This is a genomic window from Vibrio sp. 1731 (assembly GCF_033339955.1).
GTDB lineage: Bacteria > Pseudomonadota > Gammaproteobacteria > Enterobacterales > Vibrionaceae > Vibrio > Vibrio alginolyticus.
The window spans coordinates 230,685-288,355 of the sequence record NZ_JAWOVO010000005.1; the positions used below are offsets into that span (position 1 = coordinate 230,685).

At 46.2% G+C, this 57,671-nt stretch carries 48 protein-coding genes and 5 tRNA genes (1 of these 53 only partly in view); 22 read left to right on the top strand and 31 right to left on the bottom strand.

Annotated elements, in window-relative coordinates:
• Window positions 1-82: 82 nt before the first annotated feature.
• The 5 genes from R7035_RS08385 to R7035_RS08405 form a co-directional block, all read right to left on the bottom strand.
• Window positions 83-1,747 carry a diacylglycerol kinase family protein gene (locus R7035_RS08385; RefSeq protein ID WP_042522591.1) on the bottom strand — a complete coding sequence of 555 codons (1,665 nt, stop codon included), beginning with the start codon at window positions 1,745-1,747 and terminating at the stop codon, window positions 83-85.
• A gap of 144 nt (window positions 1,748-1,891) precedes the next feature.
• On the bottom strand, window positions 1,892-2,323 hold the full coding sequence (locus R7035_RS08390) for a hemerythrin domain-containing protein (RefSeq protein ID WP_042522590.1): 432 nt from the start codon (window positions 2,321-2,323) through the stop codon (window positions 1,892-1,894).
• 104 nt (window positions 2,324-2,427) lie between these two features.
• Window positions 2,428-2,625 carry a hypothetical protein gene (locus tag R7035_RS08395; RefSeq protein WP_005379178.1) on the bottom strand — a complete coding sequence of 66 codons (198 nt, stop codon included), beginning with the start codon at window positions 2,623-2,625 and terminating at the stop codon, window positions 2,428-2,430.
• Window positions 2,626-2,633: 8 nt separating this feature from the next.
• A complete protein-coding gene (locus tag R7035_RS08400) occupies window positions 2,634-2,810 on the bottom strand; it encodes a DUF1328 family protein (RefSeq protein ID WP_005379177.1) in 177 nt (58 codons plus the stop codon).
• A gap of 45 nt (window positions 2,811-2,855) precedes the next feature.
• Complete coding sequence (locus tag R7035_RS08405) at window positions 2,856-3,407, bottom strand: BON domain-containing protein (RefSeq protein ID WP_042522589.1); 552 nt, start codon at window positions 3,405-3,407, stop codon at window positions 2,856-2,858.
• A 436-nt stretch (window positions 3,408-3,843) separates the two neighbouring features.
• Between R7035_RS08405 and R7035_RS08410 the strand changes: the two genes are divergently transcribed.
• Window positions 3,844-5,187 carry a sigma-54 interaction domain-containing protein gene (locus R7035_RS08410; protein WP_005382945.1) on the top strand — a complete coding sequence of 448 codons (1,344 nt, stop codon included), beginning with the start codon at window positions 3,844-3,846 and terminating at the stop codon, window positions 5,185-5,187.
• A 93-nt stretch (window positions 5,188-5,280) separates the two neighbouring features.
• On the opposite strand, the gene R7035_RS08415 is transcribed toward R7035_RS08410, so the two are convergent.
• The 3 genes from R7035_RS08415 to ftnA form a co-directional block, all read right to left on the bottom strand.
• Window positions 5,281-6,474, bottom strand: a complete 1,194-nt coding sequence (locus R7035_RS08415; protein WP_005382944.1) for an NAD(P)/FAD-dependent oxidoreductase — start codon at window positions 6,472-6,474, stop codon at window positions 5,281-5,283.
• Between the two features lie 179 nt (window positions 6,475-6,653).
• Complete coding sequence (gene uspB, locus R7035_RS08420) at window positions 6,654-6,977, bottom strand: universal stress protein UspB (RefSeq protein ID WP_005379169.1); 324 nt, start codon at window positions 6,975-6,977, stop codon at window positions 6,654-6,656.
• Between the two features lie 91 nt (window positions 6,978-7,068).
• A complete protein-coding gene (gene ftnA / locus R7035_RS08425) occupies window positions 7,069-7,596 on the bottom strand; it encodes a non-heme ferritin (protein ID WP_005379167.1) in 528 nt (175 codons plus the stop codon).
• A gap of 282 nt (window positions 7,597-7,878) precedes the next feature.
• Here ftnA and uspA point away from each other — a divergent pair, with 282 nt between their 5' ends.
• Both uspA and R7035_RS08435 read left to right on the top strand, forming a co-directional pair.
• Window positions 7,879-8,304 carry a universal stress protein UspA gene (gene uspA, locus R7035_RS08430; RefSeq protein ID WP_005379165.1) on the top strand — a complete coding sequence of 142 codons (426 nt, stop codon included), beginning with the start codon at window positions 7,879-7,881 and terminating at the stop codon, window positions 8,302-8,304.
• A 64-nt stretch (window positions 8,305-8,368) separates the two neighbouring features.
• Window positions 8,369-9,247, top strand: coding sequence for a carboxylate/amino acid/amine transporter (locus R7035_RS08435; protein WP_025768287.1), 879 nt, complete (start codon window positions 8,369-8,371; stop codon window positions 9,245-9,247).
• A gap of 69 nt (window positions 9,248-9,316) precedes the next feature.
• Here R7035_RS08435 and R7035_RS08440 read toward each other — a convergent pair whose 3' ends face one another.
• The 3 genes from R7035_RS08440 to R7035_RS08450 form a co-directional block, all read right to left on the bottom strand.
• The gene (locus R7035_RS08440) at window positions 9,317-9,889 is read right to left on the bottom strand and encodes a hypothetical protein (RefSeq protein WP_171343024.1); all 573 of its coding nucleotides are present in this window, start codon (window positions 9,887-9,889) and stop codon (window positions 9,317-9,319) included.
• A 186-nt stretch (window positions 9,890-10,075) separates the two neighbouring features.
• Window positions 10,076-10,855: a class I SAM-dependent methyltransferase gene (locus tag R7035_RS08445; RefSeq protein WP_005379162.1), complete on the bottom strand. Its 780-nt coding sequence runs from the start codon at window positions 10,853-10,855 to the stop codon at window positions 10,076-10,078.
• Window positions 10,856-10,944: 89 nt separating this feature from the next.
• Window positions 10,945-14,070, bottom strand: a complete 3,126-nt coding sequence (locus R7035_RS08450) for an EAL domain-containing protein (protein ID WP_318146091.1) — start codon at window positions 14,068-14,070, stop codon at window positions 10,945-10,947.
• A 113-nt stretch (window positions 14,071-14,183) separates the two neighbouring features.
• On the opposite strand from R7035_RS08450, the gene asnC reads away from it, so the two are divergent.
• Complete coding sequence (gene asnC / locus R7035_RS08455; protein WP_005389595.1) at window positions 14,184-14,648, top strand: transcriptional regulator AsnC; 465 nt, start codon at window positions 14,184-14,186, stop codon at window positions 14,646-14,648.
• Between the two features lie 66 nt (window positions 14,649-14,714).
• Here the strand turns inward: asnC and prlC are convergent, their stop codons facing one another.
• On the bottom strand, window positions 14,715-16,757 hold the full coding sequence (gene prlC, locus R7035_RS08460; RefSeq protein ID WP_318146092.1) for an oligopeptidase A: 2,043 nt from the start codon (window positions 16,755-16,757) through the stop codon (window positions 14,715-14,717).
• A 399-nt stretch (window positions 16,758-17,156) separates the two neighbouring features.
• Between prlC and R7035_RS08465 the strand changes: the two genes are divergently transcribed.
• Window positions 17,157-17,996: a 23S rRNA (adenine(2030)-N(6))-methyltransferase RlmJ gene (locus R7035_RS08465; RefSeq protein WP_005379158.1), complete on the top strand. Its 840-nt coding sequence runs from the start codon at window positions 17,157-17,159 to the stop codon at window positions 17,994-17,996.
• 259 nt (window positions 17,997-18,255) lie between these two features.
• Window positions 18,256-19,611: a glutathione-disulfide reductase gene (gorA, locus tag R7035_RS08470; protein WP_005379157.1), complete on the top strand. Its 1,356-nt coding sequence runs from the start codon at window positions 18,256-18,258 to the stop codon at window positions 19,609-19,611.
• Window positions 19,612-19,692: 81 nt separating this feature from the next.
• On the opposite strand, the gene R7035_RS08475 is transcribed toward gorA, so the two are convergent.
• On the bottom strand, window positions 19,693-20,598 hold the full coding sequence (locus R7035_RS08475; protein WP_062730780.1) for a LysR family transcriptional regulator: 906 nt from the start codon (window positions 20,596-20,598) through the stop codon (window positions 19,693-19,695).
• A 121-nt stretch (window positions 20,599-20,719) separates the two neighbouring features.
• Here R7035_RS08475 and xapA point away from each other — a divergent pair, with 121 nt between their 5' ends.
• Entirely contained in the window at window positions 20,720-21,544 is an 825-nt protein-coding gene (gene xapA, locus R7035_RS08480; RefSeq protein WP_005379149.1) for a xanthosine phosphorylase, read from the top strand.
• Between the two features lie 105 nt (window positions 21,545-21,649).
• Here the strand turns inward: xapA and R7035_RS08485 are convergent, their stop codons facing one another.
• Both R7035_RS08485 and R7035_RS08490 read right to left on the bottom strand, forming a co-directional pair.
• Window positions 21,650-22,261, bottom strand: a complete 612-nt coding sequence (locus R7035_RS08485; protein ID WP_025624148.1) for a bifunctional 4-hydroxy-2-oxoglutarate aldolase/2-dehydro-3-deoxy-phosphogluconate aldolase — start codon at window positions 22,259-22,261, stop codon at window positions 21,650-21,652.
• 9 nt (window positions 22,262-22,270) lie between these two features.
• A complete protein-coding gene (locus tag R7035_RS08490; RefSeq protein ID WP_012841240.1) occupies window positions 22,271-23,647 on the bottom strand; it encodes a GntP family permease in 1,377 nt (458 codons plus the stop codon).
• 153 nt (window positions 23,648-23,800) lie between these two features.
• Between R7035_RS08490 and R7035_RS08495 the strand changes: the two genes are divergently transcribed.
• Window positions 23,801-24,325, top strand: coding sequence for a gluconokinase (locus R7035_RS08495; RefSeq protein ID WP_005379140.1), 525 nt, complete (start codon window positions 23,801-23,803; stop codon window positions 24,323-24,325).
• Window positions 24,325-26,121 (top strand): phosphogluconate dehydratase, encoded by a 1,797-nt coding sequence (edd, locus tag R7035_RS08500; RefSeq protein ID WP_318146093.1) that lies wholly within the window; start codon window positions 24,325-24,327, stop codon window positions 26,119-26,121. Before R7035_RS08495 ends, edd begins: the two co-directional genes overlap by 1 nt.
• A gap of 1,431 nt (window positions 26,122-27,552) precedes the next feature.
• On the opposite strand, the gene R7035_RS08505 is transcribed toward edd, so the two are convergent.
• The 4 genes from R7035_RS08505 to R7035_RS08520 form a co-directional block, all read right to left on the bottom strand.
• Window positions 27,553-27,882, bottom strand: a complete 330-nt coding sequence (locus tag R7035_RS08505; RefSeq protein ID WP_005478614.1) for an SMR family transporter — start codon at window positions 27,880-27,882, stop codon at window positions 27,553-27,555.
• Window positions 27,879-28,283: an SMR family transporter gene (locus tag R7035_RS08510; protein WP_005384225.1), complete on the bottom strand. Its 405-nt coding sequence runs from the start codon at window positions 28,281-28,283 to the stop codon at window positions 27,879-27,881. The genes R7035_RS08505 and R7035_RS08510 overlap by 4 nt, the downstream gene beginning before the upstream one ends.
• A 269-nt stretch (window positions 28,284-28,552) precedes the next feature.
• A complete protein-coding gene (locus R7035_RS08515) occupies window positions 28,553-29,488 on the bottom strand; it encodes a LysR family transcriptional regulator (RefSeq protein WP_005379132.1) in 936 nt (311 codons plus the stop codon).
• Between the two features lie 55 nt (window positions 29,489-29,543).
• Window positions 29,544-30,551, bottom strand: coding sequence for a substrate-binding domain-containing protein (locus R7035_RS08520; protein WP_017636149.1), 1,008 nt, complete (start codon window positions 30,549-30,551; stop codon window positions 29,544-29,546).
• Between the two features lie 219 nt (window positions 30,552-30,770).
• Here R7035_RS08520 and R7035_RS08525 point away from each other — a divergent pair, with 219 nt between their 5' ends.
• The 6 genes from R7035_RS08525 (at window position 30,771) to R7035_RS08550 (ending at window position 38,472) form a co-directional block, all read left to right on the top strand.
• Window positions 30,771-32,123: a serine/threonine-protein kinase gene (locus tag R7035_RS08525; RefSeq protein WP_213912314.1), complete on the top strand. Its 1,353-nt coding sequence runs from the start codon at window positions 30,771-30,773 to the stop codon at window positions 32,121-32,123.
• A gap of 13 nt (window positions 32,124-32,136) precedes the next feature.
• Window positions 32,137-33,609, top strand: coding sequence for a hypothetical protein (locus tag R7035_RS08530; RefSeq protein ID WP_005384234.1), 1,473 nt, complete (start codon window positions 32,137-32,139; stop codon window positions 33,607-33,609).
• Window positions 33,610-33,611: 2 nt separating this feature from the next.
• Window positions 33,612-34,184 carry a sigma-70 family RNA polymerase sigma factor gene (locus R7035_RS08535; RefSeq protein ID WP_005379118.1) on the top strand — a complete coding sequence of 191 codons (573 nt, stop codon included), beginning with the start codon at window positions 33,612-33,614 and terminating at the stop codon, window positions 34,182-34,184.
• A 2-nt stretch (window positions 34,185-34,186) separates the two neighbouring features.
• A complete protein-coding gene (locus R7035_RS08540; RefSeq protein WP_170890709.1) occupies window positions 34,187-35,755 on the top strand; it encodes a hypothetical protein in 1,569 nt (522 codons plus the stop codon).
• A 262-nt stretch (window positions 35,756-36,017) separates the two neighbouring features.
• Window positions 36,018-38,339 carry an acid phosphatase gene (locus tag R7035_RS08545; protein WP_318146094.1) on the top strand — a complete coding sequence of 774 codons (2,322 nt, stop codon included), beginning with the start codon at window positions 36,018-36,020 and terminating at the stop codon, window positions 38,337-38,339.
• Complete coding sequence (locus R7035_RS08550) at window positions 38,329-38,472, top strand: hypothetical protein (protein ID WP_012841245.1); 144 nt, start codon at window positions 38,329-38,331, stop codon at window positions 38,470-38,472. The genes R7035_RS08545 and R7035_RS08550 overlap by 11 nt, the downstream gene beginning before the upstream one ends.
• Before the next feature lie 75 nt (window positions 38,473-38,547).
• Here R7035_RS08550 and R7035_RS08555 read toward each other — a convergent pair whose 3' ends face one another.
• The 5 genes from R7035_RS08555 to R7035_RS08575 all read right to left on the bottom strand — a co-directional run bounded on the left by R7035_RS08555 (window position 38,548) and on the right by R7035_RS08575 (window position 45,164).
• Window positions 38,548-39,567 (bottom strand): SPOR domain-containing protein, encoded by a 1,020-nt coding sequence (locus tag R7035_RS08555; protein WP_005384238.1) that lies wholly within the window; start codon window positions 39,565-39,567, stop codon window positions 38,548-38,550.
• A 157-nt stretch (window positions 39,568-39,724) separates the two neighbouring features.
• Window positions 39,725-40,675 (bottom strand): ABC transporter permease, encoded by a 951-nt coding sequence (locus tag R7035_RS08560; RefSeq protein ID WP_005384239.1) that lies wholly within the window; start codon window positions 40,673-40,675, stop codon window positions 39,725-39,727.
• 2 nt (window positions 40,676-40,677) lie between these two features.
• Complete coding sequence (locus tag R7035_RS08565) at window positions 40,678-41,655, bottom strand: ABC transporter permease (RefSeq protein ID WP_005379110.1); 978 nt, start codon at window positions 41,653-41,655, stop codon at window positions 40,678-40,680.
• Window positions 41,656-41,802: 147 nt separating this feature from the next.
• Entirely contained in the window at window positions 41,803-43,356 is a 1,554-nt protein-coding gene (locus R7035_RS08570) for an ABC transporter substrate-binding protein (protein ID WP_005379109.1), read from the bottom strand.
• A 92-nt stretch (window positions 43,357-43,448) separates the two neighbouring features.
• Window positions 43,449-45,164, bottom strand: a complete 1,716-nt coding sequence (locus R7035_RS08575) for a dipeptide ABC transporter ATP-binding protein (RefSeq protein WP_005379108.1) — start codon at window positions 45,162-45,164, stop codon at window positions 43,449-43,451.
• A gap of 661 nt (window positions 45,165-45,825) precedes the next feature.
• Between R7035_RS08575 and R7035_RS08580 the strand changes: the two genes are divergently transcribed.
• The gene (locus tag R7035_RS08580) at window positions 45,826-46,551 is read left to right on the top strand and encodes an HAD family hydrolase (protein ID WP_130544890.1); all 726 of its coding nucleotides are present in this window, start codon (window positions 45,826-45,828) and stop codon (window positions 46,549-46,551) included.
• Window positions 46,552-46,889: 338 nt separating this feature from the next.
• Here the strand turns inward: R7035_RS08580 and R7035_RS08585 are convergent.
• The 5 genes from R7035_RS08585 to R7035_RS08605 all read right to left on the bottom strand — a co-directional run bounded on the left by R7035_RS08585 (window position 46,890) and on the right by R7035_RS08605 (window position 47,486).
• Window positions 46,890-46,966, bottom strand: a tRNA-Pro gene (locus R7035_RS08585).
• A 64-nt stretch (window positions 46,967-47,030) separates the two neighbouring features.
• Window positions 47,031-47,106, bottom strand: a tRNA-His gene (locus R7035_RS08590).
• A 48-nt stretch (window positions 47,107-47,154) separates the two neighbouring features.
• Window positions 47,155-47,231 (bottom strand) — tRNA-Pro (locus R7035_RS08595).
• A 69-nt stretch (window positions 47,232-47,300) separates the two neighbouring features.
• A tRNA-His gene (locus R7035_RS08600) sits at window positions 47,301-47,376 on the bottom strand.
• 33 nt (window positions 47,377-47,409) lie between these two features.
• Window positions 47,410-47,486: transfer RNA gene (locus R7035_RS08605), tRNA-Arg, on the bottom strand.
• 335 nt (window positions 47,487-47,821) lie between these two features.
• Between R7035_RS08605 and R7035_RS08610 the strand changes: the two genes are divergently transcribed.
• Entirely contained in the window at window positions 47,822-48,235 is a 414-nt protein-coding gene (locus tag R7035_RS08610) for a c-type cytochrome (RefSeq protein ID WP_005384252.1), read from the top strand.
• A 73-nt stretch (window positions 48,236-48,308) separates the two neighbouring features.
• Here R7035_RS08610 and rep read toward each other — a convergent pair whose 3' ends face one another.
• Window positions 48,309-50,324 (bottom strand): DNA helicase Rep, encoded by a 2,016-nt coding sequence (gene rep, locus R7035_RS08615; RefSeq protein ID WP_318146095.1) that lies wholly within the window; start codon window positions 50,322-50,324, stop codon window positions 48,309-48,311.
• Between the two features lie 170 nt (window positions 50,325-50,494).
• Between rep and R7035_RS08620 the strand changes: the two genes are divergently transcribed.
• From R7035_RS08620 to ubiK, 4 genes are all read left to right on the top strand, one after another.
• Window positions 50,495-51,076, top strand: coding sequence for a TetR/AcrR family transcriptional regulator (locus tag R7035_RS08620; protein WP_005384254.1), 582 nt, complete (start codon window positions 50,495-50,497; stop codon window positions 51,074-51,076).
• A gap of 18 nt (window positions 51,077-51,094) precedes the next feature.
• Window positions 51,095-52,201, top strand: coding sequence for a multidrug efflux RND transporter periplasmic adaptor subunit VmeC (gene vmeC / locus R7035_RS08625; RefSeq protein WP_005379101.1), 1,107 nt, complete (start codon window positions 51,095-51,097; stop codon window positions 52,199-52,201).
• 12 nt (window positions 52,202-52,213) lie between these two features.
• Window positions 52,214-55,336, top strand: a complete 3,123-nt coding sequence (gene vmeD / locus R7035_RS08630; RefSeq protein WP_005379100.1) for a multidrug efflux RND transporter permease subunit VmeD — start codon at window positions 52,214-52,216, stop codon at window positions 55,334-55,336.
• A gap of 131 nt (window positions 55,337-55,467) precedes the next feature.
• The gene (gene ubiK / locus R7035_RS08635) at window positions 55,468-55,719 is read left to right on the top strand and encodes a ubiquinone biosynthesis accessory factor UbiK (RefSeq protein WP_005379099.1); all 252 of its coding nucleotides are present in this window, start codon (window positions 55,468-55,470) and stop codon (window positions 55,717-55,719) included.
• A gap of 266 nt (window positions 55,720-55,985) precedes the next feature.
• Here the strand turns inward: ubiK and ilvC are convergent, their stop codons facing one another.
• The gene (gene ilvC / locus R7035_RS08640; RefSeq protein ID WP_005379098.1) at window positions 55,986-57,470 is read right to left on the bottom strand and encodes a ketol-acid reductoisomerase; all 1,485 of its coding nucleotides are present in this window, start codon (window positions 57,468-57,470) and stop codon (window positions 55,986-55,988) included.
• 143 nt (window positions 57,471-57,613) lie between these two features.
• On the opposite strand from ilvC, the gene ilvY reads away from it, so the two are divergent.
• Window positions 57,614-57,671: the start of an HTH-type transcriptional activator IlvY gene (gene ilvY, locus R7035_RS08645; protein WP_005379097.1), read on the top strand. The gene runs 833 nt beyond the window's last position; 58 of the gene's 891 nt are visible here — the first part of the coding sequence; its start codon is at window positions 57,614-57,616; the stop codon falls past the right edge of the window.

Consider the following 57,671-nt stretch of genomic DNA (forward strand, 5'->3'; position numbering starts at 1 on the left):
GCACACCAAATCATCAAACAACACAGAAAAAGCGCCATGTAGAATACGAAGCAAATGGCGCGTTATCCGCGGATTATCTGTGTTAAAGCGAAGCTGATTTACGTCTCTGGCTTGGAACAAATACGTTCAATGACTTTGGACGCAGCTTGATTGCCAGTTGCTCATCAGAATACAGTTCACCATCAATCACATACTCAATCGGTTTATTCGCAGAAATAGTGACGCTCTGAGCCGTCGCGTATTGAAAATGTGTCGATTCTTCCTGTGCGCCTACGCTCGTTAATGTCAGATCCGACAATGCGATAAGACGTCCGCCTAAAGACTCGGTGTTATCTAAATATGTGATATGCAGCTTGCCATCATCAGGCTGCGGCGCATCACCACCTTGGGCAAGCAACGTACTAAATGGAGCGATATTCGCAACGACAAAACTATGGACTTCAAGCGTTTGTGTATTATTGTCGTGGTTTCCATCTTCAGTTGGATCGTCTAACGAAACGGTTAAAGCTTGCGTTTCTTCCGCCACTACAGCATTAAAAAAGCCGGTGAGGTAAGCTAGTTGTCCAAAAACATTTTTCTCTTCTCGCTGAGCGTGCTCGATCATTTTCTGTTCTAGCCCAATGCCTAAGACCAATAAAATAAGCCGCTGATTACATTCCGCAGTATCAATACGTTGGCAGTGTCCGCCAAGCAACGCTTCACACGCTTTTTCGACCGGTGAGAATTTTGCGCCAACGCCATAGAGCACATGACATAACGCATTGGCAGTTCCGAGCGGAACAATACCGAGTTTTAGGTCGGTATCCACCAATTGGCTCGCCACCTCTGTTACTGTGCCATCGCCACCAGCTACGATGATTTGCTTAGCTCCATTTTCTTTTGCCTGTTGTGTTAGCTGCTCGGCGCTGAGGTTTGTGGTGGTTTGATGAATACTCAAGCGATATTTTTTGGTTAGTTCACGAATCAAGTGCTGTTCGTTTTCCTCCCATTTTCCGCCACCTGCAACAGGGTTAACCACCATCCAAGTGGATTGATCCAGCCCTAGCACGCCTTTTTCACTGATCGCTCGTAACGTTCTAATCTGTAATTTATTCAATCTCGCGGTACTGCGTACGTCATTGATTTTTTTCATCACGGATTCAACCGTCAGTGACGGGTCTTTGCTTAATAAATACGCCGCCACAACAAACACTGAACGACCACGCCCTAACGCACAATGCACAACCACTGCCCGCGAGCACGAGATTTGAGTATCAATCCAGTTAATCGCATGGCGCAGGCGCTCTAGCGTTGGGGCTTTGTGGTCGAGTACCGGAATCGAAAGGTAATGAAACTGCTTGTCGGTCATCGCGCTTTCAAGGCCTGCAAATTCTGCGGTGACATCGACAATACAAGAGATCTCATTGGATTCGAGAAAATCTAAGTCACTCTGAAACAAACGGCGAGATAGGTATAAATTGTCGCTGACTTTTTGGATTGGAGGTACAGTATCACGCCGTCTTTCCCAGGCGTTATACGCTCTAGCCCCCAATAAAAATGGGATGAATGCCCAGCGAATCCACCTGACAATCTTGCCATCTTGGTTTTTTCTAAAAATAGAGGGAATGTCGAATACGTAGGCTACGCTGACCAACGCTAAAGAAAGAGATATCCACAAGAACAGCAGACTAACGATAATTTGAGGCGTATAGATAGCGGCCAATAAACTGATCAGAGCGCCAAGAATATAATATTTGATGATAAACATTCGCTCTCCTTGCCTTCAGCGAGTGCACTTTTTAGTGGAAGTTAGAATACGCGGGGGATTGAGCTTGGATACATGAACTTGAGTAAACGCCTTGATTGAGTGCCTTCCCGTGCCGAAATGGCACGAAAAGGTCCAACACTCTACCTAGCTTGCCACCTCTTCAACATAACCATCCGCTAGTTTCATTTTCTGCTTATCGGTCATTACCTTGCCGGCTAACTGGAAGAAACGCTGCTCTTCTTCCTCAAGATGGTGCAACACTTTGTGACGTAAGGTTTTCATTAGGTTGAGCCACGCTGGCGAGCTCATATCGGTTGCATCAAGCTGTGCAATCACTTTATCAATTTCATGATGCTCTGCGATGCCATGGCGAGTGAGATCAATGGTCTTATCGCTATCTATTAAAGGCGCGTAGAAAAACCGCTCTTCTGCCGCTGCGTGCTGTTCGAGTTCCTCTTTAAGGTTGTGATAAAACTCTTCACGAGCGGGGGAATCTCCAGACGTTTCCATCAGAGCATCGAGTAAAAGGCGTTGCTTTTCATGACTCTCTTTCAGTACATCAAATATGTTTTTCATCTTTGACTCCTTATCTGATTGTAAACAATTGGGACAAAAGGAAGGGCGGTTATTGACCGCCCCTCTCTTACATAGCTATGCGTAAAAAACCTAACCTGATTCGGCTAACAGTCTTGGTCTTCAGCGTTTAGGTTTTCTTTAATGTTTTCACATTCATCTTCAATCGCATTTTGGGTTTCTTCGGCGGCTTCATCTATCTTTTTGCCGGCCTGTTCCATTGGCCCTTCTTCACTACAAGCTGCCAACGCAAACACCAAACCGAATACTGCGGCGATACGGTAAATAAATGACGTAAGTCGCATGGAATCTCCTATCTATTTACGTTTTTTCTTCCCAGCAGAACAATCACTATTGATACAATTAATGACAATAGGAATAGGTAAAATATCACTTGCGCGATAGAGGCAGCAGCTCCTGCAATACCAGTAAAGCCTAATAGTGCAGAAATTAGTGCCAGTGCCAGAAAAATAAACATCCAACGAACCATAGTGTTACCTCCTAATAAAAGTGGGTTAAATCACTCGGCTCGCTATTATTGAACCACTTCTAGCTTATCAATCACCTTATTTACGTCATTGGTGTTATTTGCAATTGAAATTGCAAGATCATGCTCCGCATCTGAATTAACTTGACCTGCCAACGTTACCGTTTTGCGTTCTGTCGTTACATCAATATCCGTACCACTCACATTGGTATCCATTAGTAGGCGCGTTTTAACTATAGTCGTGATTTTAGAATCGGTCAGTGTAGCTAAAGCTTCTGAATCAGTTTCTTTCTTGCCTTCATTCACTACTGACAATTCGTTGTTTACTTTTTTCACACCATCAAGACCAGTAACAAGCTCTTCGGCAAGTGATTTTTCAAGATCATTGTTTACCGAACCAGAAAGGGTAACGACCTGATTCTCAACATCGGTATTGATATCAAAAGAGTTGAGATTGCTGTTTAGCAGTAGTGTGGTTTCAGCTTTACCATCTAGCCAAGCGTCCATGGATTCTTTTTCCCATTTATCACTCGCTAAGACTGCTGTAGATGAAGTAGCAAGAACTGACGTAAGTACAATTTTAGCTGCGATGTTATTCATGGTAATTCTCCTTTATTGACGTTGCACTTCCCTAGGAGCAAACCACGTGCCAACTTTATAACTCATTGTTTTTAAGTGACTAATAAAGGAAAGAGGTAAAAATGAGATGAGCAATAAAGTATAAGCATGAATTATTTACACGTAAAAAATGTAATTTTTAATCGGTGATAAAGCCTCCGTCACTTGTGCCTAAATAACCTGATAAAACAGAAAGGCTATTTCTCCAGAATCAATTAATAGCAAAATTATTATTTTAAAAATAAAAATCTGAACAAAAGGAAATATCTACTGATGGCTCTCACCGATATATATCAAAAAGGGGCTAATAACATAAAAATACCGAACAAATCCTTAAATCTATGCTGACAATATTTTGTCTTGTGAAGTGAGAATAATCCACGTACATTGTTTCTGTCATAGTAAAGAGGACATTTCTATGTCGATGCCAAGCCTATTTCTAAGAATACAAGATCCATCACTTAAAAATGCCATCGCTTCTTGCCAGGAACTGAACAAATTTCGTCTGCATGACATCGATGCCGCAGACCAATGGATTGAAGATTTCCTACAACTCAAACCGGAAGTTGCGATTGTTGAAGTCGCCCACTTTACTAGTGCAGATTATCAACGTCTTTCTAATATCGAAGACATCTACGATATGGACTTGATCATCATTAGCTCAGGCGCTCCAAACGAGAACTTGGATAAGCTGATGAACTTGGGTGCTATTTTTCACTACAGAAAGCCCGTTGATATTGCCATTCTGACGGACACCCTGAGCGAAGTCAGCCAGTACTATCAACACAAACAAGATCAAGGGCGTAAAGTGTCCACCAGCGATCTTGACCAATTTGGTCTTTTGGTCGGCTCTTCCTCTCCGATGCATCAGCTCTATCGTATGATCAGGCGCGTTGCTAAAACAGAAGCCAACGTCCTTATTGTCGGTGAAAGTGGATCAGGCAAAGAACTGGTGGCGCAGACCATCCACTTAGCGAGTGAGCGTAAACAACAGCCCTTTATAGCGATTAACTGTGGTGCCATTAGCCCTGAATTGGTTGATAGTGAACTGTTTGGCCATGAGAAAGGCGCTTTTACCGGAGCAAATAAAACTCACCAAGGTGTATTTAAGCAGGCAGAGGGCGGCACCCTATTTTTAGATGAAATCACCGAGATGCCTATCGAGCATCAAGTGAAGCTATTGCGGGTGCTAGAAACCGGAGAGTATCGCCCAGTTGGCAGTAATACGGTTCATATCGCTAATACTCGCATCATTGCTGCTACAAACCGTGATCCTAAAATCGCCATTGAGGAGCAGTTCCTGCGTGAAGATCTGTTTTTCCGCTTATCGCATTTCCCATTAACGATACCGCCACTGCGAGAACGAGGCGGTGATATCGTAGGTCTGGCCAAGCACTTTATTGCGCACCGCAACGCCAATGAGGCAAAAACCAAAACGATTCTTGACTCTGCGATCCAAAAAATCGCTGCACACGACTGGCCAGGTAATGTCCGTGAGCTCAAACACACGATCGAGCGTGCATTCATTTTGGCTGATGACACCATCCGAGATGAACATCTTATCTTCGACACACCACCATTGGAAACAGGCACCAGCATCGAAGACCTTGTTCCGGCGGGCGTTTCGCTAGAAGAGCTAGAAAAAGCCGCCATTCTCAATACCCTTGAAGAGAATCAAGGCAATAAAACGGAATCAGCGCAGGAGTTAGGCATTAGCGTGAAAACGCTCTATAACAAACTCGAAAAGTATCAAGACGAGTAACTCGCTATGGGAGTACAAAAAGAGCACTGAATTTTATTCAGTGCTCTTTTTGTATCTTATCTTTTATGCAGTTAGGCTGCGTTTGGTGTTTGATTAAACCCACTGCCCCGCAACAAAGCCGCTCGACCAGCACCACTGAAAATTGTAGCCCCCTAGCCAACCAGTCACATCCATCACTTCACCAATAAAATAAAGCCCTTTAATGTCTTTGCATTCCATGGTTTTCGAGGATAAGTGATCAGTATCGACACCGCCGAGTGTCACTTCCGCAGTTCGGTAGCCTTCAGTGCCATTCGGGGCGATATCCCAATGCTCTAGACGCTCCACAATCGCCGCAAGCTCCTTTTGATTGAACTGTTTTAGCGGTTTATCGACTAGCTCTTTACGTTCAATTAAGACTTCAACCAGACGCTTAGGCAGCACTTTGGCAAGCGTATTCTTGAGTGACTGATTTGGATGCTTCTCACGACTGCGTTCTAATAACTCAGCAACATCATCGTTTGGCACAAGATTGATCAACACCTTTTGTCCGGCCCGCCAGAATGAAGAAATCTGTAACACTGCTGGACCAGATAACCCACGATGTGTGAAGAGCAGGGCTTCTTTGAACATGGTGCCATCTTCAGCCGTAATTTCCGCAGGTACCGCGATACCAGATAACTCAGCAAAGTCTTCTTTGTCTTCTTTATGCAGAGTAAATGGTACAAGCCCTGCCGTGGTTGGAATAACTCGAAGACCAAATTGTTCCGCGACTTTATAACCAAATGGTGTCGCTCCCAGTTTTGGCATCGACAAGCCACCTGTTGCGATAACTAAAGACTCACATTCGACAATCTCAGTACCAGCATGCAAACGAAAGCCTTCATCAATTTTTTCAATCGAATGAACATCGCATTGGTAACGCTGCTCGATGTTCGGCATGTCACACTCAGCTAACAACATCTTCACGATATCTTTGGCCGTAAATGCATCGACACAAAACAACTGACCGTGATCACGCTCTTCGAACTCAATGCCATGTTTACACACCATCGAGATGAAATCCCAGTTAGTGTATTGGGAGAGCGCCGACTTAACAAAGTGCGGGTTTTGACACAAATAGTGATTAGCTGAAACGTCGTAGTTAGTGAAGTTACAACGACCACCGCCCGAGATAAGGATTTTACGTCCTGGCTTTTTAGCATGATCGAGCACCAAAACACGGCGGCCTCGCTTGCCTGCTTCTGCAGCACACATTAAACCTGCTGCGCCTGCGCCAATTACAACAACATCAAATTTCTTACTCATCGGTAGCTCTTAGACTGATTGGTATCGAATCAAAATAAAAAAGGATGTGCACATTGCACATCCTTGCTTTCTAGGCGCGACATTCTACCGACAAATACCGAAAGGGAAAAGCGCTTAAACTCTAAGCGCTCTGTATGTCCGCAAAATCTCAGACAGAACAACTTCTGGATTATTGACTCTTAGAGAATGAAGGCCGCAAGTAGCGTCACGCCGAGCAACGCGGTCGATAGAACAAACAATTCACGCACTCTTTCACACTTACCAGTAAAAATTTCATCGTGGTGATGATGATATTCTTTACTTTTAATGTAGTGATACAACCTCACCTGCTTGGTGACATTTCCATGAGTAGTAAAAAAACCATTACCATCAACTTGCTGATATAACAGCGGATGCGCTTCACGCATGATATAAATTAGAGAACGAAGAGCGGTGAGATACCGGACCATATTAACTCCAGTTACCACCATTAGCGCAAATAAGATTGTGTCTCCACTGATCATCTTTTCCTCCCTACATCTTCAACAATGCTCAAGAGAAAAAGACGATCAACACTTCGTCTTTACCCGCTACTTACAACGTCCCAAAACGCGTTTACGCAGCTGGAGCATCCATGATTGAAGATGAACCTTCTTTCGCCATTTGTGCTAGATCTTTGTCAATGAAGAACAACGCTTTACCGTCTTCACCTACCAGTTCGATCTTATCTAAAATCCCTTTAAACAACTTCTCTTCTTCGTGCTGTTCTGACACGTACCACTGTAGGAAGTTAAACGTTGAGTAGTCTTGGCTAGTAAATGCAACGTGCGCCAGTTTGTTGATTTTTTCCGTGATCATTTGCTCATGTTCAAATGTCTCGCGGAAAACGTCACCTAGGCTCGCAAAGTCATGCTTTGGCGCATCAATAGCGCCTAAGATTGGCATTGAGCCAGTTTCACTCACGTAAGTGAATAGGCGTTGCATGTGCTCCATTTCTTCTACGGCGTGAGCGCGTAAAAATTCAGCCGCACCTTCAAAACCTTTGTCTTCACACCAAGCACTCATTTGTAAGTATAGATTGGATGAGAAAAATTCTAGGTTAATTTGCTCATTCAATTGTTCGACCATAGTTTGAGACAGCATGTTAACTCCTATTATTGTGCATGCAATATACCCAAGTAACCTCGAAATAAATGACGCTGCGAGAATAGCTTGGTCTGGCAGACACGGCGAAGTTTCACTTCAACTCTAGTCAGTAACACTACGCTTATTTCAGCATATCAAAGTCACTTGGGTATAACGCCACTATAACATGATTACTGAGACAAGACTTTGTACCTACGGCACCGATATGAGATCACTTCAGCAAATTTTTTTTGGGGTTGGTGCTAATCTAAAACTATGACCTTACAAGGAGATAGCAATATGAGTTACAAACACATACTTGTGGCAGTCGACCTTTCAGACGACAGTAAAGTGTTGATTAAGAAAGCCGTATCACTGGCTAAACCTCTGGATGCGAAAGTCTCTTTTATTCACATCGACGTGAACTACGCAGAACTCTACACCGGGCTTATCGATATCAATATGGCAGAAGCGCAACATCAAGCAATGGAAGCATCGCGCACACAATTGGCAAACTTCGCAGAATATGCGCAATACCCAATTGCCCATACTTTAGTCGGTAGTGGCGATTTGAGTAATGAGCTGTGCGATACCATTCAAGACTACAGCATTGATTTGGTGGTTTGTGGTCATCACCAAGATTTCTGGAGCAAGATTCTATCTTCGACTCGACAGCTGATTAACTGCTCACCAGTCGATATGCTGGTCGTACCGCTAAAAGACTGATTGGCGCAACGATAAAACTTGGTTAGACTGCGGGCACATTTGTTGTTGATAAAGATTCTCATCCATGGCTTATCTATCCGCAGTTACCCTACTTTGGGCATTCTCATTTAGCCTGATCGGCGTTTACCTCGCCGGTCAGGTTGATTCTTGGTTCTCGGTGTTCATGCGCGTGGCACTGGCGAGTTTGGTTTTCATTCCCTTTTTGAAATTCCGTGGCGTTAGCAAATCCCTAATCGCGAAACTGATGACCGTCGGTGGCTTCCAGCTCGGCTTGATGTATTGCTTCTACTACCAATCTTTTTTGCTCCTTTCCGTGCCAGAAGTATTGCTGTTCACCGTATTCACACCCATTTACGTCACGCTAATCTATGACTTCTTGAAAGGTCGCTTTTCACCTTGGTACTTAGTTACCGCTGCAATAGCCGTATTTGGTGCCGCCTGGATTAAATTTGCAGGCATTAATGAAGATTTCCTACTGGGCTTTTTGGTCGTACAAGGAGCAAACCTCTGCTTTGCCATCGGTCAGGTGGGCTACAAATATATCATGGAGAGTGAACCCGTCGATTTGCCACAACACACCGTGTTTGGCTACTTCTACTTAGGTGCACTTTGTGTAGCAACCGTGGCTTTCGCGCTCATGGGTAACCTCGACAAACTACCAACCACTACAACGCAATGGGGCATTCTGACATACCTTGGGTTGATTGCTTCTGGTTTTGGTTACTTTGCTTGGAACAAAGGCGCGACTATGGTGAACGCAGGTGCACTGGCAGTAATGAACAATGCATTGGTTCCGGCGGGCTTGATTGTAAACATTGTGATTTGGAACCGCGATGTTGATGTCATGCGACTCGCCATTGGCGGTGCGATCATCATGCTATCCCTATGGATTAACGAAACCTGGGTGAAAAAGCGCGTCGAAATGAGCTACGCCAATAAGTAACGCCATCGCTACTAACAAATATTCCAGCAATAAAAAACGCTCTCCGACTGGAGAGCGTTTTTTGTTTGATTAATGCACTTTGGCTTGTGAGATTGCGTTTATCAAAGCATTAGGTGGCGTTGGCAGCAACACTTCTAGTTTCGCATTGCGCGCTTCAAGCTTGCGCTGACGCTTAAGTAACTTTTGTTGTTTTTTCGCCACTTTTAGCAACTTCTTTTGCTGCTTATAGTGCTTTTTCAGTGTTTTTTTCGCTTTCTTGAGCGATTTTTTATCCGCTAAATCAAACCATACTGGTGCGTCGGCTCTTACTGGCTCCGGAGATTTTTCGGCTTGTTTTTTCTCTTTCACACGCTCAACAACACGCCTCACAATCGCGGCTTTTTCGTTGCTTTGTTTAGTGATCACTGGAATCGCTTGTGCTGGCAGAGCTTCAACCAATAAGCCACATGCTTGTTGCTCACTCAATGGCTTGTCTTGGCATTTTTGTGGAGGAATTGCGGCTGGCTTACAAAGGGTATCTTTGGCCGATGAAGAGCGTGCGCAAGAACGACAAACGAATTTTGGTGCGACAACTAAACGATGGATATCACCAAGTTCTGCCGCGATCTGTTTGCGACTCATTTTACATAAACGTTTAGCCATTCTACTACTCCAGCTTCCCAGTTATCGACCGCATCACAACAAGTGAAATAATAATAATTCTTAGTTAGATATACAGTCAGGGAAGGGAATTAGCAAGAGAAAACTATCAATAGAGACTAGGAAAGAGAGGCTGAGTCACAGCACGACACACCGTACTGTGACAAGAAAAGTTGAGCCGTCAGGAAGTTATGCCATCGATGCTTTAACGTAGACATCGAAGCGATTTTTTTTCGTTTCAATCGCCATGGTCGGTTTTTTCTCGTTCAGCCAGTTAGCATAGTCTGGGCGTTTAACTACTACACGCTTTGTGGCTAACGCCATGGCTGGTTCTAGCAGACCATCGGCGTCCAAATCGGCGCCAACCAACGATTGGAAAACGCGCATTTCTTTTTTTACGAGCGCCGACTTCTTTTTATTTTCTGGGTGCGGATACATCGGGTCAAGATACACCACATCTGGCTGGACAAAGTCTTTATCTTGCGCCAATTGTTCCAGCGCATCATGGCTAGAAGCATGGATTAGCGACATGCGCTCAGATACCCAGGTGCCGATTTCTGGGTCTTGTTTCGCTCGATCCAAGCCATCATCTAACAAAGCCGCTACGACTGGATGACGCTCGACCATCTGCACTTTACAACCTAGCGAGGCGAGCACAAACGCATCACGACCAAGACCTGCCGTGCCGTCTAACACGGTTGGCGTTGCCCCTTTGTTCAACCCCGCAGCTTTCGCAATTGCCTGGCCTTTACCACCACCGAACTTGCGACGATGACCGACCGCACCACCAATCAAATCCACAAAGATTGCACCCAGCTTTGGCTCATCCACTTTACGTAGCTCCAAACGCTCGGTGGTTAGCACCAAAGCAAAATCGCTATCGTCAGTGTGTGAAAGCTGCCAACGCGCAGCGAGTTCATCAAGATGAGATTGTTGAGACGGGTTTTCACAGATCAATTGCAGTTGCAAAAGGAGGCTCCAATAAAAATCGAGGTAACTGGCGCTGAGTGTATACCTAAGTTACCTATTAATGCTAGGTTGAGCTTGCTACGCAGAGGTTATACAGCCGTCAGTTGCTCCACTAGCTCAGAAAGCGGCTTAGGATGGCCAATACCGTAGCCTTGGCCGTAGTCCACACCGAGGTCTATCAAATGCTGCATGACCTGGTCATTTTCGACAAACTCCGCCACCGTCACTTTACCTAGTTGCTTCGCCAAGTCATTGATTGAACGAACCATCACGCGGTCCATTTCATTTACGTTGATATCTTGCACGAAAAGACCATCAATTTTCACGATATCGACAGGAAGTTTCTTTAAGTAACCAAATGAAGACAATCCAGATCCGAAATCATCCAATGCAATCATACAACCCAAAGCCTTTAGCTTGGTAAACAGCTCAATGGCTTGATCCAGATTGCTCATCGCCGCTGTCTCGGTGATTTCTAAGCAGATTTTTTCACACGGCAGAGTCGAACTTTCCAATCGCTCCAATAAGAAGTCAATAAACTCTTGATTCCCCATAGATTGACCTGAAAGGTTTATCGAACAGCGACCAAGCTGTTCAACCACCTCAGGACGCTGTTCAAACCACTCTAGTGTTTGAGTAATAACCTGCTTATCAATCCAATGGGCAATGTTGTAACGCTCGGAAGCAGGGATAAACAGCGCAGGAGAAACATAATCACCGTACCCATTGCGAATACGCACCAAAATCTCAAAATACATTTGAGTCTCGTGCTTTTGTAAGCTTTTTATCGGTTGAGCAAACAGTTCTAAACGTTGATTCGACAATGCCTCATGCACCAAATTGACGCTCTGCATTTCCATCTGACGACGCTGCAACTCTTCGTTATCTAAGCTGAATAGATTATAGCGGTTACGGCCTTGCTCTTTAGCGGCGTGACAAGCAGAGTCTGCTTGAGCATGCACCATTTGTGGCGTATCAGCGGTATGATCGATGATACGGATACCAATTGAGCAACTGATGAACAGGCGTGTGTCTTCCCAAATAAAGAGGTGTTCGCTTAGTGTCGAGATGATCAGTTTGGCAATATTGATGGCGCCATATTCGTCACAGTCTTTGAGTAACACCGCAAACTCATCGCCTCCCATTCGAGCCAAGATGGAATTGTACGGCAGAACGCCTTCCAGCATACTGGCGCAGAATTGAATCGCCGCATCACCTGCATCATGCCCAACCGTATCATTGAGGACTTTTAGTTGATCTAAGTCGAGGTACAACATGGCGTGGACTCGACGATGGCTGTCCACTTCGCACAGTGCGGTCTTAAGCTCTAGTTCAAAATGGTTTCTGTTGTAAGTCCCCGTCAGTAAGTCATAGCGAGCTTGGTATTCCAATTTCTCGGAAAGCAGTTTGGTTTCGGTAATATCTTCGCCCACAATCAGTAGTTGCTCAGATTCACTCAGCGGACGAATATTCTCGCGCACCCAAACACGATGACCATTTGCATGACGATACTCGACTTCACGTCGCCAAACACCATGCACTTGCTGGTTGGGTTGCAATAACACTTGGCGAGGGAACAGCACTTTGTCATCAAAATAGAACTCCCTCAGGCGATGTCCGAGCATGTCCATCGGTTTGTAGCCAAGAAGTAGTTGAGCAAATCGATTCACTTCTTGAATTCGGTTATTACTATCAAGCGTCACCATCATCACGGGCTGCTGCTCGTAATAGTTGCGTAGGGTTGACTCACGTTGGTAAAGCTTGTCCTCCATCAATTTACGACTGGTAATATCGCGCGCTTCAAACAAGTATTGCTTATGATTCCCTACTTGCTGAGAAAAAGGCTTGAGCGAAACTTCTAACACCAATGCGCCGTGTTCTTTACTCCAAATTTCAGCTTCAAACGTCGACACTTGATGGTGAGGCGCGTGGAAATACTCCTCAAGCAACGCTTGTGCTTTTTCACTCCAGTTGGGGTGAAACCAAAGTGGTCGGTCTAAACGCAGTCCTTGGTGATAAAGTAAGGATTGAAGGTGATCGTTGCCCGATTTAAGCACACCGTTGGCATCCAAAATGCCCATATACTGCATGCTCTGATCGAAAATCGATTCTAGAATAGCCTGGCTTTCTCGCGCAGCGCTCTCACTTCGACGCATCCGTTGTAAATAATAACCCATCAGCAAAATGACCACCGACATCACCACAAACAGGCTACCAAACAGGCGAATTTCCTTGGCAAAACGTTCAGAAAGCTTCATTGGCTTATTAAAAAATACCGCAGAAACCTCTTGTTCAGCCCCCAATCCCCAACGCGCTACCGCTTGGTAATCGAGCTTTATTTCAGAATCACTTTTTTTCACCGCAGGCAGAGGCTGATCAGGGTTATCCAAAACGAACTCAAGCATCTCTGCGCTCTCAATACCATGCCGATAACCACTTTGAATAACCCCTCCAACTGCGCCATGACCCAAACCAATGTCATGCACCATAAACAGCGGCGCGTTTGAGACTTTGTTGACACCAACCCAGTCACGCTCGCTGCCAACCATACCTTGTTTATCTCGGTAATAGGTCCAGAACAAGACGACTTTATCGGAACTCAGTTTTGCGACTTGTTGTTTTAGATCGATGATGCTGTCTGGGACAAGTTGTACGATTTTGTCTCGATATTGCGGGAACTTGAGGACAAAATTGTCGATTTGATAACGCAACACCTCACCGGTCACCGAGTGGTCACTGACGATGAGAACTTGTGTGTAGTTCGGATGTAAGCGCTCAATAAGAGCGAGATTCGCTTCCAAATCGACATCTTCCATGACTCCGGTTGCATTCAGAGAACGATGTAAAGAAGGATGGTAGTTATTAATGCCGTTAAATATAACTGGGGTGTCTTTGATGATTGGGGCTAAACGCTGCATGAGTTCAAGCGCATTGTTATCGCTCACTAAAATGGCATCGAATCGCTCTTTGCGTAATTTCGTAAGATACAAGGATTTTAGTTGTGCAAAAAACTGCTCACTCTGGTTACGTTTCGAGTCTAGATAGAGCACACGCATGTCCAGCGCTCGATCGCCCAGCTGTTGCTCGATGCCTCGCTGTATGGAGTCCGTCCAGAAAAAACCCTGATGATAGGAGTGCACGACCAACACCTTCGGATCTGAGGCCGTAGCAAACGCGCTCCAACATAGCGCGGCAATAACCAGAAAACGCTGCACATTCTCTCCATAGCTCGGAGTTAACCCGCAGTTACTCCTGCCAAACCTTGTGAATCCTATCCGCTATGAGTATAAAAGGGAGGTAAAACTCTATCCCTAACGGAAATCATAGTATGAATGCGAGCCTGCCGAAACTCGACGACCTTGACCGCGCAATATTAAAAACACTGATGGCTGACGCCAGAACGCCCTACGCAGAAATGGCAAAGCAGTTCGATGTCAGCCCTGCCACTATCCATGTGCGTATCGAGAAGATGAAGTCGGCGGACATCATCGAAGGAACGGAGGTGATCATCAATACTAAAAAGCTTGGCTACGATGTGTGCTGCTTTATTGGTATTAACCTCAATGCAGCTCGTGATTACCACTCCGCGTTAGAAAAACTCAACGCGCTCGACGAAGTCGTTGAAGCTTACTACACCACGGGCGCGTATAACATATTCGTCAAATTGATGTGCAAATCGATTGAAGAGCTGCAATTTGTACTGATCGACAAGCTGCAAGCCATTGATGAGGTTCAGTCCACGGAGACATTGATATCGTTGCAGAACCCGATCAACCGAAACGTAAATCCGTAAAATTTTTTATAAAAACTGTACAAAAAAGGCCAACCGAACGGTTGGCCTTGATGTTTTTTGCTCAATTTACGCCGCAATACCCGAATGGCGCAACAGTGCATCGATTTGTGGCTCGCGGCCACGGAAGCGCTTAAACAGCTCCATTGGCTCTTCACTGCCCCCCATTTCTAGGATGTTGTTCAGGAAGCTTAGACCCGTCTCTTTGTTGAAGATGCCTTCTTCTTCAAAGCGAGAATACGCGTCTGACGACAGCACTTCAGCCCACAGGTAGCTGTAGTAACCCGCACTGTAGCCACCAGCAAAAATATGGCCGAAGCTGTGTGAGAAACGCGCCCACTCAACCGCAGGAACTACCGCGACTTTCTCTTTCACTTTCGCCAGAGTTTCCAGTACACGCGCACCCACTTCAGGGTCATATTCGGTGTGAAGCGTGAAGTCGAACAAGCCGAATTCTAGCTGACGCAAAATACCCATCGCAGATTGGAAGTTTTTCGCTGCGAGCATTTTGTCTAGCATCGCTTTAGGTAACGGCTCACCTGTCTCATAGTGACCAGAAATGAACGCCAGCGCATCCTCTTCCCAACACCAGTTTTCTAGGAACTGACTTGGTAGCTCAACCGCATCCCAAGGCACGCCATTAATACCTGAAACAGCACCTGTATCAACTTGCGTCAACATGTGGTGGATTCCATGACCAAACTCATGGAATAGCGTCACGACTTCATCGTGCGTGAACAGTGCTGGTTTGTCGCCCACTGGACGGTTGAAGTTACACGTTAGATACGCAACCGGCGTTTGCAGCTCGCCAGATAGCGTAACGCGACGACCACGACAATCATCCATCCACGCGCCGCCACGTTTGTGTTCACGAGCGTAGAGATCTAGGTAGAAACTGCCACGGAGTGTGCCTTCAGCATCAAAGATATCGAAAAAGCGCACGGACTCATGCCAAGTGTCTACGCCTTCGCGCTCAGTAACGGTCATGCCAAACACGCGGTTTAGCACTTCAAACAGACCGCTCACGACTTTTGACTCTGGGAAGTATGGGCGCAGTTCTTCATCCGAAATTTGGAACAGGTGCTGCTTTTGTTTCTCGCTGTAGTAAGCGATATCCCAAACGTTCAGCTCTTCAACACCAAACTCACTTTTCGCAAACTGACGTAACTCTTCGACTTCACGTTCACCTTGCGGTTTCGCTCGTGTCGCTAGGTCATTCAGGAAGCCCAGCACTTGATCCGGCGTTTCAGCCATCTTTGTTGCTAACGACTTTTCACTGTAAGTATTGAAACCTAGCATACGTGAAATTTCATGGCGCAGTTTTAGCTGCTCAGTAATGATTTCTGAGTTATCCCATTTGCCTGCGTTTGGACCTCGATCAGAAGCGCGCGTCACGTACGCTTCGTACACTTCTTTACGCAACTCTTGGTTATCGCAGTACGTCATGACAGGTAGGTAAGATGGGATATCTAGCGTAATGAGGTAACCATCTAACTCTTTTACTTCTGCGGCAGCTTTCGCTGCTGCCAGCGCCGATTCTGGCATACCTGCTAGGTCTTTCTCGTCTGTGATGTGCTTGGTCCAACCCATGGTGGCATCCAGCACATTGTTAGAGAATTTAGAGCTCAGCTCAGACATACGTTTGCTGATCTCGCCGTAACGGTGCTGCTCATCGGATGGCAAACCAATGCCTGATAACTCGAAATCACGCAGTGCATCAGTGATGGTTTTCTGCTGGGCACGAGTTAACGTTGCAAATTCTTCGCTCGCTTTGATGGTTTTGTACGCTTCGTACAACCCTTTGTGCTGACCAACCCAAGTGCCGTACTCTGACAAAATTGGTAGGCAACTTTCGTAAGCTTCACGTAGCTCTTCGCTGTTCACTACCGAGTTCATGTGACCCACTGGCGACCAGATGCGGCTTAAGCGATCATCCGCTTCTTCAATTGGCGCAATCACACTGTCCCAAGTTGGATGAGCGTTGTCTTGTAGAACTTCATCGATTTTTGCTCGGCAGTCAGCAATCGCTTGCTCAACGGCAGGCTTGATGTGTTCTGGTTTAATTTGAGAAAACGGAGGTAGGTCCGTAAACGTCAGAAGAGGATTAGACATGAATAATTCCTTTTGTGTTTTGACTCTGTGATTGCCTGTCTATTTTGTGTAGATAGGCCAACTCAATGTACAGACGAGCCAGCAACATGGATTGGGGGAGCTCCGTTCCCTTTCTCTATGCCGCGATGACCATCATATAGTCAACCAGCGCTACTCTGTCCTTGAGTCTTGTTATACCTAAATGAAATTTCACACCCTTTTGAGTGCGAGAAACTCACCTAGTTCAATTCGATTACCAATAGTAAGTGTGGGTGACTTAAAGAAATTTCAATAGCGTCCCCTTATCAGAGGAACAGATTTGATTGGAAGTTCTACATCTTTAAGTTACTTGAGTATAATACCGCCATAGAGTGAAAATCACAGACCACACTCAACCAAAGAGTGTTTCGAGAGTTTAATTTGTTAAGTTACCGCCACAGCTTCCACGCTGGCAACCATGCCGACGTGGTCAAACACATCGTTCAAAGCCTCATTCTTGATGCGCTGAAACAAAAAGATAAGCCATTCGTTTATCACGATACCCACTCGGGTGTGGGCCGTTACGATCTGACTCACGAATGGTCTGAAAAAACGGGCGAATACAAACAAGGCATCGCACGTATTTGGGATAACCCAAGCATTCCCGAAGACATCAAAAGCTACATCGATGCCATTAAAGTGCTCAACAATGGCGAGAAGCTGCGTTACTACCCAGGCTCACCACGTGTGGCGCGCGCGCAAATCCGCCCACAAGATCGCATGGTGCTGACCGAGTTGCACCCGGCCGATCACCCATTGTTAGAGCAAGAATTCCATCGTGATCGCCAAGTGAGCATCTTCAAAGAAGACGGATTCCAACGCCTCAAAGCAAGCTTACCGCCACAAGAACGTCGTGGTTTGGTGCTGATTGACCCACCATACGAACTCGCGAAAGAGTACCGCGATGTGGTGCGAGCGATTCATCAGAGCCATAAACGTTGGGCAACCGGTATCTACGCGATTTGGTACCCAGTGGTAAACCGTCACGACATCGAAGATATGATCGAAGGCTTGGAAGCACTGGGCATTCGTAAAATTCTGCAAATCGAGTTAGGTGTTGCACCAGATACCAACGAGCGCGGCATGACGGCATCCGGCATGATTGTGATTAACCCGCCATGGAAACTGGAAAGCCAGATGAAAGAGATTCTGCCATTCCTGCAAGACGCGATCGCACCAGCAACTGGCCACTGGAAAGTGGACTGGATTGTGCCAGAGTAAGCACTTCAGTACTGATATCTTCAAGCGCAACGATATTCTCGTTGCGCTTTTTTATGCTCTCACCTTCTCCCTCCAATCGTGCTTATTCTTCTTTTTGTGCCTCTCATCGCTATTTGTCATAAGTATTGTCGCTTTTTCCCATTTAGGAATTAGTCGAATTCGATTTATGATAGTGGGATAACGGTGGCATTGAGTTCGGGCAAGGTCATCCCAATCTATCTATGTACCAGATAAAATTTATAAGCTCTTGGAGAAAGTAATGGCGACTCATTTTGACTATATCTGTATCGGTGGCGGCAGTGGCGGCATCGCATCTGCAAACCGTGCGGCGATGTACGGCGCGAAAGTTGCGCTAATCGAAGCTCAAGACCTTGGCGGTACCTGTGTAAACGTAGGTTGTGTACCGAAAAAAGTGATGTGGCATGGCGCGCAAATCGCAGAAGCAATGAACCTGTACGCAGAAGATTACGGTTTTGATGTCGACGTGAAAGGTTTCGACTGGAGCAAACTGGTTGAGAGCCGTCAGGCATACATCGGTCGTATTCACCAATCTTACGATCGCGTTCTTGGCAACAACAAAGTAAACGTGATTAAAGGCTTTGCTAAGTTTGTTGACGAAAAAACTGTCGAAGTAAACGGTGAACACTACACAGCAGATCACATCCTGATCGCGGTTGGTGGTCGTCCTACTATTCCAAACATTCCAGGCGCTGAATACGGCATCGATTCAAACGGCTTCTTCGACCTAGCAGAGCAACCAAAACGCGTTGCGGTTGTGGGTGCTGGCTACATCGCAGTTGAAATTGCTGGCGTACTGCACGCGCTAGGTACAGAAACGCACCTGTTCGTACGTAAAGAGTCACCACTACGTAGCTTCGATCCAATGATCATCGATACGTTGGTTGAAGTAATGGACGCAGAAGGTCCAAAACTGCACACCCACTCTGTACCAAAAGAAGTGGTAAAAGAAGCCGATGGCAGCCTAACTCTGCACCTAGAAAACGGTGAAAGCCAAAACGTTGACCAACTGATTTGGGCAATCGGTCGTCACCCAGCGACAGACGCAATCAACCTAGCGTCAACCGGCGTGGCAACGAACGAAAAAGGCTACATTAAGGTGGACGAATACCAAGAAACCAACGTGAAAGGCATCTACTGCGTGGGTGACATCATGGAAGGCGGTATCGAGCTAACGCCAGTAGCAGTTAAAGCGGGTCGTCAACTTTCTGAGCGTTTGTTCAACAACAAACCAAACGCGAAGATGGACTACGATTTGGTACCAACTGTGGTATTTAGCCACCCACCAATCGGCACTATCGGTCTTACAACGCAAGAAGCAGAAGAGAAGTACGGCAAAGACAACATCAAAGTTTACACGTCTGGCTTTACGGCGATGTACACCGCTGTTACTAAGCACCGTCAACCATGTAAGATGAAGCTTGTATGTGCGGGCGAAGAAGAAACGGTTGTTGGTCTGCACGGCATCGGTTTCACGGTAGATGAAATGATCCAAGGCTTCGGCGTAGCAATGAAGATGGGCGCAACCAAAGCAGACTTCGACTCTGTTGTGGCTATCCACCCGACGGGCTCAGAAGAGTTCGTAACGATGCGTTAATTGCGCTGAAATCGCATTGCTGATTTCAGCGAATCATTTGAAAAGGTCACCTTAGGGTGACCTTTTTTTGTTAGCCCATGCTTAACTCGCATTCTCCAATAACGTGCGAATAAACTCGGCTTTGATAGCACTCTCCTGCTTACCGTCATGAATCAGGCATAAGTCTGCACGCAGTGATTCTTTCAGCTTGATAAAACGAATCCCATGCCAATGATGCTGAGAAAACGTCGACGGCACCAACGTCACGGTATTGCTGTTTGCTACATACGCCATCAAGGTGCTTGGCTCCACCACTTGTTTGCCAATATGGGGTGAAAAGCCTTCTTGCAGACAGGCATTGATGATGAAGTTTGCCGAGGCTGAATTCGCCAAACTCATAAACGCAAACTCACACGTCTTTAAATCTTGGAGCCGCAGCAAAGATTTGCTGGCTAACTCATGTTGCTCCGACACCGCCACCACAAACACATCTTTGCCCAAAGACACCGACTGATACGGATAAATGTTGAGTGCATCGGCAAAACGTACAATGCCCACGTCGATTTTCTTCTCACTCAGATGCTTCTTTTGCGTCTCTGGGTTAAGGTCAAAAATGTCGGCGTGATAAGTGCTATGCTCAGCATGGAAGCGCTGTAACAAACGATCAAATCCGCCCCAAAATGCGCTACTTACCACACCAACTCGCAGGATATTTCTCTGGTTCAACCCCACTTGCTGCACTTGATTGAGCGAGACATCCAAGGTCTGAAAAATCAGTTGGCATTTGGACTCCAACAATCGCCCGGCCTCCGTCAGCATGACATTTCTTGAATCGCGCTCAAACAGTTTGACGTTAAGCACCTCTTCCAACTCTTTGATGCGATTGCTCAACGGCGAATTGGTGATATTGAGGTTCTCGGCCGCCTTAGTGAAATGCTTGGTTTGTGCGACCTCGTAAAAGTAACGCAGCATCTTCAGCGTCACGCGCTCAAATGGTTCTGACTTCATGCATTGAGTCCTAGCGAATTTCATCATCCTCTTTTTAAGGATGATAGTAGCGAATAAAGCAAAGATAACCAGCGCAGAAAGTCACACAATGGAATCAACACACAACCAGAAGGTGACTAACATGAATCACGATCCAGTAATCGGCGCGCTACAAACCATTCGCGAACGCAAACCAAACTTCCAACCTAAAGCGGCGTTTATTTTAGGCTCTGGCTTAGGCGTATTGGCAGACGAGCTACAAGACAAAGTGGTCATTCCATACGAAGAGCTCGAAGGCTTTCCGGTTAGCACCGTGCAAGGCCACTCTGGTGAGTTGGTACTTGGCACCATGGGCGGCGTAGACGTAGTGTGCATGAAAGGTCGCGGTCACTACTACGAACACGGCTCAATGAAGGTCATGACCACGCCCGTGCGCACCTTTAAAAAGCTGGGCTGTGAGTTTTTACTCGTCACCAACGCAGCAGGCTCACTTCGCCCTGAACGCATTGATGTCGGTTCTCTGGTGGTATTTCATGATCACATTAATACCATGCCTGAATCGCCAATGATCGGTCCGAATGATGAAGAGTACGGCCCGAGGTTCTTCAGCCTCGCCAATGCGTACGACAAAGACCTACGCGCAGAAGCGTTTGAAGTCGGCAAAGCCAATGGCATTCACCTCAATGAAGGTGTGTTTGTCTCTTACACAGGCCCCAACTTTGAGACCGCAGCCGAAATCCGCATGATGCAAATCATCGGTGGTGATGTGGTGGGCATGTCGGTCGTGCCAGAAGTGATTTCTGCGGCGCATTGCGGCTTACCCGTATTGGCAGTGTGTGCGATCACCAACATGGCAGAAGGCTTGGGAGATGTAGAACTGTCTCACGCCCAAACATTGAAGTGCGCGAAGCTAGCCGAAGCCGATTTCATTCGCTTTATTAAGCGCTTTATGAAGCATCACTTCTAAAGCTGTTTCATTCCCAAAAGCAAAAGGGTCATCAAGTAACTTGATGACCCTTTTTTGTGTCACGTTTTCTAACGTTCGGGGGTATTTCGGAGCCGTTTGTGCGTTTTACTTAACTGCACGAACCAATTCAGCAATGCCTTCCCAATCGCCGTTGTCCATCATTGCGGTTGGCACCATCCAAGTACCGCCACAAGCTACAACCGATTTCAGCGCTAGGTAATCTTCCACGTTGGATGGGCTTACGCCACCTGTTGGCATGAATTCCACTGGGTAAACCGCCGTCAGTGCTTTCAGCATGTTTACGCCGCCTGATGGCTCAGCAGGGAAGAACTTCAACGTACGCAAACCCATTTCCATCGCTTGCTCAACCAAGCTTGGGTTGTTTACACCCGGTACGATAGTCACGCCACGTTGCTGACAGTATTTCACTGTGGTTGGGTTGAAGCCTGGGCTAACGATAAAGTCCACGCCCGCTTCGATCGCGATATCCACTTGTTCTGTGGTCAGAACGGTGCCCGCGCCAATCAACAATTCTGGGTACGCTTCACGCATGATGCGAATCGACTCCGCCGCCGCTTCGGTGCGGAATGTCACTTCCGCACATGGTAAACCGTTTTCTACCAACACTTTTGCCAGTGGCAGAGCGTGTGCTACGTCGTTGATTGCGATAACTGGGACGATTTTGATATCTCTTAATCGTTGTTCAAGTGTTGTCATGGGGAACCTCTAAAGAATAAAGCTTAATGTTGCGACGATAATAAACGCGATACCGCCAAGTAACGTTTCCATTACCGTCCAAGTTTTTAATGTGGTTTTCTCATCCATCTCAAGCAAACGAGATACCAACCAGAAACCAGAGTCATTGAAGTGAGACAGTACCGTTGCACCACCCGCAATCGCGATTACGATAAAGCAAAGGTCGAGTTCACTCAAACCTGTTGATGCAGCCACAACTGGCGCGATAAGAGCTGCCGTAGTGGTTAGCGCTACCGTTGCCGAGCCTTGAGCAACACGCAGACAGGTTGAAATCACAAACGCCGCCACAATCACAGGCATACCTGTGTCTGTAAGAACGTCAGCCAGTGCATCACCGATACCACTTGAACGCAGTACGCCGCCAAACATGCCACCAGCACCCGTTACTAGGATAACGCCACAGATTGGAGCCAATGACTCACCACACAATTTTTCTAGTTTTGCCATGCCGTAGTCTTTGGCAAACACAGCCAGACAGACAATCAAAGTAATCAGCAACGCGACTGGAGTTTTACCTAGCATACGTAGGAACTCAACCAGTGCCGTTTTGCCATCAATCACACCCGCAACCGCCAGTGTGTTCAGTACCGTATCCAAACAGATTAGCAGGACTGGCAGCACAAGGATGGTCATAACCGTGCCAAATTTTGGTGCGTTGCGCTCATCCACCATCGCTTCGCCATTAAAGAAGGCTTTAGATAGTGGGATATCGAATTTTTTGCCCGCGTACAAACCAAATAGGTAAGCGCCAAGGTACCAAGTTGGAATAGCCACCAGAATACCCACCACCAATAACAGACCGATGTTTGCACCAAGGAATTCTGCCGCTGCAACCGGACCTGGGTGTGGTGGAACAAACGCGTGCATAACCGCAAAAGCACCAGCTGCAGGCAACGCGTATTTAATTGGTGAGCCACCAAAACGAGCCGCCACACTTAGGATGATTGGCATCATCACTACAAGGCCAGCATCGAAGAAGATTGGGAAGCCAAACAGTAATGAAGCGACGCCCAAAGCAAATGGTGCGCGCTCTTTACCAAAGCGACCAATCAAAGTGTCTGCCAGCACTTTCGCACCGCCAGTCACTTCAAGAATTTTACCGATCATCGCACCGAGACCAACCAGCAATGCCACGGAAGCCAGCGTGCCGCCGAAGCCGCCCATCATGGTCGATACGACTTTCTCTGAAGGAACGCCAGTGGCGATTGCCGTACCTAAACTCACCATAGTAAGGGAAGCAAAAGCATGGACTTTCAGTTTAATGATCAGAACGAGTAACGCTGCAATGGCAAGGCCTGCAATCGTCAGTAGGAACGTAGGATCTGGGGCTTGGGTTAATTGCTCCATAGGTTCACCTTTAAGAATTATTGTTTGTGTTATGGTTCACATTTATTTCAGTTACCGGTAACATGTTACCGATAACATGAATAAGATAAACCCATATTTTAAAGTGAATTCAAAAATTGAGATCACGCGCAAATTTGGTTATGAGGATAAGTTATGGCTGGTAGTAGTGTCATCGTTATGGGCGTTTGTGCTAGTGGTAAAAGCACAATTGGTGAGCATCTAGCGAAAAAGCTAGGGCGTAAATTCATTGATGGTGATGATCTTCATCCACGAGCGAACATTCAGAAAATGGCTTCGGGCCAGCCTCTGAACGATGATGATCGCAAGCCATGGCTAGAACGCATTCGTGATGCGGCGTACAGCCTAGAAAGCAAAAACGAACACGGCATTATTGTCTGTTCAGCACTGAAAAAGATTTACCGCGATCAGATCCGCGAAGGCAACAACAACGTGACCTTCCTGTTCCTTGATGGCGATAGGGAGTTGATCCTTAATCGCATGCGTATGCGCAAAGGCCACTTCATGAAAGAAAACATGGTGAAGAGCCAATTCGAGACACTAGAGCGCCCAGACAACGAGCCTCAAACTCTGATCGTCAGTATCGACGGAGACATCAGCGACGTGGTGGAACGCTCTGCCGCTGAGCTAATCAAAATGCAAGCGATCGAGGTGGCGTAATGACTCACTCTGTTGTTCTTGAGGTCACACAACGCTTGACCGAGCGCAGCCGTGAAGCGCGCGCTGCCTTTCTTGCTCGCACCGAAGTGCAAGCCGAAGCTGGCAAAGGCCGTGTTGGTTTATCTTGTGGTAACTTAGCCCATGCAGTCGCCGCTTCTTGCTCTTCTGAAAAGAAAAATATTCTCGATTTTACTCATGCCAATGTCGCGCTGATCAGCGCCTACAACGACATGTTGAGCGCCCACCAGCCGTACCAAGATTACCCAGTGCAAATCAAACAAGTGCTGGCGGACTACGGCCATACAGCGCAAGTCGCAGGTTGTGTGCCAGCGATGTGCGATGGGGTGACTCAAGGTCAAGCAGGCATGGATATGTCGCTGTTTTCGCGTGACTTAATTGCGCAATCAACGGCGTTGTCTTTGAGTCACAATGTCTTTGATGCCACATTACTGCTTGGTATCTGTGACAAAATCGCCCCGGGGCAACTGATGGGCGCGCTGTCTTACGCGCATCTACCGACTGCGTTTGTACCAGCGGGTCTGATGGCTACGGGCATCAGCAACGAAGAGAAAGTCGACGTGCGCCAAAAATACGCAGCGGGAGAAGTCGGCAAAGACGCTCTGCTGGATATGGAGTGTCGCGCTTACCACTCTGCGGGTACGTGTACGTTTTACGGCACCGCCAATACCAACCAGTTGGTGTTCGAAGCCATGGGCTTGATGCTGCCAGGTTCGGCATTCATCCATCCCCATACCCAACTGCGTAAAGCGTTAACCGATCACGCGGCTCTGAAAATCGCCTCAATGACGGCGGGTTCTGCACACTTCCGTCCGTTGGCCGAGGTGGTCACAGAAAAGAGCTTGGTCAACGGCATCATCGCTCTACTTGCATCTGGCGGCAGCACCAATCACACCATTCATATGATCGCCGTGGCACGTGCTGCTGGCATCTTGCTCACGTGGCAAGACATCAGCGATCTGTCGGATGTGGTTCCTTTGTTAGCTCGCGTTTACCCGAACGGCCCAGCCGATATGAACGCGTTCCAAGACGCGGGGGGCGTGCCAGCGTTATTGCACCGCTTGAACGAATCCGAGCTTTTGCATCGCGATGTGAAACCCGTGTTTGGTGAATTTGAAGACCAAATGACGCTACCGAGTCTTGTCGATGGCCAACTGACTTGGACACCGTGCCAAGGCAGCCAAGACGGTGACGTGATCGCCAAACCAGACGCCACATTCCAAAATACTGGCGGCACTCGCGTACTGACTGGCAACTTAGGCAAAGCCGTGGTGAAAGTGTCTGCGGTGAAAGAAGAGCAACGCGTGATTGTGGCACCAGCGATCGTATTCCAATGCCAACACGAAGTGGAGGCCGCGTACAAACGTGGCGACCTGAACAAAGACTGCATCGTTGTGGTCACACACAACGGCCCAGCGGCAAACGGCATGCCTGAACTGCACAAGCTGATGCCAATTTTAGGGAACGTGCAAAAAGCGGGCTTTAAAGTCGCGCTAGTGACGGACGGTCGTTTATCTGGTGCATCCGGTAAAATTCCGTCTGCGATTCACGTTTCTCCAGAAGCCATTCGTGGTGGCGCGATTGGTTTGGTGCGCAACGGTGATTTGATTCGTCTGGATTGCCAAACGGGTGAACTGAACAACTTAAGCGACACCACTGGTCGCGAGTTGATTCATTTCGATACCGAATCGACCCAACAAACTTGGGGACGAGGTCTGTTTAGCGTGATCCGCCAAAACGTATCGAGTGCAGAAGAAGGCGCAAGCTTTATTGTTTAAGGCGAGAAGAAAGACCTCGTCGTTCCGACGAGCCCAAGCAAGATCAGGAATTTAATATCAACGTGCTGTGAAGCCAGAGAAAACTCCTCTGCCACAGCACTTTTTGTTGGTAGATTCTGAATCACGCTCGTCCCTCGCTGTTCAGAATGACGAGCGTTGGGATTGGCCTCGGTTCTTTTTAAAAATGAATGAGTCCGTCATTCCGACGAGCCTAAGCAAGATTAGGAATCTACTATCAACGTGCTGTGAAGCAAGAGAAAATCCCCCTCTGTTACAGCACTTTTTGTTGGTAGATTCTGAATCACGCTCGTCCCTCACTATTCAGAATGACGAGCTTTGAGATTGGCCACCGCTATTTCTAAAAACGAATGAATCCGTCATTCCGACGAGCCTAGGCGAGATCAGGAATCTAATATCGACATGCTATGACGTCAGAGAAAACTCCTCTGCCACAGCACTTTTTTGTTAGTAGATTCTGAATCACGCTCGTCCCTCGCAGTTCAGAATGACGAGCTTTGGGATTGGCCACCGCTCTTTCTAAAAACGAATGAATCCGTCATTCCGACGAGCCTAAGCGAGATCGGGAATCTAATATCAACGAGCTGTGAAGCCAGAGAAAACACCTCTGCCACAGCACTTTTTGTTGGTAGATTCTAAATCACGCCCGTCCCTCGCTGTTCAGAATGACGAGCGTTGGAATTGGCCTCAGTTCTTTCTAAAAACGAATGAATCCGTCGCTCCGAAGAGCCCAAGCAAGATCAGGAATTTAATATCAACGTGCTGTGAAGCCAGAGAAAACCCCCTTTGCCGAAACACTTTTGTGTTGGTAGATTCTGAATCACACTCGTCCCTCGCTATTCAGAATGGCAAGCTTTGGAGTTGGCCTCGGTTCTTTTTAAAAATGAATGAGTCCGTCATTCCGACGAGCCTAGGCGAGCTCAGGAATCCACTATCAACGTGCTGTGAAGCCAGAGAAAATCTCCTCTGCCACTGCACTTTTTGTTGGTAGATTCTGAATCACGCTCGTCCCTCGCTGTTCAGAATGACGAGCTTTGGGATTAGCCTCAGTTCTTTCTAAAAAACGAATGAATCCGTCATTCCGACGAGCCTAGGCGAGATCAGGAATCCACTATCAACGTGCTGTGAAGCCAGAAAAAACACTTCTGCCACAGCACTTTTTGTTGGTAGATTCTGAATCACGCTCATCCCTCGCTTTTCAAAATGGCAAGCTTTGGGATTGGCCTCAGTTCTTTCTAAAAAACGAATGAATCCGTCATTCCGACGAGCCTAGGCGAGATCAGGAATCTAATATCAAGGTGCTGTGAATCCAGAGAAAACACCTCTGCCGAAACACTTTTGTGTTGGTAGATTCTGAATCACACTCGTCTCTTGCTACTCAGAATGACGATATCTAGCATTCAGTAAATTACATCAAGCGGTCTTCATCACTACGACCGCAGCAATCACCACAAAGATACCAAACCAGCCGATTGGCTTGAGTTTCTGCTTAAACAGCAAGGCTCCACCCACTGCGGTACCCAAGATACCGATCGCACCCCAAGAGGCATAAGCAATGGCTAAGTCGATCTCTTTCACCGCTTGTGCCAACAGCGTGAATGCTGTCAGTACCAACACAATCGCCGCAATGCCCCAGCCTTTATATTTAAAACCTTTTGAGCGTGTCAGCGCCATATTGGCCATGATATCGACCAAGGCAGCCATCACGACAAATCCAAATGACATCGTAAAAAATTGACTCATGATTCGCACCTTGTACTAGTAGAAAATGAACGTTCTTTTGCCGGTTTATCGGCATTTTTCTTGGCGTTAGGTTGACCATGTGATTCCCCTAAGGTCACACACACAATGCCAACAACGGCTAACATCAAACCAAACAACTCTTGATGGTTTAAGTGTGCATCAAAGGCGATGATCGACACCACGGTGATCAACGAGATACCCAACCCTTCCCAAACAGCGTATGCCACACCGATAGATATTTTCTTCGCGGCAAACGCGAGAAAGTAGTAAGAGATTGCGATCAGCACATACATTACGATGTAGCCCCACCACCCGTGCCCTTGTCCGATAAGAGACATAGTGCTTGTACCAGCCACTTCGGCAACGATGGCGAGCAATAAAAATAGACGTGCAACTAGCATGATTAATCCTCCATCAGAAATAAAAAAAATGCATAACGGAGAATGGTGAATGTCGCGTACCTGTATCGACATTCAAAAAGTTAAAAAGATAAAAATGAGCCACTTCTCCTGACTATTTGAGATAAGGTTAGCGCTGGGTAGGAAAAAGAGACAGGTAATTGAGATATTCATTTTTGAATATCTTAAGAAGTAAGTTGTCTATGTAATCACATAATATTGATAAGGTTAAAGCATCTACTCTCTCATTCAGCCGATGCCATCAGGTGACGTCATTGCGTAAAAATCAGCGGCGTATTGAGGGTTTGTCGCACCACTTTATGTAGGTGTCTGTGCAAAGGATGGTTGCGGTTGGTTTGAAGGAAACCGCCAGAGACCACAAACTGACTGAACTCACGATTAACGGGTGGCATTGCGTAAGAGGCGAGTTCTGGCATCAACAATGCCGAGCTTTGACTGGCATACATAATCGCGTCGGTTTCTTGCAACATTTGGCAAGCCAAACGCAAATTATAGGACTTCAGTAACACTACTGGCTCATAACCCATGCGTCGATACTCGGACTCCACGGTACAAAGCGGTTTATATGACGCAGGCGCAGGCAAAGAGACGAGTGGTAGTTTGGACACCGTGTCCCAATCATTGCTGACTTTCGACAACGTTGGGTGGTTTTTGCGCGCCAAAATCACTCGTTTTTCAACGAATAACGGGCGCATGTAAATGTCTTTCGACAGCTCGGTCTCTTGGTCAAGAATGCAGTAATCGTGCTCGCCTTCTAACATTTCATCGTGCGAGTAAGTATTCCAGCTGGAAAAGGCAAAGTGCGCTTTGGGAAAGGCTCGATGACAACCAGTGAGCAGTCGCTGCCCTTGTTCATCCATCAAATAAGGGTCAGTTACAATCGCAATCTGCCCTTGGTATTGCAGTGGGTCGAACACTTCAAATTCTTGCACCACTTTTTCCAGTGGTGCAACCATATTGTCGAACTCGGCGGCGAGACGAATCGCCATGGGTGATGGCTCTACCCCATGTGCTTTACGCACAAAAAGCGGGTCATCAAACACTTGCTTCAACTTCATCACGCCGCGGCTGGCGCTCGGTTGAGAAATGCCAAGCTGCATTGCGGCCAGCTTGATGCTGCGGTTTTCCACCACGGCTTTTAATAAACGCATTAAGTTGAGATCCAATGCATCCAGCTGATGTGCCATACCCTAACCTACCAATACCATTGATGAGCGAATACAAAGAGCAGTTAACAATTAGTTAAACACTCTCTCCCGACGTGATCTGATAACCCATATCGAAGACTTTTTCTTCTTGCGTTTCGCCTTTCAGGCGCGCAATTAATAGCTCTGCGCTCTTTACACCAATTTGGAAACGCGGCGTATCAACGCTGGTCAGTTTCGGACTGATGGTTTGACCGATATCCAGCGCGTTATAGCCCGCCACTGCCAATTGCTGTGGAACTTGAATGCCACGTTGCTGCGCACTCAGCATGGTGCCAATTGCGATGTCATCGTTGGTACAGAACACCCCATCGAGCGTTGGGTGCGTTTCCAGTGCACGTTCGAGCAAATCATGCGCTAAAGAAAAACTCGAATGATCACCAGTTAATACATGTTTAGGTTCTAGCCCTGCTTCTGTCATCGCGCGATCGTAACCTTGCATCCGCAATTTGGTTCGCGTATCCAGACGCGCGCCAAAATAGACGATTGTACGCTTCCCCGTATCTAGCATCTGCTTAACCACGGTGTACGACGCATCTTCATGATCGAGTCCAACCGCCATATCAATCGGCTCCGATGGCAGTTCCATGGTTTCGACCACCGGAATGCCCGCATTTTTGATCATCTGTAATGTACGCGGCGTGTGATGGCTTTCAGTTAGAATAAGCCCATCGACTTGATAAGAGAGTAATGACGCGATCTTGCGCTCTTCTTCAAGCTCATCGTAGCTAAAATGCGCTAAAAGCGTCTCATAGCCATTGGCTTTGGTCACCATCTCTATGCCCTGAACAAAGGAAGCAAAAATTTGGTTGGACAAAGACGGCAGTAAAATACCAATGGCTTTACTGGAGGACTTTGACAACATCGCCGGTGCACGGTTTTCGATGTAACCCATCTCTTCAATCGCAGTCGCAATCTTGGCCCGAGTCTTTTCTGCCACCGATTCAGGGTTACGCATATAGCGTGAAACGGTCATCTTCGTGACGCCAACCTGGTCTGCGACATCCTGCAATGTCGTACGAGTTTTCTTATTCTGTTGAGCCATAAATATGTGATTTATCAGTAATGTTACAAGTAACATTATGACGAATAGACTCTCTGCCGACAAGTTCAGTGAAAATAATTCGCAAAATCATGACGTTATTACTCCATTAGCCATCAAATTGCGTTTCATGGATTGTGAATCAAAACCGAATAAATAAATGACATTTATATCAAAGTTCTTATAAAATGCCGTACCTAAAAGAATAAGACATTAGTCACAGTGCAGTTAGGCTCTAGCGAAACCCAGATTTACTACCACCTGCTTGATCTGGACGACTCCCAAAAGCAGCAATACCTCCAAGCATTGCAACGAAGTCAACCTGAGCTGTATCGACAACTCGTTCCTCTTTTAGCCAACGAGACACCGGAAGAACAACTAACGCAGTTACTTTATTTTGGTGCTCATCAGGCTACGAACCAAGACGTCGATCTAAGCGGAGAAATCATCAGTAAGTACCGCCTAACTCATGAGTTGGGGCGTGGTGGCATGGGTGTCGTATACGCCGCTCTACGTGCAGATGAAACGTTCGAGCAAGATCTGGCTATCAAGTTTATTCAAAGCAATTTGAGCAATGTGTTAGGGCAACGCGCACTCTTCGATGAAGCTCAACTTCTCGCGCGTCTAAACCATCCTTACATCGCGAAAGTGTTTGACGGCGGTCTCCATCAAGATTCGGTTTACATCGTGATGGAGCGGGTGTTTGGTCAAACTTTGGATGAGTATCTATCTGAAAATAAGCTAGAAAAAACGGAGAAGCTGCTGTTGTTTAAGCAGATCTGCCAGGCGATGGAGCACGCCCACCAGCACCAGGTTTTGCATGCCGATCTAAAACCAGAAAATATACTGATTGATCGTAGCAAGCGTCCCAAGCTGCTTGACTTCAACTTGACTCAAAAAGCGCACTCCAACCGAGAAGATTCACCCTCAGCGCTGATTGCGTTTAGCCAAAATTTTGCCAGCCCAGAGCAGCAAGCAGGACAGGTTCTAACAGAGCAAAGCGACGTGTACTCCTTAGGCAAAATTCTCGCTTTGATGTTTCCATCACCAACAATTTGGTCTGATGTTTACTGGGTGATAAGACGCGCAACGCGTCCTGCCACTCAAATGCGATATACCGATGCTAGAGCATTGCGCATTGATATCGAACGAATTATCGAACGCCGTCCAATCGAGCAGAAAAAAAACTGGCCATTGTATAGCGCCTTTCGCTTGGTACAGCGACGTCCCCTTGCTTCGGTATTGTCAGGCATCATTGTGCTCTCTGGTGTGTTATTTGGCAGCGCCATGATGCAAAAGAATATCCAGCTGCAACAAGAGAAGAAGATTGCAGAAGATATGATGTACGAAATGACTCGCCTCATCTTCCACGCGAAGGGGAAAAATGTCGAACATCTCTCAGTGAACTCCATGATGGAGTTAACACGAAGGCGGATACTCTCTAACCCAGATATCCCCAAACATATAAAACAAAAAATGTTGTTGGCGATGATGACACCGGTGCCAGAGAAGCACCTAACTACACCAATGAGTTGTCAGCCAAATTGTGCGTCTAAGGACAGCACCAACCAATAAGGCTTAAAACAAGATGTATATACGTTCAGTGGTATTTTGGCTGTCTGCATTGACGGCTACGTCCACGTTGGCAGCAGACGTTTCAGCTGCCACTTCACACCCACCAGCTTCAACCTTGAAGCAAGGCTACTTTATCGACGCCCCAGTGACTGGCCTGTATTACAAAACCAGTTCCAATATCACTGGCGTCACTCAGCAAGGAGCATTTCATTACCAACCCGGTGATGTAATTAGCTTCTTCCTTGGTAACGATGATAAAGGTTATCTGCTGACGACCTTATCAAGCCAAGAAGTGCTGACGCCGACGATGGCGACAACCAAACCTAGCCGCAGCATCAATATGACGCGTCTGCTGCTTTCTCTCGACAGCACGCCTGAGAATCGTGAGGAAATTGTCCTAGCAAACCGTGTGCTGTCTGATCCTCACTTTCAAAGCCAGCTCAAAGGCCTTGATCTCAATTACCTGGATGACGCTAAACGCTACCTCAATCTCGATTGGGTATCTGTCAATGAGGCGATTGAGCACCTAAACGAAAGCCAGCAGTACATTGAAAAAAATTTTTCCTCTGATGAGATCATTTTTGAACCTCGCGACATGACGTTCAAAAACATCGTCATCAAAAAGAAGGATTGGCAAGGCCGCGCTTGTGCTTACGATCTACGCTATCAGCATCATCCCAAATATCGTCCTCCTATTGGTGAAACTCGATTCACCATCACCAAAGACTCATTGATTGAACACCCAAGCATTGGCGACCATTTTCAAGGCTGCTTCCTCTCGATGAAGCGCCCTATCACGGAAGATGTCGTCGAACCGATAAGCAAGTTTGCGGATTGGTTTAATATCGTTGGTTGTTCAATCACAGGGTGCACCCGCAACGACTTGAATGGCTTCTCTCTCGAAGACTTCGATGATGAAGGCGACTGGAAGTACCGCTCCGTTGCCCTCAATTTTGATCCGAGCACCGAGTTATTGATGGAAAAAGTACAAGGCCTCGGGCGTAAAAAAAACATCCAACACAATAACCGCACAGAAATGCTCTGGTTTACGTATCCCAATACTAGCGAACACGACATTGACTACCTCGGCGTGTGGCAGCAAACCGAATACCACCAACAGTCCATGACACAATCGTGCCTATTGATGCGCCATCAACAAGTCATGCGACTGCCGCAAAATACGGACACCTGCCCAACCGATACAAGCCTGTACACCCAAGATGTTACCCGCGAATTTGCCGACATGTGGTGGGTCAACAATAGCGCCCCCAAAGCCGAACTCGCGCAAATGAACGTCATGGTACGTTGGTCAACAACCCCATCCGAAATCAATTACACCACCTGGGAATACTTGCCAGCTGGTGCAACTTGGGAGCAAGGCATTTTATATCGCTATCAACAAAATGTTCTGCGCAACCAAGACGGTTCCGATCGCATTGAAACCCACACCATTTCTGAATTTGTCAAAGTGAGCGAGGATGTATAACCATGGCAACAGCAGTAGCACTGACACAAATCATTCAACAATGGCAATCTGGTGATAAACGAGCTGAGAGCGAGCTCTATCAGTTTGCTTATTTACAGTTGCGTAAGATCGCCCAACACGAGCGTGAACGAAATGCAGAAAAGTACGGCACCGACAACAAAGTACTGGCAGACAGCGTCAACAGCACCACGGCATTAATTCATGATGCTTACCTGAAAATGTCCAACTGCGACATGAGTGAAATTGAAACAAAGCGCGATTTCTTTTTGATGGCCGCCAAAGTGATGCGTCAAATCTTGATCGACAACGCACGCTCGCACCAAGCACAAAAGCGTCAACACATTACATTGATGAGAGATGAAGAAGATCGTTTCGAGCAATTGATTATCATGGATAAAGCTCTGGATAGTTTCAGTAGCCGCTATCCACGCCAATCGAGCGCACTCAAACTCAAGTATTTAATGGGCATGAAAAACCAAGAAATCAGTGAGCTACTCGAGTGCAGCGCAAGCCTGATAGAGAAAGACCTCAAATTCTCTCGCAGTTGGCTACAATCACGAATGGCGCACACGTAATCATGAACAAAAAGCTTTGGATAATCGGCGCAGTATGCGTCGGTTTGTTCGGTATTTACTTCATTTCAAACAAACACAATTTGGCATCTGTAAAAGACTCGTCAGACAACGCCGACAAGTCAACCCAGCAAGCACATCGTCAATATGAGCGCACATCTTTAGTTGAAGTAAAGCAAGCGTTGACAGGTTCTGCGTTGGATCGCACTCCTAAAAAAACGGGAGATGACGCATTTAACTCCGCCCTTTTAGGACAACCAGGCCCTGTTACGAATCCATTTCATACCACAGAAGACAACACGTTTTACGAGTCAGCATTGGGTGATAAGAACAGCCGACCACAAGAGGACCCATCAGAGAATAATAAACCCATCATCAACCTCACTGTGGAACAGCAGCTACAAACCATTATTTATGCTTGGGAGCTGAAACAAAACTCTCCGGTGAGTTATTCGCTCAACCTTAACCAGCTTTTTGAAGACCCAGATGGCGATCTCCTCACCACTCAGATTTGGCTTGAAAACGCCAATGGGTTAAGAGTCCTCAACCAAGGACAAATGATGGTGCAAGGAGCGCCTGAGGAAATAAAAACCACCACATATTTGGCGGTAGCAGCGCGCGATGATTATCACGGTAATAGCGATCATGCATGGGTCACAACGCGCTTTGAGTTACCCGTTATCACACCCGATCAAAATGACACAGAACACCCGTTAGTTGGCGATGTAGTTTATCGCCTAGAGACGACACAAAATCTTGCAGGTATCGCGTACGCGTATGAAGTGGTGTATTGCGAGGCCTTTCAGTTTGAGGGGGGCGAAGTAAGTTATGCCGCCTCACACAACAAACGCCAGTGTCCTGAAAAGGGAGACTTGAAAAAAGTGGGCAAGTACAAAATCAGTGATGATTCGTTGATCGTTTATGTCCAAGGTGTACGCCAAATTTGGACCATCAAAAAAGAATACCCATCTCAGGTTCATGAAGATACTCGGAACTACTTCACCACCGTGTTTGATGGTAAACAATTCGAAAGCTATACCATGCAAAAGAACAAGCAGTCCATGGAGAAGCGCATCAATGCACCGACAGGACGATATCTGCATCAAATCTCCTTTTTTGATTATTTGCTACCTCTCCCAAGTGGGGGGTATCTGGTTGCTGAAGTTGGCAATTATATTTATCACTATGGTACTCAAGTCATTGGTCCTCATGGTGAAAGCATCGAATCCGATTTCAATTTACACACTTATGGTCCTAACCTGTATTGTAGTGATGTCGCCATTTGGTATCACAGCCATGTCATTGCTGGTCAAGGAGACTATCAAATCGACATCATATCAGACCCTAACCCAGACGATCCGACTTACCAAATTGATTGCCACGAGTTCATCAGCACCCCTGCTACTGGACAACAATCGTTATCGTTTGATCTTAACTATTCCCCTTACGACGAGCTACTTGATGGCGAGGTGTATAGCTACATTTTACGTCCAAAACCTGAGCTCGCTGATCGCGTTGAGGAATTTAAGATCAACATGATTTATCACGCCCCAGCCCTTACTAATACCCAATAAACCTTTATTTACAGATGGTTATTTTGACAAAACAATCATCCCAAAAACAAAACTGGAACCGTGATCAAATTATCAATTTTCCACCATAGACAAAAAATAGAAATAAATTTTACGGGTTTTGTGCGGATTTTCGTGTCTTGAACCTAAGCTCAATAGTCATTAAAAAGACACCACTCTCTTATATCTCACTAGTGAGATATAAAGAAAAAAATAATAAAAAAGCGACTTTCTCATTCGGAAACGAAACAAGGACAAATAAATAATGAATAAGGTGAGTTTACTAGCAGCGTCAGTGGCTATCGCTCTTACAGGCTGTGGCGGTTCAGATGGTGGTTCAAGCAGTGCTAACGACGGCGTTGTGATCACAGGTTTTGACGGCTACTTCAAGCATGCCGTTGTTTTTGAAGATACGAACAACAACGGCCAATGGGACACTCAAGAAACATTCCTTGGTCTGACCGATGAGAAAGGTCAACTGAAATTGGATGCAAAACCAGAAAGCACTCTAGCGCTACAGACCATCACACCAAACGGTTCAAAGCAGAAACAGCTCATCGCCTTGGATGCGAAAGAGTACGCTGGCAAATACACGGTAGATATGGATCATCCAGGCCAAGCTATGGCGCACGAAATCGTATTCCGTGCACCAACATCATCAAACGTGATTTCACCTATCACGGATCTTGTGGCGATTGAAATGGCAAAAGATCCAGCCATTAGTGAAGAAGACGCGAAAGCGAAAGTAAACCAAGCGCTAGGAGGCTCAGAAGAAGCACCAATTGATCTGTACAGTGATTTTGTTGAAGGTGCGACAAAAAACGCCGAACTACATAAAACCGCTCAGATTCTGACCGACTCGAAAGCACAAAACCCAACGAACTACGAGAAAAAAGCCACGGAGTTTGCTCAAGCGGCAAACCAAGAAGTGGAACGTCTTGTTGCATCTGGCGAAAACATCAATGACCCAAATCTACGTCCAATCATCACTGACGCGACCCCAGACAGCGACACCTTAGCTCCTGAAACGGCAGTTAATAACAAGCTAACCGTAAACAAAATCGTCGAAAAGGCAGCTAAAGATAAGCTAGAAAAACTACCAAAAATCGTACAAGGCGTGGACTTTGATGGCTTAGAGCTAGACATTGAAGGTCTATTTGCAGACAAAGACCAAAACCTTGTGACAACCAAACTGACGCACAACTTTGCAGGCACAGGCATTGAAGTTGTGCAAACTGGCAACCTGATTGTTCTACATCCAACTGCAATCGTAGAGAAAGCTGGTGATTTTGAGATTGTTCTAACGGCGCAAGACATTGATTCGTCAGGTAAGGTTTTGGGTACGGTAAGCACCGTATTTCAGTTCGAAATCGAATCGGCAAACTTACCACCAATGGTTGTAGAAACAGAACAAGCGCGTCTGCAGTCCATCGTTGATGGTTGGTACCTACAACAAGGTGAAGTGTTTGAACAAACACTCGATATTTCTGGTTTGTTCCAAGATAAAGACGGTCAAATTACCGACTACTCAGCGGACTATGTAGACATTGAAGGTCTAACAGTATCTGAGGATGGTAATGCAATTATCACCATTAAAGGCACACCAACAAAAGCAGGTGAAGCTGGAGCAGTACTTGCGATTAGCGCAACAGATGGCCATACCGCGGTACAAATTGCGCTCAGCATGCCAACGGTTATCGAAGGCGTCACGCCACCACCAGTAGTACCGACTTTGGGCTTCACTCACGAGCACTTCAACGGTCAAGAATGGAAAATGGGTAGCTTTGCACAGAAAGATGGTGAAATTGGCTACGCCATGTTGATGCAAGATTCTGAAGGCCTACTATTCTGCTGGGGTTCAAACCACGATGAGATGAATCAAGAGTACAAAGCGAACATCAGTGACTTCCTAAAAGACACATGGGAACACGATGCTTACGCCATTCTTGCCGATCTGGACCAACAAACTGGTTACACGGAATACAACAATAAAGACTGTAACGACGTTGAGCTGAAAGACGGTAAGCTATACAACAGCTACGGCGACGAGTATGAAATGTTGTACCAGCACAAAACCGAGCATAACGGCACTCAAATGATCGTTAAAATATCAGATGATGAGCTGTTCTGGATGGACTCAAGCAATACCCCATTTGCAGAATCACTTTCGGTTGCAGAACACATCAAACACGGCACGGTAGAGCATGACTTGATGGTAGAAAGTAATGGCACAGGCGACGACACAGTCCTGAAATACTCGTCAGGTGCGTACGAATACGACACTGATACTTACAACTACACTTCGTTCATGCCAACAGGATTCCAAACTCCAGGTAATTGGGAAATCCAGAATGATGAAGACCGTGAACTGCTGATTCTAGAAGAAACAGGCTCAGAGTCAGATTACAAAACTCGTCATCGTTACATCAACCGCGATTTTGGTGACTTTTATATTGGTATTCGTTGGAGTAAAGAACAAAACGGTCATGAATCCGCACCGGAATATGGTCTGTACTCTAACAGCAAAGAAGCCATGACAAGCATCGCGAGTTCACTACCGATTTTGGAGCCTGGTGATGATGACTAAAGCAACCATCGTTAACCCTTGCTGTGATAGCGTGCATTTGCGCAGAAGACGCAGAACACTTTGGGAACGATTGGTCGGCATCAAAGAAGTGTATATCTGCTCTAACTGTCACAAAGAAACGCCACTCAAATAGCGATAATATTTGAGACCGCAAAAAAGCCCCGAACTCGGGGCTTTCTTCTATATTTTGACCGCAATATCTGAGTCGTTATTTCACGCACACCACGTTCAATAATGAGGTTCCGGTGAGCTGATTGGGCTCACGATCGGCGAACAAACCTTTCTTATCTTTGCCCCAATACGGCAGTTGCAGTGGCCATTGATTTTTTTCCATCACCCCAGACGCCCTCAGCGCTTTAAACTCTGCAGGGTTAGCTAAGTTCATACCCAGTTGCTGACATACTTTGTGCGAGTTTTCGTAGTTGAGGCGGTTCCACGGCTTACCATGTTCCATGTAAAACTGATTATGGTGATCGAGTAAATATGGGACCACGTACGTTTTGCCCTGTACTGAAGTTCTCAACCGAACTTCAATGTCATCATTTCCAGTGACAATTGGCTTCGCTTTGGTCTTAGCAACAGGCGTAGACGAAGAGCTATCACGCGAACTTTTTGCCTTGGTATCTGGCTTCTCTGCCCGCGCTTTAAAGGCGTCGGTATCAGCTCGCACAGCAGGAACTGGCGCGGGTTTCGGGGTCACCGTCGGTGTTGGCTTAACCGAAGATGCGGCTGATTTCGACGATACAGTAGATTTAGGTGTAGGTGGTGTTACTGGTTGTTTCGTCCCTTTCCCAACCACTCGGATGAACGCCTCTTTGTAATTCGACAAGGTTTTGACTCCTCGTAAGTCATCCCTCGCATCAGACAATGCCTTGTAAGGTCCAATCAAACAGCGATAGCCTTTGGATTCAGGCTTCATCCATACGTCAGTCGTGATTTTACTATAGAGAGGCTTAGCTTTCGCGAGTGACATTGGCTTTGGTAGTAATCCGCATTGAATCCAGTAGAGGTAGTTGCCTCCTTGCGGCACTTTCTTTCCCCATACTCCGTTACCAATTGGGCATGTTTTCTCAAGCATCGGTAATTCTTTCTCGCTGGCTTGAGTGGCTTGGCAAAGGAACTCCTCCGCCTCAACTGGATTAGAAAACTGGGCGCATACCAGCAACAAACCCAAAGCCAGGCTTGCTTGGAAGATACGAGATGGGTGTTGTGCCTTCTTCATTTCCATACACTTCACTCTAAATTAGTGGGTAAGGTCATTATGGCGGCAAAGCGCCAAAAAAATGTGAACAAAGAATAACTAGCAAAAAAAGAGCCGGAATTTGCATCCGGCTCTCAGTTTAGGAAGGAATTAAGTGAATTTACAACGCTTGGTGGGAAAATTCTTATCCTTTGTACAGTTTCGGGTTGAATACATCACGTAGCCAGTCACCCAATAAGTTGATAACCAGAACCAGTGTAACTAACACGATGCCTGGGAAGGCAGTAATCCACCACGCACCTGAGAAGATGTAGTTAAAGCCGATGCTGATCAGCGCACCTAGTGACGGCTGATCAACAGGAAGACCCAAACCTAGGAATGACAGTGCCGCTTCCGACATGATCGCGTTCGCTACCTGTACCGTCGAGATAACCAAGATTGGCGATAGACAGTTCGGCAGAATGTGACGGAACATGATGCGTGGCGCTTTAAAGCCCATCACACGCGCCGCTTCGACGTATTCTTTCTTCTTCTCTGCCAATACCGAGGCACGAATAGTCCGTGCGTATTGCGGCCATTCAGCCACACCGATGATCACCACCAGCATCACCACTGCGTATTGGCTGTAAAAATCGCTGCCAAAGCTGGCTTTGAAAATGGCCGATACGATGATCGCCACCATCATGGTTGAGAACGATAGTTGAACATCCGCAAAGCGCATCAAGAAGCTATCGATACGACCACCGAAGTAACCCGCCGACAAACCAATGATGATACCCAGAATCAACTGAAGACCGACGGCTAAAAAGCCGATCGTCAAAGACAAACGAGAACCGTAAAGAATGGTCGATAAAATATCGCGACCTTGCTCGTCAGTACCCAACACAAAGCGCTCATCGCCATCTTCCATCCACGAAGGTGGCAACTCAGAATCCATGATGTCGATAGACGTCAGATCGTACGGGTCTGTTGGCGCAAGAATCGGTGCAGCCAATGCCAATACTAAGAACATCATAAAGACGGTAAAACTCGCCATCGCCACTTTGTCGCGTTTGAAGTAATACAGAAAATCTGACTCTTTGAAACGCTGCCACGCTGATGGAGCAGGAGCTGGTGTTAAATTTGATTGGCTCATGATTAAGCTCCTTTTCCAGTTAGGTTCACAGTTGGGTTGATGATGCCGTACAGCAAGTCAACGATGGTATTGGTTACCACGAAGATCAGACCAACAAAGATAACGTAGGCAGTGATCAGCGGTGTATCTACACGGTTGATTGCCTCTAGGAAAAGGAAGCCAGTGCCCGGCCATTGGAACACGGTTTCAGTAAGAATGGTGTAGGCCACCATGGTACCAATCTGCACGCCACCTACCGTCAATACTGGTAGCATGGTGTTCTTAAGTGCATGTTGGTAATAAATCTTTTGTAAGTTCAAACCTTTTGCTTTGGCGAACTTAATGTATTCCGAACTCAGAACTTCCAGCATTTCTGAACGCACCAAGCGGATGAACAACGGCAGCATAATAGACGCTAGCGCAATACAAGGTAGGATGAGGTGCTTGATACCATCAATGGTAAAGAAGCCAGATTCCCAACCGAGTACGTTAGCGGTTTCACCTCGCCCATAGGAAGGCAACCAACCAAGTTCTATGGAGAAGACATACATCAGCATGATTGCGGTTAAGAACACCGGAATCGAGATGCCGACACTGCTCATCGCCATGACAAATTTGGTAAAAACACTCTTAGGATGAATCGCAGAGTACACCCCAAGCGGAATAGAGAAAACAATGATGATAAGCGTCGCGCCAAACACGAGCTCTAATGTTGCCACCAGCTTATCGAGGATCACCTCAACCGCAGGTCGCTTGAAAAAGTATGATGTACCCAAATCACCTTGTAGTGCATTACCCACAAAGCGCGTGTACTTTGTGATAAAGGGATCGTTCAGGCCCAAGTCGTCGCGTAGCGCTTGACGCTCCGATTCCGAAACCGACTGACCTACAAGCTCACGCAGCGGATCACCCAGGTTGTCCTGAATGGCAAACGCCACCAAACTGATCACAAACATCACTATCAGTGCCTGAAACAGGCGCTTGACCAGAAACGAAAACATTCCTTGCCCCTTAACTATCCATAGATCTCTAAATTAGAGAGAAAATTCAGTCTAAATAACCAACTCAATCCGACTGAAACAAAACTGAGTCGAGTGCTTTAAGTTGAGGAGGGAAATCCATCCCTCCTCAAAGTCGACTAACCGTGATTATTCAACCACTAGGTCACCGAAGTAAGGCATTACCATTGGGTTAACGATGTCTGCCGCTTTCACGTTAGACTTCGCGCCCCATGCTTCACTTTGCCAGTGTAGCGGTACGAATGCTGCGTCGTTGTATAGTGTCGCTTCTACGCCCTTCAGCATTTCTGCACGTTTCGCAGGATCCGTCTCTACGTTCGCAGCTTCAACCACTTTGTCCATTTCTGGGTTTGAGTAGTAACCACAGTTGTACTGACCACGACCGGTTTCTTCGTTACGAGTCATAGTTAGGAACTCGTTGAAGTTCGCTGAGTCTTCTGTATCTGAGTGCCAACCGATCATCAGCATGTCTGCCGCACACTTGTCGAACTCAGGCCAGTACTGCGCTTTTGGCATGGTCTTCAGATCAACCTTGATACCGATCTTAGACAACATTGCCGCTGCCGCTTGTGCTACTTTCGCATCATTCACGTAACGGTTGTTTGGTGCGATCATCGTTAGCGTCAGGCCGTTTTCGTAACCCGCTTCTTTCATCAGTTCTTTCGCTTTCTTCAAATCGTAGCGAGGAACCAGTTTGTCATCGTGACCTACGTAACCAGCCGGGCTTTGCTGACCAGCGGCCGTTGCGAAGCCTTTCATGATTTTCTTCACGATACCTTCGTTATTGATTGCGTGAACAATCGCTTGGCGAACGCGAACGTCTTTCAATGCTTCGTTGCTGTTTTGGTTTAGTTGGAACGTGATGATACGAGTACCAGGTAGCGTAACTAGGTCGATGCCGTCAGCATCTTCAACGCGTTTGTGGTCGTTTGGCGCTACAGGGTGAATCATGTCAACACCGCCAGAAAGCAGCGCTGCTACACGAGTTGCGTCTTCTTTGATTGGCACAAGCGTTAGCTTATCAACGTTACCTTTCGACTCTTTGTCCCAGTAATCTTTAAAGCGTTCAAATTCCACTTTTACGCCCTGTTCACGAGAAGTCACAATGAATGGACCCGTGCCAGAAACGTTAGTCGATGCGAATGAATTACCGTGCTTCACTAGCTCAGACTTATCTTTGCCGTCCGCAGTTTTGCCAGTGTAGAACTTGCTGTCCATTGGGAAAATGTACGTTGCGGTTTGCAGCACTAGTGGGTAAGGACCTTTAGTTACAAGATCGAACGTGTTGTCGTCAACTTTGACGATTTTCTCGTACGGGTCGAAGATGTTTTTAAAGTCAGGAGAGCTTTGTAAACGCTGGAACGTCCACACGACGTCGTCAGCCGTTAGAGTATTGCCAGAATGGAATTTCACACCTTCACGCAGTTTGAAACGAACAGTCGTATCGTTAATACGTTCCCAGCTTTCCGCTAGGCGAGGCTCGAAATCCATTTTTTGAGTAAAGCGAACCAACGGATCAAATACCATGTGTGACATTTGCAGTGTGCCACCTGATAGCTGCTCATGTGGGTCAAGCGATACTGGGTCAGCTGCATAGCCAACTTTGATATCTGCTGCCATTGCGTTAAAGCTTAGGCCCGCAGCCATTAGCGCCACTGCTAATTTGCTTTTCATGGTTTTCATTTGCATAACTCCTTCATGCGGGGATACGGATCCCTTGTTGTTGTGTTTGCGTCTTTGTTATGACTAAAGGTTAGCCAAGCGAATTGCTTGGTTTATGCCGTTTCGATCTCTTCTCGCAAGCCAGTAAACTCCGGCATCAGAGAAATCAATTTTTTGCTGTATTCGTGTTGAGGTGCCGTGAATAACTGTTCTGTTGGTGCCACTTCTAAAAGTGTACCCATTTGCATCACACCTACTCGGTCACACATCTGACGAATAACAGGTAAATCGTGGCTGATAAACAACATAGTCAAGTTCAGCTCACTTTGCAGATCTTTCAGCAAGTTTAGAATTTGTGCCTGTACCGATACGTCCAGTGCTGAGGTCGGTTCATCACAAATCAAAAGTCGAGGACGAGTCGCCAACGCACGCGCAATAGAAATACGCTGACGCTGACCACCGGAGAATTCATGAGGGTACTTAAGCCCAGCCATTCGACCCAAACCAACATGATCCAATAGGTCATTCACGATTTGGCGAGTTTCCGACTCGTTTTTCGTCAATTTATGGAAACGGATTGGCTCAGCAATAATATCGAATACCTTCATACGAGGGTTCATTGAAGTATATGGGTTTTGGAACACCATCTGCATTTGACGACGCATCGGGCGGCGCTCTTTCTCAGAGGTTAAAGCGGTCAGGTCAATGCCCTCGAATTTCACCTGACCAGAGTTAGGTTGGTATAAACCAGCAATCACACGTGCAATGGTCGATTTACCTGAACCAGACTCGCCCACCAAACCAAAGGTTTCGCCTTCGTGCACTTCAAAGCTCACATTATTAGATGCTTGCACGTATTCTCGGCGGCTCTCGAACAAAGAGTCTTTGGTCACAAAGCGAAGATTGACGTTCTTCACGTCCAAAAGCGGGCCAGTGTACTCACGCTCATCTTGGCTTTGTCCTAACCAGTGGTTCTTGATATCGAGTGGCTCCATTTCCGCCGCTTCTTCGATATAGCTTACTAACGGGAAACGATCTAACTTTCTGTCTGAACGTGGTACCGCTGAAATTAGACTGCGAGTGTAAGAGTGATCAGGATCGCCCAATACTTTGGCTGTTGGTCCAAACTCCACCAAGTCACCACGATACATTACCGCCACGCGATCGGTGACGTTGGAGACGACACCCATATCGTGAGTAACTAACATACAGCCGACATTGTTCTTGATACACAGCTCGCGGATCAAGTTGAGGATTTGGTCTTGGATAGAAACGTCTAACGCCGTAGTTGGTTCGTCCGCGATGATGAGATCAGGCTCACCAGCCAAAGCAATGGCAATGACAACACGCTGACGCATACCACCAGAGAATTGGTGCGGGTACTGCTTTAAGCGGTTTTCTGGTTGAGGAATACCAACCTGCTGCATAAGAGAAAGCGCGCGCTGATACGCCTCTTCATCAGAGACCTTCATGTTGGCGTGGATCGTCTCTTTCAGCTGTTGCTCAACAGTAAAAAGTGGATTGAGCGAGGTCATCGGATCTTGGAAAATAAAACCTATTTTCGAGCCGCGAACCTTACGCATCGCTTCTGGTGATAGGCCAGAAATTTTTTCTCCATCCAAGAAAACATCGCCGCTAGCAACGCGACCTGGAGGGCTAAGCAAATCAATAACGGCGTTACCAACGGTGGATTTACCCGCACCTGATTCGCCAACAACACCCACGATTTCACCACGTTCAATATGAAAAGAAAGTGACTTCACGGCAGCGTGAACGCCGTGTCGGGATGGGTATTCAATACGAAGGTTTTTCACTTCTAATAGTGACATTTCAGACCTCTACTGCCTTGTCTGTGGTATCGAATCATGCCAAAGGCACCATTCATCACCTGAATGAATCCGTTCAAATTCAGAATAATACTCTGAAATCTTAATGCGGAAATAATTTGGCAAAAATCACACAAAAAAGCAACAATTAAAGTATATTCCGCCGAAAAAACATTAAATAAACGCACAATTAGCGAATAAAAATGCATTAACAAGTATTTAACCATTTTCATATCACACTATTTTTGTGCGTCATGCACCAATAAAACTAGAAAAATGCTCTAAAAGTAAACATGAGCTAAACAAGATCATTAACCATATTATTCATGTGTATTTATTAACATTTAACAAACAATATCATATGCAAAAAGTGTTTTTTCAACATAAAAAACTATTAATAAAATAGTCGGCAAATACAAAAAGCCAAACTTAGGAAGAGAAAGGATAGGTCAAAACGTGAACAAAACAGCAAAACCACACAAATCCTGCTCCAACGCAGAATATGCGCCACTTAAGCGGTTTATTGACTAAGCAAAGGAAAGTACCGCTATCCTCATTCGTACGTCATAAGAAAACTCGCCGGTTTTAACCCTTTACGACACAATTGAGAGTGGGATAATAGATGAACAGTGTCAAAGCCAAGCCGTAAATAAAAGGAGCCCCTGTGCTTAAAGCGATTTTTTTTGATATGGACGAGACTTTATGTGCAACGTCACAAGCCGATAAAGTTGCAGGACAAGCGTTTACAACTTGGATTCATAAGACCTATCCACAAGTTACCGAGCCAAAAGCGTTTTTGCAGCGCTACTTGCAGGGTGTATACAAAAAGCTGAATGCTGAGTTCCCTCACCTTGTGGCTCTGCTACCCGATGAAAATGCCTTCCGTTGTGGCCTGATCCAAAACATCTTGGCGGAGCAAGGCGTCAGCATCACTGCAAAAGAGGCTCAACAAGCTCAAGACTACTTTGACTCTGCACGTATGGGCGCGTTCACCTTCTTCCCTGGTGTAAAAGAAATGCTCAGCGACCTTCGTCAACATTACAAACTCGTCGTGATCACTAACGGTCCGATTTTTTCTCAACACCCTAAATTAAACGCGACACAAATGAGCAACTGGGTGGACCATATTATTGTGGGAGGAGAAGAGCCAGAAGAGAAACCTGCTACAAGTATTTTCCAAAAAGCGCTCGACTTGGTCGAAGTAAAACCAGAAGAGGCTCTACACGTGGGCGACTCTTTACCTGCTGACATTGCTGGCGCTAACAATATGGGCATTTTGAGTGTGTGGGTGAATGCGACAGGCGCAAGCAACTCAACGGATATAACGCCAAGTTTTGAAATCCAAGAAACGGTAGACCTGAAAGAAATCCTTAAAACACTCGCCCAATAAAAGCAGCGGATTAGAAAACTACAAAACCCCAGACACTGCTCTGGGGTTTATTTTGTCAGCTCGAAAAGCATTTGGATCATAGGTGGTCAAAAGCCCCTAGAGCTGTACACTTTTGGGAAAAATTGAAATGGAATGCCGATTCTTTTCAGGAGATATGCAAAAAAGCCCCAGTCTTTCGACTGAGGCTCTAAATAGCGGTCGGTGAAGAGCCGAATTCTAACTTCAGGCGAACCCCACTTGGGTTCAAATCCATTGATACATTACCGACTAATACAGTCCAAGCGAGATCATAAACTCTAAAACGACGAAAGCCTGCTAAAAAGCAGGCTTTCTAATAGTGGTCGGTGAAGAGGGATTCGAACCCCCGACCCTCTGGTCCCAAACCAGATGCGCTACCAAGCTGCGCTATTCACCGAACTGTATTTGCTGATTTTCTCAAATCAGACAGGACACTTCAACTAAGAAGTCACCTTAATTAATGGGGTGGCTAACGAGATTCGAACTCGCGACCACCGGAATCACAATCCAGGGCTCTACCAACTGAGCTATAGCCACCATCAATTTTTGCTGTTTACCGCTCTATTAGAGCCATAAACTAAATAGTGGTCGGTGAAGAGGGATTCGAACCCCCGACCCTCTGGTCCCAAACCAGATGCGCTACCAAGCTGCGCTATTCACCGACGATGTTTTATCTTGATTGAATCAAGATTGGGAGCAATGCTACCGCATTCAATCTAAAAAAGAAAGAATGGGGTGGCTAACGAGACTTGAACTCGCGACAACCGGAATCACAATCCGGGGCTCTACCAACTGAGCTATAGCCACCACTGATTTTTACCGATGTATCCTCCGAGGCAATGGTACGCCCGAAAGGATTCGAACCTTCGACCTTTGGCTCCGGAGGCCAACGCTCTATCCAACTGAGCTACGGGCGCATGCCCTATCGGCGGAGTGGAATAATACGGATATCACACTATGCCGTCTAGTACTTTTTTTACTTTTTTTATCGTTTGGTCTCTTTTTCGACAGTTATCTTCCGTTAAAGTGGATTTTTGATGTGATTCACGCCCTGTCATGGATAACTTGTTGTTTATTGCAACAAGTTATCGGGATATAATCACCCATTATTTACATTGATTTAACAGCTGCAACCAAGTTGTCTAATCATTCTATGCCATTCAGTGGAATTTAATGATTTCTCTGCTCGGCATTAATACTCTAACTATATAAATAGGTAAGTCACTTACCTCGGGAATGTGAAGTGGGTTTAATGGATATGTCTCGACAAATGATTAGCGTTTTGTTCGCTGCCTTAACGTTTTCTACGGCAGCTTTAGCTTCTGACATCAGCCAAACTGAATACGATGCGATCGCAGAACGCATCCAACCTGTCGGTGATGTTTATCTAGCGGGTTCTGAGCCAGTGAAAGAAGAGCCAACCGGTCCACGTGATGGCGCCACAGTTTATGGTACTTTTTGTATTGCTTGTCACGCATCTGGTGTAAACGGCGCACCTAAAACAGGTAATGCCGATGATTGGGCACCACGTATTGCACAAGGCAAAGATACGTTAGTGAAGCACGCATTAGAAGGCTTCAATGCGATGCCAGCCAAAGGAACCTGTATGGACTGTTCTGACGATGAAATCATCGCAGCAATTGACCACATGATTGAAGGTCTATAAGTAAAGACATCAACGAAAAAGGCTTGCCAGTTGGCAAGCCTTTTTGTTTTTAGTCAGTGAGAACAGGGTTACTTTACTTCTTAAACATTGCTCGAATATTGGCAATGTGTGCTTGACCTTTCGCCATACGCTCTTCTGCTGATACTGGCTTTTTGTTTACTTCCCATTCAACGTCATCAAATGGCAACTCATCCAAAAAGCGGCTTTGAGTCGGTTTGATCAACTCGCCGAACTGCCGACGCTCTTTGCACATAGTGAAAGTCAGTTCACGTTGCGCGCGAGTAATACCAACGTACATCAGGCGACGCTCTTCTTCCACGTTATCTTCATCAATACTGGTTTGGTGCGGTAAAATACCTTCTTCGGACCCAATTAAGTATACATATGGGAACTCAAGGCCTTTTGATGCGTGCAAGGTCATCAGTTGTACTGCATCACTGTCTTCATCTTCTTCACCGCGCTCCATCATGTCACGCAAGGTCAAACGTTGAACGACTTCTTTTAACGTTTTCTCTTCTTGATCGTAGTTGTCACCCTCTAGGTCCGCCACTATCCATGAATAAAGATCAGAAACGTTCTTCATTCGCATTTCAGCGGCTTTCGGACTTGCTGAAGTTTCGTATAGCCAATCTTCATAATGGATATCACGAACTAGCGAACGAACCGCTTCGACGGTATCACCACGCTCAGCTTGATCAGCAATCGCCACTAGCCATTGGGTGAAACGACGCAGGTTTTCTAGGCCACGTCCCGTTAGGTGCTGTTCGAGCCCCATTTCAAAGCTCGACTCAAACAGGCTCTTCCCTCGCATATTGGCATAACTGCCTAACTTCTCTAACGTTACTGGGCCAATTTCACGTCGTGGAGTATTCACAATGCGCAAAAATGCATTGTCGTCATCCGGATTAACCAAAACGCGCAAATACGCCATGATGTCTTTAATCTCTGCGCGCGCAAAAAACGAGGTGCCGCCAGAAATTTTATACGGTACACGGTTTTGCATCAGAGACTTTTCAATCAAACGTGATTGGTGGTTACCACGGTATAGAATCGCATAATCTTTATATTCGGTACGGTTTAGGAACTTATGCGCAATTAGTTCACCCGTTACGCGCTCTGCTTCATGCTCTTCATTTTTAGCCAACAACACTTTGAGTTTTTCACCGTCAGGAATTTCAGAGAACAAGGACTTCTCATAGACGTGAGGGTTGTTAGCTATCAAAATGTTGGCCGCACGCAGGATTCGACTCGTTGAACGGTAGTTTTGCTCTAGCTTAATCAAACGCAAATTTGGATAATCTTCACCCAGCAACACGAGGTTCTGAGGTTTCGCACCACGCCATGAATAAATAGACTGATCGTCATCCCCTACAACCGTCAATCGCCCACGTTCTCCGACAATTAATTTGACCAGCTCATACTGACTCGTGTTGGTATCTTGATACTCGTCAACCAGTAGGTAACGGATACGATTCTGCCAACGCTGACGAACATCTTCATGATTACGTAAGAGTAAAACGGGCATCAAAATTAGGTCATCAAAATCGAGCGCGTTATAGGCTTTCATTTGCTTTTGGTACATATCAAAACAGAACGCAAACAATTGTTGCTGTTCACCTTGCGCACGCGCTTTGGCTTGCTCTGGCGTCAACATGTCGTTTTTCCAGTTGGAAATACAACTCAGAAGCTGACGTAGCAGATCTTTATCACCATCAAGCTGCTTTTCGGTAAGTTCTTTGAGCAGCGCTAGCTGGTCTTGGTCATCAAACAGTGAGAAGCCCGATTTCAACCCTAAATGCTTGTACTCACGCTTGATGATGTTCAATCCTAAAGTGTGGAATGTTGATACCATCAAACCTTTAGACTCACCTTTCCCTAACGTTTGACCTACACGCTCCTTCATTTCACGTGCTGCTTTGTTGGTAAACGTCACCGCAGCAATGTTACGCGCTTTGTAACCACATTGCTGAACCAGATAAGCGATTTTATTGGTAATAACACGAGTTTTGCCCGAGCCAGCACCAGCTAGCACTAGGCATGGACCAGACACGTATTTCACGGCTTCATCTTGACTAGGGTTCAGCTTCATAGAAATTCTCTGCGGGTGATGAATGTGGCGCCTATGATAAAGGGGTGGCCTCGTGAAAGCTATGCTGATTTCTTGTAATTTTCACACCAATTAAGTGCAATATTCTGTTGCATAAATGGCGGGTATTTAAGCTATAATGAATGAACGTTCATTCACTAAAGGGTGACATTATGAAGGATAACCCTGCTGTAGATAAACGAGAACAAATCTTAGTCGCTGCTGAACAACTCATTGCTGAATCTGGCTTTCAAGGGCTTTCCATGCAAAAGCTCGCCAATGAGGCAGGTGTCGCAGCAGGGACGATTTACCGTTATTTCTCAGATAAAGAACATCTTTTAGAGGAACTACGCCTTAACGTTGCTAAGCGTGTTGCTACTGCGGTGCAACTAGGTGTTAGTGAAGAGATGCCTTTAAAACAGCGTTATCGAACCATGTGGCTCAATATTTGGAATCTAGCGAGCTCGAACTTAAGTGCGATCAGCAACCGGGTCCAATATGAATCTTTACCCTGTTCAAATAGTAGCAAAGCTCGGGAACTTGAGAGACAAATGTTTGCCCAAGTAGATCTTCTTTTTAATCAGGGTAAAGACGAGGGAGTATTCAAGCTTCTCGATAACGAAGTACTTTCTGGATTAAGTTTTGAGGCAAGTGTTGCACTTGCTCGGAAACACGCTTTGGGATTTTATCAACTGGATAAGACGGCATTAGAGGCCGCTATTGAAGCCAGTTGGGATGCAATTATTAAACACTAACTTGGAGTTCTTAATAGAATGAAAAAGTGGACTTTCTTTATGTTACTTATCGCCGTTCTCTTGTTCGGCAGCGTGATAGGTTTCAATTTATTTAAGCAACAAAAGATCGCTGAATACATGGCAAACCGTCCTGAACCTGAGTTCCCAGTAACCGTGACAGAAGTGCAAGCGGTGGATTGGGTACCAGTCATCGAAGCAATTGGTTTTATCGAGCCAAACCAAGGCGTGACGGTAGCAAATGAGACCAGCGGTGTTATCGATAAAATCGCGTTTGATTCCGGTACTCAAGTTAAATCGGGTCAGCCATTAGTGTTGCTTGATTCTGAAGTCGAAAAAGCAAATTTGAAGAGCTCGCAAGCTAAGTTGCCAGCGGCAGAAGCGAAATACAAACGCTACCAAGGGCTATTCAAAAAAGGCTCTATTTCTAAAGAAGCGTATGACGAAGCAGAAGCAAACTACTTCTCCTTAAAAGCGGATATTGAAAGCCTGAAAGCGACCATCGACCGACGCGAAATCAAAGCGCCATTTGATGGTGTGGTAGGTATTCGTAACGTGTACCTCGGTCAGTACCTACAGGCGGGCACCGACATTGTTCGCCTTGAAGATACCAGCGTGATGCGCTTGCGCTTCACCGTGCCACAAACCGATATTTCACGTATCAATATCGATCAAGAAGTGGATATCTTTGTTGACGCTTATCCAGACCAACCTTTCAAAGGGTCTATTTCTGCGATTGAACCAGCTGTAAACGTACAAAGTGGTTTGATTCAAGTTCAAGCGGATATCCCTAACAGTGACGGCAAACTGCGTAGTGGTATGTTCGCGCGTGCAAACATCATTCTGCCTAAATTAGAAAATCAGGTCACTCTACCTCAAACCGCGATCACATTTACGCTGTATGGCGACAATGTTTACATCGTAACAGAAGAAGATGGCGAAAAACGCGTTAAGCAGCATGTGGTAAAAGTTGGCGAACGCTCTAAAGATATCGCACACATTCTAGAAGGCGTGAAGCCAGGTGATGTAGTGGTGACATCGGGTCAAGTCCGTTTGAGTAACCATGCGAAAGTAAGCATTGTCGAAAGCGATGCAACTACCCCACCTGCTGAAACACCAATGCTTTAAGTTGGAGGCATCATGCGCTTTACAGATGTTTTTATAAAACGTCCAGTTTTAGCGGTATCGATCAGCTTTTTGATTGCATTGCTTGGTTTGCAAGCGGTGTTCAAAATGCAGGTTCGTGAATACCCTGAAATGACGAATACGGTGGTCACCGTGACCACCAGTTACTACGGTGCAAGTGCCAACTTGATCCAAGGCTTTATTACTCAGCCATTGGAGCAAGCGGTAGCGCAAGCCGATAATATTGATTACATGACTTCGCAATCGGTACTGGGTAAATCGACCATTACTGTCAACATGAAGTTGAATACTGACCCAAATGCGGCGTTGTCTGACATTCTGGCGAAAACCAACTCGGTACGTTCACAGCTACCAAAAGAAGCCGAAGACCCAACCGTAACCATGTCGACAGGTTCGACAACGGCGGTACTGTACATCGGCTTTACGAGTGACGAGTTATCTTCAAGCCAGATCACTGACTACCTTGAGCGTGTAATCAACCCGCAGTTGTTCACCGTAAACGGTGTGTCCAAAGTTGACCTGTATGGTGGTATGAAGTACGCACTGCGCGTATGGCTAGATCCTGCCAAAATGGGCGCTTTGAAGTTGACCGCAACCGATGTGATGAGCGTTCTTAACGCCAACAACTACCAATCTGCAACCGGTCAAGCGACGGGTGAGTTCGTGCTTTATAACGGTAGCGCAGATACTCAGGTATCAAACGTTGCTGAACTTGAAGCATTGGTCGTGAAAACTGGTGAAGGGGATGTCATCCGCCTAGGTGATATCGCTAAAGTAACGCTAGAGAAGAGTCACGACGTTTATCGCGCAAGTGCAAACGGTCAAGAAGCTGTGGTTGCAGCGATCAACGCAGCGCCAAGTGCTAACCCAATCAACATTGCAGCAGACGTACTTGAACTGTTGCCTCAGCTTGAGCGCAACCTACCAAGTAACATCAAAATGAACGTAATGTACGACTCAACTATCGCCATCAACGAATCGATTCACGAAGTAGTGAAAACGATTCTTGAAGCAGCAGTAATCGTACTTGTGGTTATCACACTGTTCCTGGGCTCATTCCGCGCGGTAATCATTCCTATCGTGACCATTCCACTTTCATTGATTGGTGTGGCAATGGTGATGCAGGCAATGGGGTTCTCTTGGAACTTGATGACGCTACTGGCGATGGTGCTTGCCATCGGTCTGGTGGTGGATGACGCGATCGTTGTACTAGAAAACGTTGACCGTCACATCAAAGAAGGGGAATCGCCATTCCGAGCTGCAATTATTGGTACGCGTGAAATTGCGGTTCCAGTTATCGCGATGACATTGACGCTAGGTGCAGTGTACGCGCCGATCGCATTGATGGGTGGTATCACCGGTTCATTGTTCAAAGAGTTCGCTTTGACACTGGCAGGTTCAGTATTCGTATCCGGCATCATCGCTTTGACACTATCACCAATGATGTGTTCGAAGATGCTGAAGGCGAACGAGAAGCCAAGCAAGTTTGAGCAAAAAGTTCACCATATCCTTGATGGCATGACCACTCGTTACGAAGGCATGTTGAAAGCGGTAATGGCTCATCGTCCGGTTGTTATTGCGTTTGCAATCATTGTATTTGCAAGCTTACCGGTCTTGTTCAAGTTTATTCCTAGCGAACTAGCACCATCTGAAGATAAAGGTGTGGTCATGCTGATGGGTACTGCCCCATCAAACGCGAACTTGGACTATATCCAAAATACCATGGATGACGTAAACCAAATACTCTCAGATCAACCGGAGGTGGAATACGCACAGGTCTTTAATGGTGTACCAAACTCAAACCAAGCGTTTGGCCTAGCAACATTGAAGCCTTGGAGTGAACGAGAGGCAAGCCAATCTGAAATCACGAAACGTGTGGGTGGCCTAGTATCAAGTGTGCCTGGTATGTCTGTCACTGCATTCCAAATGCCAGAGCTTCCAGGTGCAGGCTCAGGTCTACCTGTTCAGTTTGTAATTACAACACCAAATAGCTTCGAGAGCTTGTTTACTATCGCTAGCGATATTCTAACCGATGTTGCAAGTAGCCCAATGTTTGTCTATTCCGACCTGGATTTGAACTACGATTCAGCAACGATGAAGATCAAGATCGATAAAGACAAAGCGGGTGCCTACGGTGTGACTATGCAAGACATTGGCATCACTCTCAGCACCATGATGGCAGATGGTTATGTAAACCGAATCGACCTGAATGGTCGCTCGTATGAGGTGATACCTCAAGTTGAGCGTAAATGGCGTCTAAACCCAGAATCGATGAAGAACTACTATGTACGCTCTGTGGATGGTAAAGCGGTTCCATTAGGCAGTCTGATTACAATCGATGTGGTGGCTGAGCCTCGCTCTTTGCCACACTTCAACCAGCTAAACTCAGCGACTGTGGGTGCAGTACCATCACCTAGTGTTGCTATGGGTGACGCAATCGACTGGTTTGAAAATATTGCACAAACCAAACTGCCTGCAGGATATAACCACGATTACATGGGCGAATCTCGTCAGTTTGTAACGGAAGGTAGTGCCTTGTATGCAACCTTCGGTCTTGCACTTGCGATCATCTTCCTCGTTCTGGCGATTCAATTTGAATCACTCCGCGATCCTATTGTCATCATGGTATCTGTTCCTCTGGCAATATGTGGTGCCTTGATCGCATTGGCCTGGGGTACGGCCTCGATGAACATCTACTCGCAGGTTGGTTTGATAACGCTGGTCGGCCTAATAACCAAGCACGGTATCTTGATCTGTGAAGTCGCCAAAGAAGAGCAGTTACATAATAAACTGTCTCGTATTGATGCGGTGATGGAAGCTGCGAAAGTGCGTCTTCGCCCTATCCTAATGACCACTGCAGCGATGATCGCAGGTCTGATCCCGCTGATGTACGCAACAGGTGCAGGTGCCGCGCAACGTTTCAGTATCGGTATCGTCATCGTTGCTGGCCTTGCAATCGGTACACTGTTCACACTATTCGTACTACCTGTGATTTACAGCTACCTAGCTGAAAAACACAAACCTCTGCCAGTATTTGTTGAAGACAAAGACTTGGAGAAGTTAGCGCGAGTTGACGAAGCGAAAGCAGCTCATCGTGAATTAGCGGATAACAGATAAGCTATTAAGGCATTCAAAAAGGTCACTTCGGTGGCCTTTTTTATTGCCGCTCTCTTTTTTGCCATCTAAGTGGCGACTTTCACGTATCATTTACTTAAAATGAGGACAAATCAAAAGGAGTTTTAGCCACTATGTTTGACCCAAAGAAATTAGAGCAAATTGCTAAACAGATTCACGACTCAATGCCTCAACCTGTAAAAGAATTGGGCTCTGATGTCGATCAGAAAGTTCGTCAAGTAATCCAAGGCCAGCTAAACAAGCTAGATGTTGTAAGTCGCGAAGAGTTTGATGTTCAAACTCAAGTTTTACTACGTACACGTCAAAAGCTAACAGAAATGGAACAGAAGTTGGCGCAACTTGAAGAAAAGCTTGCTGAAAAATAAGTATCAAAGCGCTCCTCACAAAGGAGCGTTTTTCTTATCGGCGCGCAGATAAATCGGCTAAAAACAAAAAGGCTTGGTCAACGGCGACCAAGCCTTTTGATTAGATGTTGTGTTTTATTTTGTATTTATCACTCCAGTCTGCCTGGAGTTTATCTACTGCGTTACTTGAGACTAAGTAAATTACGCTGTATTAAGGTTTCATTTCTAGGAGAAGGCGCGGACTTTACGATAGTAAACGAGCACCTTCGACACCGAAATGGAGTCATTTAGCCGCCCACCGCGATACGCTTCATATCAGTCATGTAACCACGTAGCTCTTCACCGATGTACTCTACAGGGTGGTTACGGATTGTTTCATTCACAGCGATAAGAGTCGCGTTATCCACTTGGTTAGACGTTTCACCTAAACCTTTACCAATTACGTCAGTATTTACGGCTGGCATAAACTTCTCACGTAGAAGCGGCGTTGCTACGTTAGCGAACAGGTAGTTACCGTATTCCGCAGTGTCTGAGATAACCACGTTCATCTCGTATAAACGCTTACGTGCGATAGTGTTTGCGATAAGTGGCAGCTCGTGTAGAGACTCGTAGTAAGCAGACTCATCGATGATGCCAGATGCCGTCATCGCTTCGAATGCTAGCTCAACACCCGCACGAACCATAGCAACCATCAAGATACCGTTATCGAAGTACTCTTGCTCAGAGATTTCTACGTCAGTTTCTGGGTAGTTTTCGAAAGCAGTTTCACCTGTTTCTGCACGCCAGCCTAGTAGATTTGCATCGTCGTTTGCCCAGTCAGCCATCATAGTGCTAGAGAAGTGACCGGTGATGATGTCATCCATGTGCTTGTTGTATAGCGGACGCATCAGTTCTTTTAGCTCTTCAGAAAGCTCAAATGCTTTCACTTTTGCAGGGTTAGTTAGGCGATCCATCATGTGAGTGATACCACCAAACTTCAGTGCTTCAGTGATGGTTTCCCAACCGTATTGAAGAAGCTTACCAGCGTAGCCAGGATCGATACCATCAGCAATCATCTTCTCGTAACATACGATAGAGCCAGCCTGTAGCATGCCACAAAGGATAGTTTGCTCACCCATTAGGTCAGATTTCACCTCAGCAACAAAAGAAGACTCTAGACAGCCTGCACGGTGACCACCTGTTGCTGCAGCCCAAGCTTTCGCGATATCCCAACCTTCACCTTTTGGGTCGTTCTCTGGGTGAACAGCGATAAGAGTCGGTACACCGAAACCGCGCTTGTATTCTTCACGAACTTCCGTACCTGGACATTTAGGTGCAACCATTACTACCGTTAGGTCTTTACGGATTTGCATGCCTTCTTCAACAACGTTGAAACCGTGAGAGTAACCTAGTGCTGCGCCTTCTTTCATTAACGGCATTACCGTCTCAACAACGTTTGTGTGCTGCTTATCTGGAGTAAGGTTTACTACTAGATCAGCTTGTGGAATTAGCGTTTCGTAGCTACCTACCTCAAAACCGTTGTCTTTTGCGTTTTTGAATGACTGGCGTTGCTCATCAATCGCGGCTTGGCGAAGCGCATAAGCAACGTCTAGACCAGAGTCGCGCATGTTCAGACCTTGGTTAAGACCTTGAGCACCACAACCTACAATGACCACTTTCTTACCTTTCAGATAATCCGCTTCTGAAGCGAACTCACTGCGGTCCATAAAACGACAACGACCTAATTGGTCCAACTGCTCGCGCAAGTTTAGGGTATTGAAATAATTAGCCATCTGGGTGCTCCTTTGAGATTCTTCCATTGAGGTCAGTAATTGCCTTACCGAATAACTTCATACTAAAACAGACATGAGATTGCTTAAAGTGATATATTCACAATTAGTTATTGCAATTTATGCAACATGGAAATGAAAATTTAATGAATATCAAAAGCCTGCAACTTTTCATTCATCTCTGTGAGAGTAAAAGTTTCGCCA

Excerpts from the sequence above, each read along its gene's own strand:
- R7035_RS08520 (WP_017636149.1), bottom strand. The coding sequence starts at position 30,551 with ATGGCTCAACAGAATAAGAAAACTCGTACGACATTGCAGGATGTCGCA.
- R7035_RS08530 (WP_005384234.1), top strand. The coding sequence starts at position 32,137 with ATGTATATACGTTCAGTGGTATTTTGGCTGTCTGCATTGACGGCTACG.
- R7035_RS08515 (WP_005379132.1), bottom strand. The coding sequence starts at position 29,488 with ATGGCACATCAGCTGGATGCATTGGATCTCAACTTAATGCGTTTATTA.
- R7035_RS08395 (WP_005379178.1), bottom strand. The coding sequence starts at position 2,625 with ATGCGACTTACGTCATTTATTTACCGTATCGCCGCAGTATTCGGTTTG.
- ilvC (WP_005379098.1), bottom strand. The coding sequence starts at position 57,470 with ATGGCTAATTATTTCAATACCCTAAACTTGCGCGAGCAGTTGGACCAA.
- R7035_RS08495 (WP_005379140.1), top strand. The coding sequence starts at position 23,801 with ATGGCTGGTAGTAGTGTCATCGTTATGGGCGTTTGTGCTAGTGGTAAA.
- ubiK (WP_005379099.1), top strand. The coding sequence starts at position 55,468 with ATGTTTGACCCAAAGAAATTAGAGCAAATTGCTAAACAGATTCACGAC.
- asnC (WP_005389595.1), top strand. The coding sequence starts at position 14,184 with ATGAATGCGAGCCTGCCGAAACTCGACGACCTTGACCGCGCAATATTA.
- R7035_RS08560 (WP_005384239.1), bottom strand. The coding sequence starts at position 40,675 with ATGAGCCAATCAAATTTAACACCAGCTCCTGCTCCATCAGCGTGGCAG.
- R7035_RS08485 (WP_025624148.1), bottom strand. The coding sequence starts at position 22,261 with ATGACAACACTTGAACAACGATTAAGAGATATCAAAATCGTCCCAGTT.
- R7035_RS08435 (WP_025768287.1), top strand. The coding sequence starts at position 8,369 with ATGGCTTATCTATCCGCAGTTACCCTACTTTGGGCATTCTCATTTAGC.
- R7035_RS08575 (WP_005379108.1), bottom strand. The coding sequence starts at position 45,164 with ATGTCACTATTAGAAGTGAAAAACCTTCGTATTGAATACCCATCCCGA.
- R7035_RS08405 (WP_042522589.1), bottom strand. The coding sequence starts at position 3,407 with ATGAATAACATCGCAGCTAAAATTGTACTTACGTCAGTTCTTGCTACT.
- R7035_RS08385 (WP_042522591.1), bottom strand. The coding sequence starts at position 1,747 with ATGTTTATCATCAAATATTATATTCTTGGCGCTCTGATCAGTTTATTG.
- R7035_RS08410 (WP_005382945.1), top strand. The coding sequence starts at position 3,844 with ATGTCGATGCCAAGCCTATTTCTAAGAATACAAGATCCATCACTTAAA.
- R7035_RS08400 (WP_005379177.1), bottom strand. The coding sequence starts at position 2,810 with ATGGTTCGTTGGATGTTTATTTTTCTGGCACTGGCACTAATTTCTGCA.
- R7035_RS08440 (WP_171343024.1), bottom strand. The coding sequence starts at position 9,889 with ATGGCTAAACGTTTATGTAAAATGAGTCGCAAACAGATCGCGGCAGAA.
- R7035_RS08545 (WP_318146094.1), top strand. The coding sequence starts at position 36,018 with ATGAATAAGGTGAGTTTACTAGCAGCGTCAGTGGCTATCGCTCTTACA.
- vmeD (WP_005379100.1), top strand. The coding sequence starts at position 52,214 with ATGCGCTTTACAGATGTTTTTATAAAACGTCCAGTTTTAGCGGTATCG.
- edd (WP_318146093.1), top strand. The coding sequence starts at position 24,325 with ATGACTCACTCTGTTGTTCTTGAGGTCACACAACGCTTGACCGAGCGC.
- R7035_RS08415 (WP_005382944.1), bottom strand. The coding sequence starts at position 6,474 with ATGAGTAAGAAATTTGATGTTGTTGTAATTGGCGCAGGCGCAGCAGGT.
- R7035_RS08390 (WP_042522590.1), bottom strand. The coding sequence starts at position 2,323 with ATGAAAAACATATTTGATGTACTGAAAGAGAGTCATGAAAAGCAACGC.
- uspA (WP_005379165.1), top strand. The coding sequence starts at position 7,879 with ATGAGTTACAAACACATACTTGTGGCAGTCGACCTTTCAGACGACAGT.
- R7035_RS08555 (WP_005384238.1), bottom strand. The coding sequence starts at position 39,567 with ATGGAAATGAAGAAGGCACAACACCCATCTCGTATCTTCCAAGCAAGC.
- R7035_RS08620 (WP_005384254.1), top strand. The coding sequence starts at position 50,495 with ATGAAGGATAACCCTGCTGTAGATAAACGAGAACAAATCTTAGTCGCT.
- prlC (WP_318146092.1), bottom strand. The coding sequence starts at position 16,757 with ATGTCTAATCCTCTTCTGACGTTTACGGACCTACCTCCGTTTTCTCAA.
- vmeC (WP_005379101.1), top strand. The coding sequence starts at position 51,095 with ATGAAAAAGTGGACTTTCTTTATGTTACTTATCGCCGTTCTCTTGTTC.
- R7035_RS08610 (WP_005384252.1), top strand. The coding sequence starts at position 47,822 with ATGGATATGTCTCGACAAATGATTAGCGTTTTGTTCGCTGCCTTAACG.
- R7035_RS08570 (WP_005379109.1), bottom strand. The coding sequence starts at position 43,356 with ATGAAAACCATGAAAAGCAAATTAGCAGTGGCGCTAATGGCTGCGGGC.
- R7035_RS08475 (WP_062730780.1), bottom strand. The coding sequence starts at position 20,598 with ATGAAGTCAGAACCATTTGAGCGCGTGACGCTGAAGATGCTGCGTTAC.
- rep (WP_318146095.1), bottom strand. The coding sequence starts at position 50,324 with ATGAAGCTGAACCCTAGTCAAGATGAAGCCGTGAAATACGTGTCTGGT.
- R7035_RS08535 (WP_005379118.1), top strand. The coding sequence starts at position 33,612 with ATGGCAACAGCAGTAGCACTGACACAAATCATTCAACAATGGCAATCT.
- R7035_RS08565 (WP_005379110.1), bottom strand. The coding sequence starts at position 41,655 with ATGTTTTCGTTTCTGGTCAAGCGCCTGTTTCAGGCACTGATAGTGATG.
- xapA (WP_005379149.1), top strand. The coding sequence starts at position 20,720 with ATGAATCACGATCCAGTAATCGGCGCGCTACAAACCATTCGCGAACGC.
- R7035_RS08540 (WP_170890709.1), top strand. The coding sequence starts at position 34,187 with ATGAACAAAAAGCTTTGGATAATCGGCGCAGTATGCGTCGGTTTGTTC.
- R7035_RS08550 (WP_012841245.1), top strand. The coding sequence starts at position 38,329 with ATGATGACTAAAGCAACCATCGTTAACCCTTGCTGTGATAGCGTGCAT.
- ftnA (WP_005379167.1), bottom strand. The coding sequence starts at position 7,596 with ATGCTGTCTCAAACTATGGTCGAACAATTGAATGAGCAAATTAACCTA.
- uspB (WP_005379169.1), bottom strand. The coding sequence starts at position 6,977 with ATGATCAGTGGAGACACAATCTTATTTGCGCTAATGGTGGTAACTGGA.
- gorA (WP_005379157.1), top strand. The coding sequence starts at position 18,256 with ATGGCGACTCATTTTGACTATATCTGTATCGGTGGCGGCAGTGGCGGC.
- R7035_RS08510 (WP_005384225.1), bottom strand. The coding sequence starts at position 28,283 with ATGCTAGTTGCACGTCTATTTTTATTGCTCGCCATCGTTGCCGAAGTG.
- R7035_RS08505 (WP_005478614.1), bottom strand. The coding sequence starts at position 27,882 with ATGAGTCAATTTTTTACGATGTCATTTGGATTTGTCGTGATGGCTGCC.
- R7035_RS08490 (WP_012841240.1), bottom strand. The coding sequence starts at position 23,647 with ATGGAGCAATTAACCCAAGCCCCAGATCCTACGTTCCTACTGACGATT.